The following is a 48,787-nucleotide window of genomic DNA, read 5'->3' as shown; positions in this document are numbered from 1 at the left end:
AGCGCCCCCGCTCCCGCCAGCGCCTCCGCTCCCGCCAGCGCCTCCGCTCCCGCCAGCGCCTCCGCTCCCGCCAGCGCCGCCCTCGCCGCCCATTCCGCCAGCGCCCCCGCTTCCGCCAGCGCCCCCGGCTCCGCCGGCGCCGCCCTCGGCGCCCATTCCGCCGGCGCCGCCGGGACCCATCCCTCCGATGCCGCCCGTCCCACCGGGGCCGGCCATCCCGCCTTGTCCGCCCTGTCCGCCCGTCCCGCTGCTCGAGCTCCCGCTCGGCGTGGAGGCCTCACCGTCGCAGCCGGCGCCGCCCGCGAGGCTCGCGACGGTGAAGAGGAAGATCGCAACGCGGTTCTGCATGAAGGGCTCCTCGTGAAAGGGAGTGACCCTGCGATCCTCCCATTGCCCCTCCGATGCACGCGAGATCCGCGGACGCCAGAAATGAGATCAGGGCGCGCCAGGGCGAGCGCGCGCGCCGCGCATCTGGCTCGCCGTCACCCCGTACCAGCGCTTGAATGCGCGCAGGAACGCGCCTGTCTCGCGGTACCCCAACGCGTCCGCGATCTCGCCGAGCGGCAGCTCCGTATCGCGGACATAGGCGCCGCCGAGCTCTCGCCGCAGCCCATCGACGAGCTCCTGGAACGTCGTGCCCTCCTCCGTCAAGCGCCGCTGGAGCGTGCGCGGGCTCATGGAGAGCTCGCGCGCCACGACCTCGAGATCGGGCGCGCCGTCGCGCAGCTTCTCGAACACACGCTGCCGGACCTCCCCGAAAAAGTCGTGCGGCCGCTCGCGCGCCACGCGGGAGCGCTCGGCGTGACGATCCAGGACCGAAAGTAGCCGCGGATCCGAGGTCGCGAGCGGGAAATCGAGCGCCTCGCCGGGGAGCGCGAGCCCGGTCGCGCCCGCGTCGAACGCGAGCCGATGCGTCCCCAGCGCGTCGACGAGCGCCGACGTATCGCGCGGGGCGGGGTGGCCGAACCACGCGCGCTCCGGCACGACGGAGACGCCCGACAGCGCGCGGGTCCGGAGGAGGACGAGGACGACGAAACACTCGTTCGCGTGACGCCCGAGGCACAGGGGTGCGCCGGGGATTCGCTGCTGGAGGAGCCCGAGGCCTCCTCGCTCCTCGAAGGTCGCCACGACGAGGTCGTTGAGCAGCGCCGTGTAACGAGCGACGCGGACGAGGGCCTCGCGCACGGTCGGCGCGCTCAGGCAACTGAACTCCAGGAGGTCGTAGGTTCCGCGCTCGAGCTGCGCGGCGAGGTGCACCCCGAGGAACGGATCGTTCGAGATGCGCCCGGCCTCGTCGAGGAACGCGTAGAGCTTCGCGAGCGGCAGGACGACGTCGGGCTCGGATTCGGCGCCGGGCGGGAGGCCGAAGGCCTCGACGAGCGGGGAAGGATCGACGCCGAGGCTCCGGAGATGCGTCAGGATCGGGCCGACGATCTGGGAGCGCATGGGTCGAACGAGGGCACGCGCAGACATCGCGGCGAAGACTATAGCCGGACCGAAAGGCGGCTTTGTCGTTGGCGCGAGCGGCTGTGTCGTTGGCGCGAGCGGCTGTGCCCTTGGCGCGAGCGGCTGTGCCCTTGGCGCGAGCGGTTGTGTCCTTGGCGCGAGCGGCTGTGTCCTTGGCGCGAGCGGCTGTGCCCTTGGCGCGAGCGGCTGTGCCCTTGGCGCGAGCGGCTGTGTCCTTGGCGCGAGCGGCTGTGTCCTTGGCGCGAGCGGCTGTGCCCTTGGCGCGAGCGGCTGTGCCCTTGGCGCGAGCGGCTGTGCCCTTGGCGCGAGCGGCTGTGTCCTTGGCGCGAGGCATCGTGCCCTCGCCGAACACGACCCCGCCGTTGCGGAACACGAAGCCGCCGTCGCGGAACAGAACCCCGCCGTCGCGGAACACGAAGCCGCCGTCGCGGAACAGGACTCCGCCCTTGCGGAACAAGACCCCGCCCAAGCGGAACAAGACCCCGCCCAAGTGGAACAAGACCCCGCCCAAGTGGAACAAGACCCCGCCCAAGTGGAACAAGACCCCGCCCAAGTGGAACACGACTCCGCCCAAGTGGAACACGACTCCGCCCTTGCGGAACGCGACGCCGCCCTTGCCGGAAGAGAAAAACATCGGCGCCCGCGTAGGGATCGCCCGGCTCGCCCCGTCAGTTGGATCGAGACCTCGCTGATGCATCACGAGCGAGGACGAGGAGAGATCATCATGTTCACCCGTACCCTGAAGTTCTTCGCGCCCCTTACCTTCGCCCTTGCCCTCGCCGTGGGCGGTTGCGCGTCGGCGAGCCCGGACGAGGAGGTCGCCTCGGCCGCGGAGGCTGCTTCGGAGGTTGAGCCCGGCCCGCAGGGCCACGGTGGCAAGTTCGGTCGTCACCACGGCGGCGGCGAGCTGCTCGTCACGGCGCTCCACGAGCTCGACGACCTCTCGGCCGAGCAACGCAAGACGATCGAAGCCGCGCTGGACACGCTCGGCGACACGCACGAGGCCGACCGGAAGGCGTTCCACAAGGCGCTCGCCGACGGCGTGCGCGCCGGCAAGATCGACGAGGCCGCCGTGAAGGCGAAGCTCGGCGACGTGGAGAAGCTCGCGAGCGAGCGGCGCGCGTCCGTCGCGAAGGCCCTCGGCACGCTGCACGCGACGCTCACCCCGGCGCAGCGCGCGGCGCTCGTGACGCACGTCGAGGAGCGGATGGCGAAGCACGGGCCCGAAGGCATGAAGCACGCGCGCGGGCCGCGTGGTCCCGAGGCGGGTGAGCGCGGGCCGCGTGGTCCCGAGGCGCGCGAGCGTGGGCCGCGTGGTCCCGAGGACGGCGCGCGCGGGCCGCGTGGTCCCGAGGGCGCGATGCACGGCCCTCGCGGCGAGCACGGGCCGATGGGCTTCTTCCTGCACGGGCTCGAGCTCCGCGACGAGCAACGCGCGCAGATCAAGACCGCGCTCGAGGCTTCGCGGCCCGAGAAGCCCGAGGGGATGGATCGGGAGGCGTGGGCGAAGAAGCACGAGGAGATGCGCGCCCGCATGAAGACCGCGTTCGAATCGTTCCGCGGCGAAAAGTTCGACGCCGAGGCCCTCATGCCCCCGAAGGACATGCGGCCCGAGATGGGTGACCACCTCGTGAAGGCGCTCGGGGCCATCGTGCCGGTGCTCGACGCCGAGCAGCGGAGCACGCTCGCTCAGCGCATCGAGGAAGGCCCGCAGATGCCGCCGCATTTCCGCGGCAAGCGCGGCGGGCGCGAACACGGCGAGACGCAGGCGCCGCCCTCGCGGTAGAGTCCGGCACGCATGTCCGTCGATCTGAGGCTCGTCGCAGCGCGCGTGGCTGGTGGAGACGTGGCAGCCTTTCGGCCGATCGTCGACCACACGCGCGTGCCGCTCTACCGGCTCGCGGCGCGCCTCGTCGGCAACCTCGCCGACGCCGAGGACGCGCTCCAGGACGCGTACTCCAGCGCCTTCCGTGCCCTCTCGGAGGGCCGTTACGACGGCCGCGCCAAGATTGAGACCTGGCTCTACCGGATCGTGACGAACGCGTGCGTCGACCTCCTCCGCAAGCGGCGCGAGCGTCCCGCCGAGGACACGCGCGAGCCCCGCTTCGACGGGCTCGTGCGGGCCGAGGCGCGCGTCGCCTTGACCGAGCTCGACGTGATGCTCAAGGCCCTCCAGCCACAAGATCGGGCGGCCCTCGTGCTCGTGACCGTGGAGGGGCTCTCGGCGAAGGAGGCCGCCGAGGCGCTCGGATGCAGCGAAGGGGCGCTCGAGCAGCGCCTCGTGCGAGCGAGGGCCGCGCTCCGCACGAAGACCGAGGCGGGGGAGGTGTCCGATGGCCGAGCGTGAACAGGATCCGCTTTTGAATCTCGCCGCGCTCGCCCGCGCCACGGACGATCTGCGCCCGACGGACGAGCTCACCGACGCCGTGCTCCTCGCGATCGTGCCTCCGGACGATCGCCTCGCGCGGATCACGAAGGAGACCTTGGATCTCGCTCCGAGCGAGGCTTTCGTGTCGTCCGTGATGGGCGCGATCGGCGCCGCGAGTGGCGCGCGTCCGGGCGAACCGGCCTGGTCGTCCGGCGTCGTCCGGTTCGGCCGGTTCGCGCTGATCGGCGCCGCGGCGGCTGCGGTCCTCGGCCTCTGGCTCTCGCGGACGGCCGAGACAGGCTACGATTCGGTCGTCCTCGAGTCCGTGGCCTCCGTCGAGGTATACGAATGAAATCCCGCCTGCTCCCCGCCTTCGTGCTCGCGGGCGTGTTCGTGCTCGGCGGCGTCGCCGGCGCGGGCGCGATGCGCGCGTACATGCTCCAGGACCTCCGCTCCCGCTTCGGCGGCCCCCCGGGCGAGGTCCGCACGCACCTGCGCGTCGAGTCCATGCGCCGGCACCTCGACCTCACGGCCGATCAAGTGACCAAGGTCGAGGCCATCTTCCGCGAGACCGACGACGAGCTCGAGCGCACGATGAAGCCTTGTCGTGACGGACTCGAAACGCTGCGCAAGAGCACGGACGATCGGATCGTCGAGGTCCTCGACGCCTCGCAGCGCGTGCGGTTCCAGGAGTTCAACGACAAGCGCAAGCGAAGGCCGCACGGCGGCTTCCCGCCGCCGCCAGGCCCGCCGCCGGGCCCGCCGCCTGAATAGCCGCGCCAAACCGGCCGTTCGGGCCCCGTGGCCGCCCTTTGGGCCCCCCCGGAGCCGAAGCAGCGCCCACATGAGCGTTGCGCGTGGGGGGCCCTGTCGAGCTGGCAACTTGGGCGCTCAAGGGATGTAGAGCGGGGAGCGCACTTTGTTGGATGACGCCTGGATGTCGGCGGGCAGCAGATTCGCGTCGTCGGCTGAGATGAACGCGAAGAGGTTCCTGTACGTCCCGGCGGCCGGGTAGGTCAGGGTGCAGGTCGCGCCGGACTTGCACGAACCGAGGCGGGTGCCCCAGTCGCTGAAGAGCTGGATCCAGTACGGCGTTTTGACGACGTTGATGTTGGAGGTGACGGTCACGGTCTCGGCCGAGCCCTGGAGCACGGGCGTGCCCAGGCTGAGCGAGTACCCGCTGTCCGACCAGGTGACGTAGGTCTTCGCCGTCGCCTCCTGCACGCCGGCCAGCGGGAGGGACGCCCCGTACGGGGCCAGGAATGCCTGGTAAGCGTGCGTGGTCGCCGCGCCCTCGCTGACCGTGACGCCGCACGAGCTGCCAATGCCGCAGTGCTCGAGCAGGGTGCCGGTCGTGACATCGAAGATCAGGATGTAGAACGGCGAGGGTCCGACGTCCCAGCTCGCGGTCGCGGTGATGGTGGTGCTCGCCCCGATCCCGACCGTGTTTTGCGTCGCCGAGATATCGAGATTCGCGCCGTGCCACTCCACGAGCTTGTACGGCGATTCGGCCTGCGTGTCGGTGGCGTCATATCTCTGGACATACGCCGTGTAGCTTCCCCAGGACACGTTGGGCTTGCTCACCCAGAACTCGCAGAACGTGTCGTAGCCGCAGGCCGCGAGACGCGCGCCGGTGCTGTTGTCGTAAATGGCCAGGTAATACGGCGTCGGCCCGAGCTGGTTGTTCGTGGTGGCCCTCAGCTTGCTCCATTCCGTCGGCCACAGCGTGTCCGGGGTGGCGGTCAGGTTCACGGTCCAGCCGGAGAGCGAGCTCGCCGGGTTCGATTTCTTGTCGTGCTCCGGCTTTTCGGGCAGCTCGGCGTCGGTGATCACGTTGGGCGCGAGCGGCGGACGCACCGGGACCGGCTTCCGCTCGGCGGGCTCGACGAGATCACGGATGTCGTCAGCAGCGCCGAGGGCGCCGTCCTCGTCGGCGTCGACCACGCAACCCGGCGTGGCGAGCGCGAGCAGGCTGAGGACAGCAGCGAGGTAATGGTTCGGCTTCGAGGTCAGGATGGTCTTCACGGGCAATCTCCCTTGTGTTGTCGGCGCGTCCTCGGGCCCCGGAGGGCCCGTCGAGCGGCGAAGACCCTTAGAGCAGCCGGCGTGCCAGCCCGAGGTCGCCGCATTCGCCGGCGGTGTATTGCGGCGACATGACGAACCTCAGGCCGGCGCGCGGCGCTGTCGGCCGTCACGCGTGCGCGACGGCCCCCTCGATTTCGACCCCGACAGGTCGGCTCGACGCGTCGACGGCGCGCGTCGACGGCGCGCGTCGACGGCGCGCGTCGACGCGTCGAGCGGACGAACCCTGGACGCCTCCTCCTGGGGTACACTCCGGGTCCTCATGGCCGAGAACTCGTCCACGCTGAGCCGTCACGCGAGGGGTGCTCCCCTCGCGCCGAGCGTCGTCCCGGCCCTCACGATTGCCTCTCACCCGCTCGCCGGGCGCGCCGGCGAGCGTGCCCTCCTCACCGCGGTCGCCGTCGGGCGCGAGGCTTTGCTGTCTCGCCGCGAGCCGGACTTCGTGCGGGCGGGGCACGCGCTGGGCGCGCCGCTCGCGGATCCATTCCTCAGCCGCAGGCCGATCCACCTTTCGCCCGCAGCGAGCGGCGGGGTCGTGCTTGTCCCTGCGGGGGATGGAACGCGGGTCGCCGCTCGCGGCGCGCCGGTGTACGGCCCCGTCACGTTCGGGCCCGAGGAGGTCGAGCGCGGCGTGCCCATCGAGCTCGAGGATCGCGTCACGCTGCTCTTGCATCACGCGCCCCCCGAGCCATTTGGCATCACCGACATGCTCGGCATGGTGGGACAGAGCGCGGGCGTCTGTGGAGTTCGACAGCAGATCGAGCGCATCGCCGACCTCCACGTGCCGGTGCTGATCCGCGGCGAGACCGGCACCGGCAAGGAGCTCGTCGCGCGCGCGGTGCATACGCGTGGGCCGCGCCGACACAAGCCATTCGTGAGCGTCAACCTCGGCGCGCTCCCGCGCGAGACCGCGGTCGCGGACCTGTTCGGGGCGCAGCGGGGCTCGTACACCGGCGCGACCCGCGATCGCGAGGGCCTCTTTCGCGCCGCGCACGGGGGCACGTTGTTCCTCGACGAGATCGGCGAGGCCTCGCCGGAGGTGCAGGTCATGCTGCTCCGGGTGCTCGAGACGGGCGAGCTGTACCCCATGGGCGCGGACAGGCCCGTCGCCGTCGACGTTCGCCTCCTTGCGGCCACCGACGCCCATCTGGAGCAGCACCTCCGTGACGGGCGCTTCAAGGCGCCGCTCCTGCACCGCCTCGCGGGTTACGAGATTCACGTGCCGCCTCTGCGCGAGCGCCGCGAGGACATCGGCGCGCTCTTTCATCACTTCGCGCGCGAGGAGCTCTCGGCCATGGGCGAGGCGCACCGCCTCTCGCCGGAGGATCCCCGGGCCGCCCCCTGGCTCCCCACGCCGCTCGCCGTTCGCCTCCTGTGCCATGCCTGGCCGGGCAATATCCGGCAGCTCCACAACATCACCCGCCGGCTCGTGATATCGAGCCGCGGAGAGCCCCAGTTGAAGCTCGACGCGCGGCTCGCGGAGGAGCTCGACTTCGTGCCGCCTGTCGTAGGCCGCCTCGTGGACGTCCCGCCGCAGGCCTCCGCCCCGCGCCGCAAGCCCTCCGAGGTGAGCGAGGCCGAGCTCGTGGCCGCGCTCGCGGAGAGCAAGTGGGATCTGAAGGCGGCGGCCGATCGGCTAGGGATCCCGCGCCCTTCCATCTACGATCTCATCGACAGGAGCCCGAGCATCCGCACGGCGGGGGATCTGAGCGCGGAGGAGATCACGGGCGCCCATCACGCCTACCAGGGTGACCTCGACGCGATGGCACAGCACCTGAAGGTGTCGAAGCGGGCGCTGACGCGGCGGCTCAAGGAGCTGAAGCTCGGCTGAGGAGGCGGGTCGACGTGTCGAGCGAAACCTTCGACGCGTCGAGGCGAGGAGATCTCCAGGAGATACGCCTGGAAGAACCGCTCGGAGTCGCGGCACGATGGTTGCTGGGCGTCCGGCGCATGCGCGAAAAGAACTACACCATGGCAAGCCATACCATCTACGTGTCTCCCAAGGGTTTGAGCGGCGTGCCCGCGTCCGTCCATTTCGGCGACGAGATCACCTTCTCGCCTCACCCCACGGATCCTCCCAACCCGACCACCACCGTGGCCGTCGATGTCGACACGGTGGCGACGGATGTCACCGCGTCGTCCCTCTGCGGAGCTACGACCTGCAGCATCGGCTCGACATATACGGTCAGCGTCGGCGCACGGATCAGCGACGGGAGCTCCGGCGACAACGTCTTCACCCTCAGCGTCGGCGACGTGCGTACCACGATCAATGTCACCCCGCAGCGGGTCAATCTCGAGTTCGACAGTTGCGGAGTATCCCCGGGTTGGCTGGATGTCCGTTGCGGCGATATCGTGTGCTTTGTTCGGCGCGAAGCGAGCGGACCGACGAGTGCAGCAGTTGTTCGCGAGTCTGGCATTGCAGGACACCTGCTGTTCGGCGGCGATTCTGTAATCATCCCCAGCGAGCACGTCGTTCAAATCAGTAATGACGACGGCAGCACCATGGTCTTCAAGGTGGTTCCGAACGTCTCCCTCCGCTGCGACGACGGCCTACCCAAGGAGGCAAAGATCAACGTCACCAAATGATGCGGTGGCCGCCGGGGCAGCTCGCCGTCAGCGCGCCGCAGCGAGCCTCTGCGCCAGCGTGGCCCGCCCTCGAAAAGCATGCTCGAGGTTGGGATTGCCCGCGAGGGCCCTGGTGAAATCGGCAAGGGCCTTCTCCGCAAGCTCGCCCCGTGCCCCGCGCCCGTCCGCCGCCTCTGCCTGAGCGAGGAGGAGATCCGCGCGTAGCGCCACCGCATCCAAAAAAGACGGGCGCGCGTCGAGCACCTGCTTCACTTGATCGAGGCCGCAGCGCAGCGCGGGATCTGGATCGCGGGATGCGTCCTTTTGCACGCGCGCCCACGCCAGGCAGAATCGGCCAAAGGCGAGGCGATAGTCCTGCTCATCGGGCGAGAGCTCGACGGCCCTCTGGTACTCCTCCCGGGCCGCCTCGAACATCGCCTCGTCCAGGTTTTTTCGGCTCTCCCAGAGGGCGCGCGTGGCGCGCACCTCTCCCTGGATCAAATGCGATTGCGCGTCGTTGGGGTTGCGCCGGAGCGCCTGCTCGAGCGCCGCTTCGGCCGAGGTGAGGATCGACCGCGGATCCCGCCCCTGCTCGAGCTCGTAAGCCCCCTCGATCGAGCGCGCCATGGCGAGGTTTCCCCACGCCTCGACCAGCTCGGAGGCCTGCTCCAGCGCCTTCTTCAGCGCGGCCTCGGCCATACGCACGCTCGGCCGCGGATCTCGCCCGCGAGCGGATTCGAAGCGCGCGCCCAGCAACAACGCCCACCCCAGGTTCAAGTGACCGAGGACCTGCTGCGGGGCCACCGCAATGGCCTCTTCGTGCGCTGCCCGCGCCTTCGCGAGCAGCGGTCCGGGATCCTCGCCGCGATCCCAGGCGGCCCTCGCCTCCTCGACGTGGGTGAGCCCGACCGCGTCGTGGAGGTGGGGGAGCCTCGGATTGATGGCGAGCCCCGCCTCGAGCTGCTGCAGCGCCGCCGTGAGCTCCGGCCGCGGATCGCCGCCGTGGGCCCGCGCTCGCGCGCCGAGGAGGCGGTGCGCCTTGCTGCCATAATAATAAGGTACGGTGCGGCTGGCATTGATCGCTCTCGCCCTGTCGAGCGCCCTCGTCGCCTCCTCGAGATCTTTACCTGCGTCCTTGGCCCTTGGGTGCTCGGCGCGTATGAGATGACAGGTGCCGAGGTTCACCCATGCCTCGAACTGCCGCTCGTCCAGGCGAATCGCCGTGCGATAGGCGTCGATTGCCTTGCCGCGATCGACGAGCGAGTCCGCGCCACGCTCGTCCTGGTGATCGGCGAAGGTCTTGAAGACGAGGCCGAGCTGGAGGTAGTAATCATAATCTCGGTCCGCCTGCCCGATGCCCTCGAAGACCTCCAGCGCCTTGCGTAGAGGTTCGCTCGGATCCTCATTTCGATCCAAACGATAGCTACCGAGCTGCCAGTGAGCTCGCCCGAGCTCCAGCCGGGCTGCCGTGCTCGCAGGTGCGAGGGCGGCGGCGCGCTCTGCCGCCGAGATCGCCTTCGCGAGGAGGTCATCGACGTTTTCGCCGCGGTTGGCTCCGTGCTCGGCGCGCCGCCGGTGCAGGCGCGCCGAGAGGAGCTGTGACGCGGGGTGATCAGGCTGCGCGACGAGCGCGCTCTCGACGGCCTCGAGGCCCTGCGCGAAGCGCGGCTCGACGTCGCCCTGCCCGTAGATCTCCATGGCCAGCGCCGCGTACTCGAGCTCCCCCTTCGCCTGGTGCACCGCGGGCACGCTCTCACCGATGGCTGCGGCCGCCGCGTACGCTTTGCGACCCTGCTCGAAATCGGCGAGCGCGCCAGGTCGATCTCCCTCGCTCCAGCGCCGCTCTGCGCGCGCCGCAAAGACGTCGCCGCGAAGCGCCGGCGCCTCGTAAAACCAGGGAAGATCGCCGTCGATGGCGTCGAGGTCGGTCAAGGCGTCGTCCAGGCGCCCTTCATAGAACGCGACGAGCGCCGCCATGTACGCCGCCGACGGCACCTCCGCGCCCTCGCTCTGCCGGAGATAGGCGAGCGCCGGATCCCGATACCGACGCTCGGTCTCCTTCTTTTTGGCCTCGCGCAGCTCTTTCTGCTCGATCCGCTGCACCTCGCGCAGCTCTTCTTGATAGAGGTGCCCGAGCACCAGCGCCAGCGTGTACGCAGCCCGCGGCTCGCGATACCCTTGCTGCCACGCCGATTCGAGCATGTCCTGCGCCTTCGCGTCGTCCCCGAGCGCCAGGTAGCCGCGCCCCAGCGCGTAATGACCGGGGCCCACCGCGAGGGGGCCGGCGCTCTCGATCTCGCGCCGGAGATCCTCCATCCGCGCCCGGATGGCAGCCTGATCCGCACGGATGTCGTGCAGGGGGGCGAGTGCCGAATAACGCGACATGGACTCGAGCCGCTCGACGAGCTCCGTGAAGCGCCGTGCCAGCCGCTCGCGCGCCTGCGCCTCGCGCCGCGCCGTGACACCCCAGCCGAGCGCGGTCAGCACCGAAAGGAGGGCCACCGTCACCGCGAGCGCCGCGCGCCGGTGCTTCACGAGCCGCTTGCGCAGACGATACCAAGCCTGCATGGGCCGCGCTGCCACGGGATCGCCGCGCAGGAAGCGATCGAGATCCTCGGCCACGGCGCGCGCCGAGTCGTACCTGGCAGAGCGGTCCTTCTCCAGGCACTTGAGTGCAATGGCCTCGAGATCCGCTGGAATGTCCGGATCGATCGCGCGCGGCGGACGGGGCTCCACCGCCGCAATCTTGGAGAGAACTTCGAGCGCGTTGTCCCCGGGCACGGGTGGCTCGAACGTGAGCAGGTAATACAAGGTCGCGCCCAGGCTGTAGACGTCGGCCCGGCGATCGAGACGGCCGACCTCGCCACGTGCCTGCTCGGGAGACATATAATGGAGCGTGCCCATGATCGTGCCCGTCTCGGTGTTGCCCTCCTGGAAAGAGCGCGCCAGGCCGAAGTCCATCACATAAGGCTTGAGCCGCCCATCCTCCGTGCGCTCCACCATGATGTTCCCAGGCTTGACGTCGCGGTGGATGATGCCGGCGCAATGGGCTTCGTGCAGCCCCAGCGCCACGTCACGCAGGAGCATCGCCTTCTGCTCCACGCTGAGCGTCCTGGCGAGCGCGCTCGAGGTCTCGCCGGCAATGTATTGCATGGCGATATAGGCCTGGCCGAAGGCCTCGCCGACCTCGTAGACCTTGCACACCCGCTCGTGATCCACGCGCGCCTGCGCCCGCGCCTCCGAGAGCAGCCTCGCGAGATCCCCCGGATCGCCGCCGTGAACGAACTTGATCGCCACCTCGCGTCGCAGGCGCGTGTCGCGCGCGAGGAACACCTTCCCCATCCCGCCTTGGCCGAGGAAGCGCACCGGCTCATAGCGATCCCAACGTGCAATGGGGAAGGCTGGCACGCCGCTCGTCCGTGCGGGAGGCGCAGGCGCCATGGTGGCGGTGGCGTCGAGATCCTTCTCGGTTCGCGGCGGTGCGGGCAGCGTCGCCGCCAGGCCCTCGGGGATGAACGGCCTGGCGGAAGGCCCCTCTCGAAGGAAAGCGAGGGTCTCTGCCGATATCCGGCCGCGTTCGTGCAAGAGGTCGAGCGGGCTCCTGCCGGCGCGCGTTGCCTCTTCGGCCAGCGCGTCCGCCTCTGCGCTGGAAACGATACCTTCTGCGCGTGCGGCCCGCAGTTCTTCCGAGACGGACGAACTCATGCAGTTCAGGATGCCCAGAACTGTTCCCCGAGGCGAGCTTGCGATGCGACCTCGCAGAGCAGCGACCCTGTCGCTGCTCTGGACCCCCCGTTGGCTTTGCGCGTAGGCTGCCGCCCGTGACCCCGGCCGAGCTCTTCGGCGGCCGTTTCGCCATCGAGCAGCTCGCGAGCGCGGGCGGCATGGCCGAGGTGTATCGCGCGCTCGATCGCGCGACCGGCGCGCGCGTCGCGCTCAAGGTCCTGCACGCCGCGGGCGCCCCGTTCGCCGGTCACTTCGCGCGGGAGAGCTACGTCCTCGCCGAGCTCGATCACCCCGGGATCGTCCGGTACGTCGCGCACGGCGCCGCGCCCTCTGGCGAGCTCTTCCTCGCGATGGAGTGGCTCGAAGGCGAGGACCTCGCGCAGCGCTTGAAGCGCGGGCCGCTCTCCATCGCCGAGACCCTCACCCTCGGCGTGCGCGTCGCCGAGGCCCTCGGCGCGGCCCATGCGCGCGGCGTCGTGCACCGCGACATCAAGCCGAGCAACCTCTTCCTCCCGGACCGCGACATCGGCCGGGTGAAGATCCTCGACTTCGGCATCGCGCGGCCCCAGGCCACGCGGCCCGCGACGCGCACGGGCATCCTGCTCGGGACCCCGGGCTACATGGCCCCCGAGCAGGCCCTCGGCGCGCGCACCGTCGATCCGCGCGCCGACGTCTTCGCCCTCGGGTGCGTGCTCTACGAGTGCCTCGCGGGCAGGCCGGCGTTCGAGGCCGAGCACCTCATGGTGCTGCTCTCCAAGATGCTCGCCCCCGAGCCGCCGCGCCCCGCCGACGTTCGTCTCGACACGCCCGCCGCGCTCGACGAGGTCATCGCGCGCATGCTCTCGCACGAGCCCTCGCACCGGCCCGCCGACGGCGCGGCCGTCGCGGTCGAGATCGCCATGCTCGACGACGCCGAGACGGCCTGGGTCCAGGGCGGCGTGCCCCTCCATCGCCTCGGCGCGGCGACGCCGATCGAGGATCTCTTCGAGGTCACCGGCCTCGGGCTCCCCGACGACGTGCCCACCGTGGACGCGGGAAAGCGGCCCGGCGACGGCGCGTCCACCTTGCCCCTCGACGCCTGGTACCGCCAGAGCGCCTCCGATGGAGCCCCGCGGACGCAGGTCTTGCCCGGCGCCTCCCTCGCGCTCGCCGGATCCGAGGACGACACCACGCTCGTCCCGCACACGCTCCTCGGCCGGCCCTCGCCGTGTGTCGGCCGCGAGCGCGAGATCGACGAGATTTTACGGGCATTCGGCGCGGTCGTCGGGGGTTTGGGGGCGCAGCCACGCGCAGCGGGGCGGAGCCCCCAAGCGTCGACCACGGGCAAACCCTCGGCGCTCGTGGTCACGGGCGAGCCGGGCGTCGGCAAGTCCCGCCTCGTCGCCGAGGTCGTCCGTGCCCTCGACGTTCGCGGCGGCCTCCTCGACGCCGAGGGCATCGTCCGCCCCGTCTCCGTCTTCACGGCCGAGGCCGCGCCTCTCGCCCAGGGCGCCGCGTTCGCCCTCGCCGCCGACCTCGTCCGCAACGCCGCCGGCCTCTCCCGCGGCGATCCGCTCTCGGCGCGGCGCGACAAACTCCTCGATCGCCTCGCGCGGCACCTCCCGCCCGCGTCGGCGGGCCGCGTGGTCGAGTTTCTCGGCGAGCTCACGGACGTCCCGTTCCCCGACGACACGAGCGTGCCGCTCCGCGCGGCGCGGCAGGACGCGCGGCTCATGGGCGACCACGTGCGCCGCGCGTTCGAGGACTGGCTCGCCGCCGAGTGCGACGCGCGGCCCGTGCTCGTCGTGCTCGACGACCTCGCCCGCGCCGACGCGGCGAGCATCGGCCTCTTCGAAGGCGCGCTGTCGAGCCTCGCCTCGCGCCCGCTCTTCCTGCTCGTCACGGCCCCGCCCCCGTCCTTCGCGGCCGGCCGCGCGCGCGCCTTGCCCCTCGCGGCCCTGCTCTCCGACGCGGCGCACGGGATCGTCCGGCATGGCCTCGGCGAGAACGCGGATCCCGCGCTCGTCACGCGGATCGTGCAGCGCGGGCTCGGCAGCCCGCTCCGGCTGGAGATCCTGACGCGCGCCGTCCGCGCGCGGGAGGACGTGCCTTCGGGCCCGACGCCGGACCTCGTCGGCCGCGCCATCGCCTCGCTCTCGCCCCTCGCGCAGCGCCTCCTCCGCGCCGCGAGCGTCTTCGGCGCGCGGTTCTGGCCCGGCGCCCTGCTCTCGGTCCTTCCCGGCGGCGCCCCCGTGCGCGCGGGCAGCACAGAGCCGTGGCAGGCCGAGCGCCGGGCCCTCGCCGAGCTCACGACGGCCGAGCTCGTCGCGCGCCGCGGCGGGCGCACGCCTTGGGGCGAGGAGTACGTGTTCCGGCAGGCGATCGTCCGCGAGGTCGCGTATGCCTCGCTCGACGACGCGGAGCGCGCGCGGCTGCACCTCGCGGTCGGCGACTGGTTCGAGCGCGCGGGCGACGCCGAGCCGGCCGTCCTCGCCGAGCATTTCAGCCGCGCCGGCGCGCCCGATCGGGCCGTGCCGTGGGCGGGCCTCGCGGCCGAGGCGGCCTTCGAGGCGAGCGATTTCGACGCGGTGCTCGCGTGGGCCTCGCGCGGCATTGCGGCCGCCTCGGCGGGCGAGGTCCGCGGCGCGCTCCGGCTCTTCGAATCGCAGGCCCGCAAGTGGAAGGGCGAGCATCGGGCCGCGCTCGAAGCCGGCCGCGACGCGCTCGGCCTCTTCCCCGTCGGCAGCCCCCTCTGGTACAGCGCCGCGGGCGAGGTCGTGCTCGCGGCGGGCAACCTCGGCGACGACGCCGCGCTCGTGGCCATCTTCGAGGCGCTCTCGGCGCTCGGGGCCGAGGGCGAGTCCGGCGCCCCGCACGTCATCGCCGTCGCACGCACGGCGCTCCAGCTCCTCATGGCCGGCCACCACGATCACGCCGAGGCCATGTTTCAAGCGCTCCCCGAGCTCGGGGACTCCGCTCGGGCAAGCCGAGCTGCGCCCCCGAACCCCCACGCTCTCGACCGGCGCGTCGTCGCCATCGACCCCGAGGTCGCCGCGTCCGTGCATCGCGCCCGCGCGTTTCGAGCGCTCTTCGCGGGCGACGCGGGCACGAGCGTGCGCGAGTTCGAGGCCGCGGCCCAGCGCTTCGAGGCGGTCGGCGACCTGCGCAATGCTTGCGTCCAGCGGGCGAACGTCGGCTCTGCGACGAACGATCTCGGCGATTATGCGCGGGCCGAGGCGTCCTTGCGGGACGCCCTCGCGCAGGCCGAGCGCCTCGGCCTAGGCGCGCTCGTCGCGCACGCCAAGCTGAACCTCGCCCTCGCGCTCGCGCGACAGGGCCAGCTCGCCGAGGGCCACGCCTTCGCGCGCGAGGCGCTCACGACGTCCACGCGCCAGGGCGATCGGCGCGTCGAGGGGTATGCGCGCCTCTACCTCGGCATGATCCGCCTCGCCGGCCGGGATCTCGCGGCGGCCGAGGCCGAGGCCCGCGCCGCGATCGACCTCCTCGCCGCGCACCCGCCCGTCCGCGCGCACGCGCTCGCCGTGCTCGGGCAAATTGCGATCTTCCGCGGCGATGCGGCCGCGGCGCTCGGCCCTGCGGACGAAGCCATGCGCCTGCTCGAATCGCTCGGCGGCATCGAGGAGGGCGAGTCGCTCGTGCGCCTCGTGCGCGCGGAGGCGCTTGCTTCGCTCGGGCTCGAGGCCGAGGCGCGCGAGGCGATCGTCTCGGCGTACGAGCGCCTCGAAGGGCGGGCCTCGAAGATCCGTGATCCTCTCTGGCGTGCGTGGTTTCTCGAAGCGGTCCCGGAGAACGCGCGCACCGTGGAGCTCGCGCGAGCGTGGGGCGTGGCCGAAAGTGCTTCGCAAGACGACGACACGAGCGCGTGAGCGGGGTTCTTCACGACGATTTTTCGTGTGACGACGAAAGGCCCCGTGACTACGATGCCGGCGCGGGCGCCGGGAAGGCGCGCGTTGTTCGACGCCGGAGGACGACACCATGAAGATCAAAGCCGCGGTCGCGCATCGACCCAACGCGCCGCTGAGCATCGAGGAAGTTGATCTGGAGGGCCCCAAGGAAGGGGAGGTCCTCGTCGAGATCAAGGCGACCGGTGTTTGCCACACCGACGAGTACACGCTCTCGGGCAAGGACTCCGAGGGTATCTTCCCCTCGATCCTGGGACACGAGGGCGCGGGCGTCGTCGTCGACGTCGGCCCCGGCGTGAAGAGCGTGAAGAAGGGCGATCACGTGATCCCGCTCTACACGCCGGAATGCCGCCAATGCAAATTCTGCCTCTCGCGCAAGACGAACCTCTGCCAGGCCATTCGCTCGACGCAGGGCAAGGGCCTCATGCCGGACGGCACGAGCCGCTTCAAGATCGGCAATGAGCCCGTCTACCATTACATGGGCACGTCCACGTTCGCAAATTACACCGTATTGCCCGAGATCGCGGTCGCGAAGATCCGCGAAGACGCGCCGTTCGACAAGGTGTGTTACATCGGCTGCGGCGTCACGACGGGCATCGGCGCGGTCATTTACACGGCGAAGGTCCAGCCCGGCGACAACGTCGTGGTGTTCGGCCTCGGCGGCATCGGCCTGAACGTCATCCAGGGCGCGAAGATGGCCGGCGCCAACATGATCATCGGCGTCGACTTGAACCCGGCGCGCAAGGAGATCGCCGAGAAGTTCGGAATGACGCATTTCGTCAATCCGAGCGAGGTGCAGGGCGACCTCGTGCCGTACCTCGTGAACCTCACGGACGGCGGCGCCGATTACTCCTTCGAATGCGTCGGCAGCGTGAGCGTGATGCGCCAGGCGCTCGAGTGCTGCCACAAGGGCTGGGGCGTCAGCGTCATCATCGGCGTGGCCGCCGCGGGCCAGGAGATCGCGACGCGCCCGTTCCAGCTCGTGACGGGCCGCGTCTGGAAGGGCAGCGCGTTCGGCGGCGCCCGCGGGCGCACGGACGTGCCGAAGATCGTCGACTGGTACATGGACAAGAAGATCAACATCGACGACTTGATCACGTACGTGCTGCCGATCGACAAGATCAACGAGTCGTTCGATCTCATGCACGCGGGCAAGTCGATCCGGACCGTCGTCACATTCTGATCTTTGCGTCCGCAGCCGGGGCGGGGTAGACCCTCGCCCATGAGGGGATCCATCCTCGCCCTGGCCTCGCTCCTCGTCCTCGCCGGTTGCGAGAAACCTGCGCCTCCGCCGTCGTCCCAGCGCGTGACGCTCGTCCAGAAAGGCCCGGCCCAGATCGAGCTCGTGCCGGCCGCGGGGCAGCCCCCTTATTGCCTCGTCTTCACCATCGCCGAGGGCGGGCCCATCCGCCACCTCACGATGCTCGAGGACAAGCTCTCGCCCGATTGCCCGGCCGGCGAGCCCATCGCGGGCAACGTCTTTCGAATTCCGCCCCGCGAGGGCAAGGTGAAGATCTTCGTCGTCTTCTCGGATCGCGCCCTCGAATCCGATCCCATCGCGCAGCAAATCAGCGATCTCGTCTCCCAGAAAACACCCGTCACCGCGATGGATCTGCGCGCCCCGGGCCGCGTCGTCGTCGAGACCCTGGAGTTCACGCCCTCGTCGGGTTGACAGGCTGTCGAGAAACCTGCTGCGCGCCCAGGATCGTCGGTCGTCGTCCTCGGAATGCGGCGCCCCATCCTCACTCTCGCGTGCAGCGACGGTTCGACGAACACGTCTGGCCGTCCGGGCAATCACGCCCGTCTTTGCAAGAGCGTTCACAGGCGCCGTCGACGCAAGCATTGCCCACGCCGCAACTCGAATCGCTGACGCATTCGACACAACGGTTTTGAAGACAGTATCGGAACTCTGGATTGGCGCTCTCGCAGTCCGACGTGTTCGAGCATGGGACGGATCGGGGTGAGGGGGAACAGGCAACGGCCATGACGCATGTCGCTATGGTTGCAAGGAAACGCGTGAGCCCAGGATTCATGGTCAGGTCTCTCGAAGCAGTTGGTTGGAGGGGCGAGGAAACGTTTGGAAATGGATGACGAGGCGCTCGACGCAGAAGGTGCGCGGAGCGCGTGCCGGCATCAGCAGGATGCGTGCCACCGCGGATCAAAGCCTGAATTTCAGCCGCGAGGCAGCGCCGGGCAGGGAATTTTTCCCGTGGCGCAGGGAATTCTTCCCGGCGCAAAACGTCGGCCGCTGGAGGACGGGATCGCGATGTTTTCCGGCGTCACGGCATTTCGCGCGAGCGCGATTCGATCATCCGGCGCCCTTCCAGCGTGAGCTCCCAGCCGACCCCGCGTCCCCGAAGCTCCGCCGTGTAGATGGAGTCCTTGCGCATCGCGCGCGAAAGGGTCGTGGCGATCGCGGTCGCGAGCATGAGCGGGAGCACGACCCCATAGTCGCCCGACAGCTCGAAGGCCATGACGGCAGCCATGAGGGGCGCGTGCGTCGTGGCCGCGGTCGTCGCCGCCATCCCGACGAGCGCATAACTCCCGACCGGCCCGACCTGCGGCCCGAACAGATACCCGAGCGCGCTGCCGTAAAGAAAGCCTACGCCCCCGCCGAGGAGCAGCGTCGGCGTGAACACCCCGCCCGGGCTCCCCGAGGAGACCGAGCTCGTCGTCGCCACGCACTTCGCGATCAACAGAATGGTCACGAACCCCGCCGAGAGCCGAGCATCGAGCACGTCATTGAGCGGTTCGTACCCATTCCCCGCGACGTCGGGAAGCGCAGCCACGATGGCGCCCGTGACGAGCCCACCGAGCGCAGGGCGCCACGGAAGCGGCACCTTCGAACGCGCGAAGAGCGCTTCTCCCAGCGCCAGGAGTCGCATGAAACCCTGCGCGGCCAGCGCACCCAGCACGCCGACACCGGCATGGGCGACGAGCTCCACGGACGATTGCACCGTGAAGGCCCGCGCGCCGTAGATCGGCCCCTCGCCCAGGAGGGCCCGCGTGATCGCGGTCGCGAGCACGGTCGCGAGGAACGCTGGAACGATGGTGTCGAGCACCACGATGCCCGTGACGACCTCGAGCACGAAAAGAATGGCCGCAAAGGGCGTATTGTAGGCCGCCGCGAAGCCAGCGGCGGTGCCCGCGGCGATCAGGATTCGCGTGCGTTCGAGGGAGAGGCCGAGCCGCTCGCTCACGAAGCTCCCAGCCGCTCCGCCGAACTGAATCAGCGGCCCCTCGCGCCCGATCGAGCCGCCCGTGGCGATGGCGCACCAAGAGCCGAGCGATTTGAGCAACGTGACGCGCATGGAGAGCTGGACACGCCCGAGGACGACGGCCTCCATCACGGAGCCCACGCCATGGCCGCTCGGCACACGCGCGGCGAGCGCGGCGAGCACGCCAGCGAGCAGAGCCCCCGCAGGTGGCAGCAAGAGCCGCATCCACGCAGGCATCCCGCGCATCGCGCTGACCACATCCCCTTCACCGACGGCATACCCGAGCACAAATGCGAGGGAGGCCCGGAAGAGGACCGCGAAGGCCGCCGACACCAGGGCGACGGCGAGCAAGCCCGCGAGAAAGCGCAGGGGTTCAAGGCTGCTCTTGCCGTCCACGGTGCGCGGGAGCGTGAAGCATCAAGGATGCCAATGATCGAATTCGGGGAGGTCCGCGGAAGTGTGTTTTCGCTTCGCCTCACGAAACCGGAAGAATTCGTGCCATCCGGGAAAGTCTCCGCCGTTGGGAGGGTGCGCCCGGCGCTACCCCATGGCCCGCGTCAGCACCGTCGGCGCAGAGAGTCGGCCTGAGACCCGCTCGCGGCGGCGGAGCTCCGCCGCGTCGACGAGCATGCGCCCGGCCCAGCGGTAGACGTTGAACTCGCTCACCATGCGACGCATCGAGCACATTCGCTCGCGTTGCTCGTCCTCGGGCATGCGCAGCGCCGCGGCCAGCGCGTCGCCGGCCTGTCCGAGATCGTAGGGGTTCACGATGAGCGCCTCGGTCAAATCGCGCGCCGCCCCGGTGAACTGGCTCAGCACGAGCACGCCGAGCTCGTCATCGCGCGCCGCGACGAACTCCTTGGCCACGAGGTTCATGCCGTCGTGGAGGCTCGACACGTAACAGAGCTCGGCCGCGCGGTAATACCGGAAGACCGTCGGCGGCTCGTGGTGCGAGCGCAGGAGGATGATCGGGCGGTAGTCGTCTTTCCCCCACCGCGCATTGATCTCGTCGGCCAGGGCCTCGACGCGGTCGTTGAGCTCCCGATAACGGGCGATCTTGGTGCGGCTCGGCGCCGCGAGTTGCGCGAAGGTAAAACGCCCACGGAACTCGGGATGACGTGTGAGGAGCTCGTCGACCGCCTGGAGGCGCTCCTCGATGCCTTTCGTGTAATCGAGGCGATCGATGCCCACGCCGAGGAGCGCGTCCGCGGGCAAACCGAGCTCCTTGCGCACGGAGACGCGGCACTCGCCCACGGAGGGCAGCGATTCGAGCCAGTGCACGGGCCATTCGATGGAGATCGGGTACGGCCGGACCAGGCTCCGCCGCGCCCCCTGGACGATCGCGTTCGCCTCCCGGTCGATGCGGCTCTCCATGAAGGTGTCCACCGCGTCGATGAAGTTGTTGCAATGTTGCTGGGTGTGAAACCCGACGATGCTCGACCCGAGCAGCCCCGAGATGATTTCCTCGCGCCAGGGGCAAATGCCGATCCGCTCGGCGCTCGGCCAGGGGATGTGCCAGAAGGTCAAGATCGTCGCGCGCGGGAGGCGCTCGCGGATCATGCGGGGCGCGAGCGCGAAATGGTAGTCCTGCACGAGGATGATCGGGTCCTCCGTGTCGACCTCCTCGCAGACCGCGTCCGCGAACTTGCGGTTCACGCGGACGTAATGCTCCCAGTCCTCGGCGCGGAAGACGGGCCGCGCGTGCGCCACATGGCAAAGCGGCCAGAGGCCCTCGTTCGAGAAGCCGTAATAATACCCATTCTCCTCGGCGTCGCTGAGCCAGACACGCCGTAGGCTGTACGACTCCTCCCCAGGCGGGACTTTCACGTGGCCGCGAGCATCCGAGGTCTGCTTGTCGGCGCTCCCACTCCCGTGCGCGACCCATACCCCGGAGCAGGCGCGCATGACGGGCTCGAGCGCGGTCACGAGGCCGCTCGCGGGATGGAGGACCTTCACGCCGTCCGGCGTCTTTTCGTGAATGTACGGCTCGCGGTTCGCGAGGATGATGACCCGCTCGCCTTCGAGGTGGGTCGTGAGCGTGGATCGCAGCCGCTCGGGGTTCCAGTTCCCGCCTCGCGCCTCGCGATCCCGCTCGCTGGCGAGGCGCTCGACGAGCGCCCGCACGTCCCCGACGAGCGGCTTGAAATCACGCGTCACCTCGCCGGACAAGGCGCGCCGAAGCTCCGAGGTCCACACGCGGAAGGCCAGGCGCTCCGCGATCATCGTGATCGTGGCAGCCCCGAGCGAGAGCACGAAAAACGCCACGAGCAGGAGGTTCCGCGTCGTCGCCTCGCGACGCTCCAGATAACTGAGATCGTGGACGAGGAGCACGCGTCCGAGGGGTTTGCCCTCGGTCGTGACCGTGATCGCGCTGAGGTGCACCCGTCCGCCCGGGAGCTCTTCGGTCGTCGTCCAGGGATCCGTGCCTTCGCCCTCTTGCGAGAGGCGCGCGAGGACCCATCGGCAGCCGAAATCGAGGGGATACGCGGCCGTGACGGCGAGGCGCTGACCGTCGAGGGAACACGCCGCGGCGCCCATGACGCGCTCGTCCCGGGTGATGTCCTCCAGGGCGTCGACGAGGCCCTCGCGGCCGATCTCCCAGTTCCGCGCGAGGAGCTGCTTGGTGGCGGTCACGACGAACAGAGAACGAGCGCGCAAATCCGTCTCGAACCAGCGGTGCGTCGTGCGCGTCAACGCGACGTACCCGACCGCGGTGATCAGGGCGAGCCCGCACAGAAGGAGCAGCAAGAATCGCAACAGGCGAGGCATGAATCCCCCTTTTCAGCCACAATTCATTCGACGGGAAGCACGTCCTCGGCCCTTCGCTTCGCCAGGAAAACGAACATCGAAGGCACGAGGAAAAGCGAAAGGAAGGTGGAGGAAGCGAGGCCGCCGGTGACGGCAAGCGCGAGGGGGCGGTTCGACTCCGTCCCGTGTTCGAGGCCGAGCGCGGTCGGCAAGAGGCTGATGATGGTGGCGAGGCTCGTCATGGCGATGGGGCTGAATCGAGCGCGCCCTGCCTCGACGGCCGCTTCGAGGAGATCCTTGCCCGACTGAAAGGACCGATTCGCGTGGTCGACGAGCAGGATGCCGTTCGACACGGCGATACCAATGACCATGAGGACCCCCATCAGCGCGGGAATGGAAAAGCCCTCGCGCGCGCCGAGGAGCGCCCCGACGATGCCGACGAGGCACGCCGGGATCGTGAACAACATGACGAGCGGCAGCCGGAGCGACTTGAACTGAATGGTCATGATCATGAAGACGACCATGACGGCGAGGCCGAGCGCGATCCCGAGGCCGCCGAAGGTCGTGCGCATCAGCTCGACTTGTCCGGCCATGGCGAAATGCACGCCGCGGGTGCGAGGATCCTGCTCGAGCCGCGCTTCGAGATCGGCGGCAGCGCTGCCGAGATCTCGCCCCTCGGTCTGCATGAGGACGTGCGCGACGCGCTGGAGGTGGTTGCGTTCGATGGAAATCGGGCCCGCCGATCGCTCGATCGCGCCATAACTGCCGAGGGTGACGGCGCCCGAGGAGAGCGCGCGGATCGGGATTTCGCGCAGCCGGTCGGCTTCGCTCACGACCGCGCGATCGTAGGCGGTGACCACGTAGTACGACTGGCCATTCGAGCCGTCGACCCAGACGGAGGGCGCATTGATGTTCCCGAGCGTCGCTTCGAGCGTCGTTTGCGCTGCGGCGCGCGCTGTCACGCCGACGAGGCCAGCCTCTTGCCTGTCCGTGGCCACGCGCAGCTCCGGGTAATCGAGCTGCAGGGTCGTGTAGATGTCACGCACGCCCGGCACGGTCCGCGCGACCTCGGCGACGGCGCGCGCTTGGGCGTCGAGCTCGTCGAGGTTGTCCCCGCGCACCTCGACGACGAGCGGGGCCATGTATCCGTTCGAGAAGACGCTGGCCACGAGCCCACCGGGCGCCTGCAAGAAATCCACGCCGGGGAACCGCCGCGCGAGGATGGCGCGCATCATGTCGGCGATTTCGCGCTGCGAGTGCTTGCGTTTTTCGGGCGGCACGAGCGCGACGCGCAAGAATCCCATGTGCGGACCGGCGTTCGGGCTGTTCATCTTCGCGCGGGCCTTGCTCGGGGCCCCCACGTTCATCAGCACGAGCTCGACCTCGTCCTTCGGGAGCTCCTCTCGCAGCGCGGCGCCGATCTCCTGAAAAATACGCGTCGACTCTTCGAGCGAGGTCCCCGGCGCGAGGCGCACGTAGACGCGCTCCATCGACTCGTCGATCTCCGGGAAAAACGCGCTCGGGAGCCTCGAAGCGCCGTACGAGCTGGCCCCGACGAGGGCGACGGTCGCGAGCACGACGGCGCCCCGGTGCGCGAGCGCCAAACGGAGCGCCGCCGCATAAGCGCCCGCGAGCGTTTCGACGGCCCGTTCGCATGCGCGCGCAAGTCTCCCAGGTTCGCCGTGGCCGAGCAGATACCGGCAGGCGACGGGTGTCACGAGCATGCTCACGAAGTATCCGGCGACCATGGCCGCGGCGACGGTGAGCGCGAGCGGCGAGAAGAGCTTTTTCGCAAGGCCGGTCAACAGGACGACGGGGAGGAGCACCGCAATCGTGCAGAGCGACGCGGCGAGCGCGGGCCCGGCGACCAGGCTCGCCCCCCGGAGCGCCGCCGTCGCGTCGTCCTCGCCGGCGAGCCGCCGTCGGTGAATCGATTCGAGTACGACGACCGAGATGTCGACCAGCGGCCCCATGGCGAGCGTCAGCCCGCCCAGCGTGAAGGCATTGAGGGATTGGCCGGTCGCGTAAAGGACGAGCAGGATGACCGCGAAGCTGAGCGGCACGGAGATGGCCGCGATGAGCACCGAGCGCCCGCTCTGAAGGAAGATCAGGATGACGCCCGCAATGAGGAAGAGCGCCTGCACGATCTCGCGCTCGAGCCCCTTCATCGCGCCCTCGACGAACGTCGATTGATCGAAGATGGGCTGCACGACCATCCCGGGCGGGAGCTCGGGGAGGTGCGCGAGCGCCTCGCGGATCGATTCCACGATCTGCACGGTGTTGCCGCCGGGGATCCGGAGCACGTTGAGGTACACGGCGGTTTTCCCGTCAACCGAGACGAACTGCGTGGGCAGCGTGCCGCCGTCCTCGACCGTGGCCACGTCGCGCACGAGCACCGGGTGCCCATGCACGACCTTCACCACGGACTCGCCGATGTCGGAGACGCGCGGCGCGACCGCGTTCGTGTAGACGTTCGCCTCGAAGCCCGCGGCCATGAAGCGGCCCGACGGCAAGAGTGCGTTCGCCTTGTCCACCGCGGCGGCGATCTCGCTCGACGTCACGCCACGCGCCTGGGCGCGCACGGGGTCGACGACGACGTTGATCTGGCGCTCTCGACCGCCGTTCGGCGAAGCGCTGGCGACGCCCGGGATGCCCTCGATGATGGGCTCCACGGTGTTGACCGCGAAATCATAGAGCTGCGGTCCACTCAGCCCTCCGCCGTGAACGGCGATCTGGATGAGCGGCGCGTTCGAAGGATCGTATTGCAGGACGAACGGCGGCAGGACGCCGAGCGTCTTCGGCACGGACGACATCGCGAAGGCGACCTGCTGCTGCACGAGCGATTGCGCCGCGTTGAGGTCGGTGCCCCATTTCAGCCACACATAGATGATGCTGAGGCTGTTTCGGGATTCGCTCTTGATGTGGTCGACGCCGGGCGTGGCGGCGATGAACTTTTCGAGCCGCCACGTGATCGTCTTTTCGACGTCCTTGGGGCCGAGCCCCGAGGCGAGCGTGCCGACGATGAGCACGGGCGGCGTGAGCTCGGGGAAGGTGTCGACGGCCATGCGGGGCGTGACGACCGCGGAGAAGACCATCAGCGCGAGGCTCACCACGAGCACCGCGAGCGGGTTTCGCAGCGCGAGGCGCGTCATCGGACAGCCCCTCCCGGGGGCGCAGGCGTGGACACGGGCACGAGGGACGGACCGGGCGCGGCGGCGCCCTCGACCTTCGCTCGCACCACGTCGCCATTCCGAAGCTGCGCCCTTCCTTCGAGCACGAGGAGGGAGCCGGGCAGGATCGAGGGCTCGAGGAACAGGCTTTTCCCGGTTTCGCCGAGGACACGCGCCGTGGCCTTTCGCGCGACGTCACCTTCGACGACGACCACGGTCGCCTTCGAGCCACGCACCGTCGCTGCGCGCAACGGGATCTCGATGGCAGGCTGGGGCGCGCCGACCTCGGTGAAGACCTCGGCGGTGGTCCCCACGGGGAGCGTGCGTTCCGCGTCGGGCACGTCGATCTCGACGTGCAGCGTGCGCGTCACGGGATCGGCCGCTGGAGAGCGTCGCGCGACGCGGGCGGTCATCTCCTTCCCCGTCGCGAGCAGGCGCAGCTTGACCTCGGCGCCCGGCGTGACGGCCTGGAAATCGACCTCCGGGACGTCCGCCGTCACGCGGATGATGGCGCGATCGACCATCGACACGAGCGCCGTCCCGGGCCGCACGAACGTGCCGGGATCGAGGCTCCTGCGGGTGATTTCCCCGTCGAACGGCGCCTTGAGCACGCAATCGTTCACCTCGAGCGCCTTGCCCGCGAGCTCCGCGCGCAGCGCGCGAAGCTGCGCCTCGGCCGCGGCGCTCTGTGCAGCCTTTTGCTCGGCCTCGTTCTTCGAGACGAACCCTTCGCCGACGAGGCCCTGCACGCGCGCCGCCTCGCTCGCGATGGCCCGCTGCCGCTGATCGAGCGCGCGGGCCTGCATGGCGACGCTCTGGCTCCCGGTGGACGCGCTCCGGCAATCGAGCGTCGCGAGGACCTGCCCGCGCTTGACGACATCCCCAGGCCGCACGAGCACCGTCTCGACGTAGGCCGCGACGAGCTGCGGGCCGACGTTCGCCTCTTGCCACGGCGCGAGCGTGCCCACGAAGCGCCGCGTGGGCCGGTACGTCGCCTCGCGCGCGGGCACCACGGTCGCGCCCTTCGGCTGCGCGGAGAGCGGCGTCACGTCCGAGGACACGGCCCTGACGAGCAGCGCCGCGCCTCCGCCGAGCGCCACGAAGAGCGTCGCGCCGAGCGCGATCATCACCCGTCGATCCATCCGTTTCATCAACGCACCTCCGCCACGGCCCGCTGAAGCGCGGCCCGCGCCCTGGCCACCTCGAACCCGCCCACCGCGCGCTCGACCTCGGCCTCCACGCGCAGCGCTTCGGCGTCGACGAGCTCCAGCATCGTGCCGAGGCCCGCCTTGAAGCGCGCCTCGGCCTGCTCGTGGTTGGCCCGCGCGGCGGCGGCGGCGCGCTCCAGCGCCCCGAGCGCCTGGCGCGCGGCGACGAGGCCCAGGTGGGCCTGTCGCACGGTCGCCGCCTGCGTGGCGCGGGTCGCCTCGAGCTCCGCCTCCCGCACGTCCTCGACCTCGCGGAGCGCGTCGCGCCGTGCGGCGAGGACGGGGTCGTAGAGCGGCACGCTGAGCACGACGCCCACGTTCCAGTTCGGCACGAGCGGCGCGAAGCCGTGCCCGCCCACGGTCGTACCGTTCGACGGCGGCGCGCCGCCCGCGCGCCCCGAGATCGCCGCGGTCAGGAAGATGTCCGGGCGCATCTGCGCCGCGGCCGCGCGGGTCTCGGCCTTCGCGAGGTCGACGCGCGCCTGCGCTTCCTGGACCTCCGCGCTGCCTTCGCGGGCGCGTTCGAGGAGCGCATCCAGCGAGCCGAGCGCCTCGTCCTCGCCCGCCTCGTTGCCCGCGTCGAGCGCCGCTTCCGGCACGCCCACGACGGCCGCGAAGACCGCCTGCGCGGCGGCGAGGGATCCTCGGGCCCGCACCTTCGCGACCTCGAACCGCGCCACCTCGGCCTCGGCGCGGGCGAGATCGACGGGCGTCCGAAGGCCTGCGTCGACGCCCGCGCGCGCGGCATCCCGATGCGCCGAGGCTCTGCCCGCGGCTTCATCGGCGGCTTGCGCGACCGCCTTTGCCGCGCGCACGGCCCAGTAGGCCTCGGTCACCTGCAGGGCGATGTCGAGCTTGGCTCCCTCGGCGCGCTGCCTTTCGAGCTCCGCCTGGGCATCGAGCGCTGCGGTCTGCGCGGCGATACGCCCGAAATCGAAGATTTCCTGCCGCACCCCCACGGCCACGAGGGTCGAGGCGTAGGGCGTGAGATCCGGCTCGGCCGCGACGCTCGTCGCGCCGATCCGCGGGAGGTCGACGCGAGGATTCGACAGGACGGTCGCCGTCGAGTTGTTGACCGTGGAGCCGATGATCTGGGCCGTGGCGCCCACGGAGGGCAACCACTGCGCCCGGGGCACCGAAGCGGCGGCCCGCGCCGCCTGCACCCGCGCTCGTGCCGAGAGCAGATCCGGATTCCTCTTCTCTGCGTACGTGATCGCCTCGCGCAGCGACAGCGCCCGCACGCCCGCCGATTGCGCGGTCTCGGTGGCCTCCTGCGCGGACGAAAGACACGGCACGAGCAGCAGGCCGAGCGAGAGCAAAGCCATCCACCGCCGGTGTGCGGCGTGATCCCCATGAAGCATGCCGGCCGTAGGAGCACCAACAATGCCAGCGGTCGCCGCAGGCCAAAACCTCGATGATCTGGCGTTCGCGTTGCGCCGCGGGGGTGGAAAATTTCCCGGGCGGCCGGGAGAATTTCCCTGCCGGATCCGCGCCGCCCGACGCACGATAGGGCCTCGATCCGCGGTGGCATACGCCCTGCAATCGCCTGCGAGAGAACGCCCTCGTCATGCAACTCGCCTCGTCCTCCCTCCCCCCTCGGACTCGCACTTCGCGGATCGCGTGGTCGATCCGGCGGGGCTGGTTGGTCTGGGCAGCCGCGTTGGGGGTCCTCTTGATCACCGTGCTGGCGCTGCTCGATGAGCAACGCGAGTTCGAAGGGGCGCTCGGGGCGCTGGCGAGGCAGCAGCAGATGCTCGCGGTCTTGCTGTCGGACGAGCTCGCGGCGCGGCTCTCCGCGGTGCGGCGGGACGCGCTTCTCGTGGCAGACGACGTCTCGGCCGGTCACGGGCCGTCGGTGGGGATGCGAAAGGCCTATCCGAGCATCGAGGTTCGTGGAGCGTCGGAGACCGCACCGAGCGTGCGCCCGCCGCGGACGATGTCGGTGCGCGTGCCCTCGACCGAAGGGCGCACCGTCGAGCTGACGGTGCCCGTCGCGTGGCTCATGGGCCCTTCGACGCGGATCGAGCGTCCGGAGGAGCTCGTGGTGCTGGTCCGGCCGCCCGACGAGGTGCTGTGGCAAGCAGCCGATGGACGGCAGATAGGGAGTGAACCCCTCACGCTCGCGGTGAACGAAGGTCGCGACACGACACGACTCGAACGTGACGACGCGGTCGTGCTCGGGCTGCCGAACCGCCGGGCCGTGGCCGCCGTGGCCACCACCGACGGCGGGCCACTCGGCCTATGGACGACCGCGGTGGTGGCGAGCGCGTCGCAGGAGCGAGATCGCTGGGATCGCGCTCGTGGCCGCTTGCTCATCGGCGTGCTCGTGCCCTGCGCGCTCATCGTCGCGTTTGGCGCGACCGCGCTGCGGCGACAACGTCGCGAGCTCGAGCTCGAAAAGCAGCTCGCGCTGGCTGCGCTGGTCCGCGAGAGCGACGAGCGGCTTTCGAGAGCGAGCCGCGCGGCCACCACGGGCACGCTCGCGATGGGGATCGCGCACGAGATCTCGACGCCGCTCGGGGTCATCGTCGGCCGCGCCGAGCAACTCGCGACCCGCGTCGGCGAGGATCCGAGAGCGGCACGCGCAGCGCGCACCATCAGCGAGCAGGCCGATCGCATCACGCAGGTGGTGCGAGGTTTTCTGGATCTCGCCCGCGGCGGCTCCCCGTCGCTGCGTCCCGTCGATCCGGGCGACGTCGCGCGCGGGGCGCTCCGCCTCGTCGAGCACCGGTTCGTCGCTGCGCGGGTCGCGCTCGTGTCCCTCGTCGACGAGGAAGTACCGACGCTCGCAGGCGACCTCCGTCTGCTCGAGCACGCGGTCGTGAACCTCCTGCTCAATGCCTGCGAGGCGAGTGGTCCGGGGACGCAGGTGGCGCTCTCGGTCCGCCGCGCGGACGCGGGCGTCGATTTCATCGTCGAGGACCGCGGGGCCGGCATCCGGCCCGAGGACATCGCCCGCGCGACCGAGCCGTTTTTCACGACGAAACCCGAGGGCTCGGGCCTCGGCCTCGCGATCGTCCACGAGATCGTGAACATCCACCGCGGCTCGCTCGTGCTCGAACCCCACGAGGGCGGCGGCACCCGCGCTCGCATCCACGTACCTGCCCAAGGCGAGGAGAGCTCCGATGCCTGATCGATCCCACGCCCCGCACATCGTCATCGTGGACGACAAACTCGAAATGGCGGAGATGCTCGCTGACGGCCTCGGAGAGCACGGTTTTTCGGCCTTCGCCGTGGCCAATGGGAAGCAGGCGCTCGCGCGAATCGAGGCGGAGCCGGTCGACGCGCTCGTCACGGACCTTCGTATGCCTGGCATGGACGGCATCGAGCTCCTGACGGCGGCGCGTCGCGCCGTGCCGGATCTGCCGGTCCTCGTGATGACGGCCTACGGCGCCATGGAGACCGCCATCGAGTCGATCCGGCGAGGCGCTTACCATTATCTCACGAAACCTTTCAAGCTCGACGAACTCGTCGTGTTCCTGGGCCGCGCCCTCGACGAGTCCCGCGTGCGACGCGAGGCCCGCACCCTCCGCAAATCGCTCCGCGACGAGGCCGCGAAGGCGGGGATCGTGGCCAAGAGCCCCGCCATGCGCGCGGCGCTCGACGTGCTCGCCCGCGTGGCGCCGAGCGACGTGCCCGTGCTGCTCATGGGGCCCACGGGCGCCGGGAAAGGCCTGCTCGCCCGCTACCTGCACGCCGAGAGCGGTCGCGCCAAGGGCCCGTTCGTCACGGTGAACTGCGCCGCGCTGCCCGAGCCACTCCTGGAAAGCGAGCTCTTCGGCCACGCGAAGGGCGCGTTCACCGGCGCGACCACGCGCCGCAGTGGCCTCTTCGCGGAGGCCGAGGGAGGGACCATGTTCCTCGACGAGATCGGCGAGATGGCGCCCGCCCTCCAGGCAAAATTGCTCGACGTGCTCGAACGGCGCGTCGTTCGTCCCGTCGGCTCGACGAAGGAGACGCCGATCGACGTGCGGATCGTCACGGCCACACACCGCGATCTGCGACGCCGCGTCGCCGAGGGCCTCTTCCGCGAGGATCTGCTCTACCGGCTCGATGTCGTCCCCGTGAACGTGCCGCCGCTGCGCGAGCGTCGCGAGGATCTGCCCGAGCTCGCCGCCGAGCTCCTCACCAAGGCACGCGCGCGGCATCCGACCTCCCGGGTCGAACGTCTCTCACGGGAATGCCTGCTCGCGATGCTGGCGTATCCCTGGCCGGGCAACGTGCGTGAGCTCGCGCATGCGGTCGAGCGCCTCGTGCTCCTCGGTCGCTCGGCCGATGCGCAGTTCGCCGACGCGGCGCTGCCGCACGCCACCACGGAGGACGCGCAGGGCCCGCGTTTTGCCGGCCCCGTGCTGCCCATGCGCGAAATGCAACATCGTTATGCCCGCTGGGCCCTCGCCGAGCTCGGCGGCAACAAATCGCGCACGGCCGAACGGTTGGCGATCGACGTGAAAACGCTCGCGAAATACCTGGCGGACGATCCGGAGTGACACGGGCCATCAGATCGGCGGACACGCGCGTCCGCGGACCTCGCCGAGCGCCGAAGCGAGCTTCTCCCGCGTCTGGACCCCGACCATCCGCAAGACCTCCGCGCCCTGCGCGTCAATCCCGACGAATGTCGGTAATGCTCGGACTTCGTAACGCTCCGCGAGCGCCTCGCCCTCGGGCTCGTCGATGTTCACGTGCACGAGCGATCCGTCTGCCTCGGCGAGGCACCGCTGCTCGACCTGGTTCACGATGGGCGCCATCCGCGCGCAAGCAGCGCAAGAACCGCTCGTGAATTCAAGGAGCCTCGGCTGTCCGCCGGTCGGGAGGCCACCGCTGCCATGCCGGCCAGCGCCGATCGGCATGGCGCATGCCGTCGCGGAGCCCGTTGCGCAAGGGGCAGCCGGAGCCGCCTCTCGATTCGCATCCGACCGATGCAGGAAAACTCCAAGCGCGACCGTCAACGCGGCGAGCGATGTGATTGCAGCCGCCGCGACTCGACCCCGGTTCGATGACCTCGGAAACATCTCCTCACCTTTCCTTCAAGAAACAAGCGGCGTTCACGGCGCTTCGAGCGCCGCGGCGAGCGTGGTTTCGCTCGTCTCGGCGACAGCCAGCATGGGTTGCTGCGCGGTCTTCGCGCAAATTCGATTCCCGAGCGGCGCACGCGCGCAGCGAACCTCGCCTCGCGAGAGCGATTCGGCCGCCACCGCGGCGCTCGATCCCGGCCTCGGCACGAAGACGGTGACCGGTTTGTCGTCCTGCATGTACATGAGCGCTGCCGTCCGATCGCCCTCGAGCTGGCAAAGGCGCGCCCCGAGCAATTTCGCCCCGGGCATGGAGGGCACCGTCACCGCATACCCGAGCCTCTGCGAAAGCCACCGAGCGATGACCGCGGGATCGGACGAATCGAGCTCGCACGGTTTTTCTCTCGCGAATCCCCGCAGGTGGTGGCTCACGAGCTCGTCTGCCATCGCCTGCGCGATGCCGCCGCGCGAAAGCAAGAGCGCCGCCCCCACGCCGAGCGACGCGGCCGCGAGCAACGTGGCGAGCGCGAGCCGACGCCGAGGACGCGCGGGCTCGTGGAGCGATTTCGCTGTTTGCACGGCGCGCGCGGGCACGTCGGCTCGGGCCGAGCGTCGCAACGATTGCCGCGTCTGCGCGAGGAAATCAGCCGCCCCGCGGCAAAAGGCACACGACGCCAGGTGCGCCTCGATTCGCGTTGCCTCCACGGGGTTCACCTCCCCGTCGTGCCATGCCGAGACATTGTCGAATTCGTCACATCTTGCCATGATGCACCGCACTCTCTTGGTTTGCCTCGGAGAGCCCCTCGAACAACGCTGCCCGCGCCCGCGCGAGGCGTGAGCGCACCGTGCCCACGGGAGAGCCTTGCACCGACGCGATTTCCTCGTACGAGAGCTCCTCCACCTCGCGCAAGAGCAGCGCTTCCTTCCATTCAGGCGGCATTGCATCGAGGGCGTGCGTCACCCGGTCGTCGAACGAGCGGCGCAGGATCTCCTCCTCGAGATCCTCGCTCGGCTCCGGCGGCTCTGCGCCCGTGCCTCCCTGGATCACCTCGAAGCGCCGCGCCGCCCCGCGAACACCATTCAAGAGCACCGTGCGTTGCACCTGAAAGAGCCAGGCGCGCATTCGCTCCTCGTTCCGCAGATCGTCTCGCTTCTCCATCGCTCGCACCACGGTCGATTGCACGAGATCCTCGGCGTCCGTCTCCGAGCGGGTCATCTTCCTTGCCATCCGGAAGAGCGCCGGCAGCTCGGCGACGAGACGTTCGACGAAGGACAAACCCGGCACGCTCTCACTCCCTCGTGGCCAGCCGCGGTGCGATTTCGAGCCCAGCTTCCCACGCGGCGCCGCTCACGTCCGAAACCCGCACGCGGTGAGGCCCCGGCGATGGCACCTCCGACGGGATCGGCAAAACGACGTCCGCGACGCTCCCGAGCGGTAGAACGAGCCCATGGGGGCCGGGGCGAACCTTCACGAGATAATGGTTCGTGATCGCGCTCGCCGGCAGCGAAGCCAAGGCCCGCGCGTCCCAGCCATGAACCGGTGTTCCAGCTTCGTCGAGGAGCGCAATATCCACGATGAACGCGCCATACGTGTCCGGCCCTCCGTCGCGGGCGAGCTTCAGCCGGAGCGCGCCCGCTCGATCGAGCTCCGCGGCCGAAATCGTCACGTGCGGCCGCACCGAGTGATTGTGCAGCTTGCCCCAGACGCCGCCGAAGAAAATCTGGTTGGTCGCGAGCGTGAGCGCGACCGTCGCTCCCGCGAGGGCGATCCCGCCGCGGCGGACGATCCCCGCGCGAAGCGGCAGCGGGCCCGAGGCGAGGAGCGCGAAGGCGCGGCTCTCACGAAGCCGTGGAAAACGCGAGGCGAGGGCGGCATCGAGCCCAAAACGTCCGGCGCCCCCGAGCATGACGGAAATTCCACCCGCGATCCCCAGCACACCGATTTGCCACTCGTCGAGGCACGTCGACCCGATCCACCCAGCGCCGAGCAGGATGCCTCCCGACAACATCACGACGCCCGCGGCCGCGGCGCGCGTGAGGAGCCCGAGCATCAGCCCCAGCCCCGCCGCCCCTTCGAGCACGGTGAAGATCACGAGGAAGGGGTGTAGCACTTCGGGGTGCCGCACCAGCCAATCGAGGAGCCCACGCACGCCGATCGCGTGCGGCAGGAAGTGGTTGAACTTCTCCCCGACGTACCCCGCCGCATCGGGCACCATCTTTTCCGGTTCGAGCACGAGGCGCCGCCAAAGCGCGGAGAAGAAGAGCCACCCGGTCACGAGGCGGAGCGAGAGGAGCGCGAGGGTCGAGTCCTGCATGGAGGACCCGGCAGAGGAAGGAGCTTCTTGCATGCCGCTCCGGAGGACACGACGAGCGACCCACAAAGTTCCCGGGGGGTCCTGCGCCCGAAGGCGGGCCTCACCTGGGCGGAACGCTGGTTCGCGCTGCCCGGCGCAGCTCGTCGATACGGGCGCGGGCTTCCGGCTCGGTGGCGACGAACTCCACGGGGAATGGGAATCGTGACGGCGCGAGGATCCGGGCTGCGCGGTAGAGGGTCATGACGAGCGTGCGCATCGCGAAGCTCGCGCCGAAGGCGACGGCGTGTCGGATGGGGTAGGGCTTGTCCTCCTGCTTCGTCCAGCTCGTCCGCGCGGTCGGCTCCAGCGATTCGAGCTGCGTTCCATCGACGAGGGCGTAGAAGGGGCCGCCTCGCTCGCTGATCTCGTCGTAAATCGCCTTCATTCGAAGGGAGTCGGCCTTCGTCGTGACCCCGCGGAGGGTGACGCGGACGAGATCCGGCGGCTCCCACCGGACTTCGTTGCGATTCACCTCCCAGGTCGGCGTGGGGGTATCAAGAGGATCCACTCGGCTGCGGATGCTACCAGCGACACCGCGCGCGCACAACCGCGCGAACGCCCAGGCGGGCGCGAGCGCCTCCCGGGCCGCCGAGCGCGGTGATACGGGCGCGCGCCTCCTGCTTCCGTCGCGGCAAACTCGATGCGAAAATCGAAATTGGAAGGCGCGACATCGGAGACCTCACACGGGCGAGGGGAGGCCCTCCGCCCGGATGCGTTGCGCATCGATATGAGCGCGCGCGGCGGCCTCGGTCGGGAAGAAGCTGAGGTTCCACCGGAAAAATGCGGGCGAAATGAGTCGACCCGCCCGGTGGGTCGTGTGCACGAGCGTGCGGATCGCGAAGCTCGCGCCATAAGCGAAGCCATTCCGGAAAGGATAGGTCCGATCCACGCGCGCCCACGCCTCGCGCGCGCCCGCGCCGAGCGCTTCGAGCTCGCCGAGCCCGAGGAGCAAATCGAAGGACCCGAAGCGGTCGCCGACGACGAACAGGATCCGCTGGATCGCGAGGACGTCCTGCAGCTTGTTCGGCCCGCGGAAGACGACGTGCACGAGGTCCGGCCGCTCCAGCCGGATCGAGTTCGCGCCGACGTCCCACGTTTGTATCGAACGATCGAGGGGATCCACGGTACGCCACGCTACCACCTATGCAAGGCCCCTACAACGCTGGTAAATGTACGGTATGGGCGGCGGGCGGAACCATCGCAGCGCAATCTTCCTCCTCGGCGCGCTTTTCGCCGGCTGCGGCGAATCACCTGCGGTCGAGGCGACCGCGACCGCCTGGCCCGAGGCCGACGCCCTGTTCCACGCCGATCCCCGCTGGCTCGGCGGCGACGACGCCTACGCCGTCGACCTCGGCGGCGGCCGCGTGCTTTGGCTCTTTGGCGACAGCTTCATCGCCACGAGCGACGCGCGCGTCCGCCGCGAATCGCGCCTCGTACGGAACAGCATCGCCCTTCAGAATGGATACGACCCGAGCGAGGCCTCGATCGCGTTTTTCTGGAACGGACCCGAGGCGGAGCCCGCCTCCTTTTTCCCCGAAAAAGACGACATCTGGTACTGGCCCGGCGACGGCGAGCGGGTCGGCGACAAACTTTATTTGTTCATGATGGCCGTCCGCGCCGCGAGCGGAGGCCTCGGCTTCGAGGTCTTCGATTCCGACGTCTTCGTCGTGGAGAACCCCGACGACGCCCCGCCCGCCTGGGTGATGAAGGAGCTCGAAATGCCCTCGAGCGACGAGGGCGTCATTGTTGGCTCGGCGAGCGTGCTCGCAGAGGACGGGCACCTCTACGCATTCGGCTCGCGGGAGTCCGGGGGGCACGACATCCACCTGACGCGCTTTCCGCTGCCGGCGTCGGGCGCCATCGATTTCACGAAGCCCGAGCCGCTCGGCCTCGCCTTCGAGGACGGGCAAACCGAGCTGACGGTGCACCATGACCACGCGCGCGACCTGTGGATCGAGGTGCAGACCGAGGGCTTCGGCGCCTCCGATCTCGCGCTCCGCACGGCAGACGATCTCCGCGGCCCCTTTTCCGACCTCGAGGCCTTCTACCACCCGCCCGAATCCGACCGCGAGGACACCATCGTCTACGCCGGCAAGGGCCACCCGGAGCTCGAAGGCGCCGATCTCGTGGCCACGTATGCCTCGAACAGCCTCGATTTCCCCACGCTCCTCGCCGACACGTCGCTCTATTTCCCGCGATTCGTGCGCGTGACGCTGCGCGCGCCCTGAGCGCGGATTCGCGGCTGCTGCCATCTATCGTCGCGCCAGTGGATCGGGTAATCTCGATCCATGCTGCACCGATCTTCCTCCTCGACTTGGGCTGCCCTCGTGGGCGTGATGGGCCTCGTGATCGCCTCCGCGTGTGGAGACGCTGGATCCAGCGCGTCGTCCGGGGGCGGCGCGGCCTCCGCCACGTCGGGCGCGGGCGGGACGGGCGGCGGGGGCGGGGGCTCGGCCGGCGCGGGCGCGGGCACGTTCGGCTGCAATCCGGACTGCGCCCTGCCGCAGACGTGCAGCACCGCGGGTACGTGTATCGATCCCGGCACGTGCGCCGCCGACGGCGACTGCTCGCCGGGCATGAAGTGCGACGACGAAACGAAGGCGTGCGTGCCCGGCGGCGCATGCGGCGCGCAGGAGGCGAAGGTCGAGACCATCCCGCCGAACATGCTGCTCGTCCTCGATCGATCGTGCTCGATGACGGCGCTCGTCGGCGACGTGACGAAGTGGGACATCGCCGTCGCCGCCATCAACAAGATGACGACCGATTACACCGGCAAGATCCGCTTCGGCCTGACGCTCTTTCCCGACCTCGTGACGCCGAACTGCCAGCAGGACGCGATCCCCATCCCCGTCGGCCCCGGCAACGAGGCGGCCATTCAAGAGCTGCTCACGGCGGCGCTCGTGAAGGCGGACAAGTATTTCCCCGACGGGCCCTGCGTCACGAACATCCAGACAGCCGTGACGCAATCGACGACCGAGCCCGCGTTCAACGACACCGAGCGCGACAGCTATGCCGTGCTCATCACGGACGGCAAGGAGACGTGCGGCTCCGACGCGACGACCGAAATGGAGATCAAGAACCTCTTCGCGCAGCGCGGCATCCCGACGTTCGTGATCGGCTTCGGGGCGGGCATCGATCCGGCGCAGATGAACAAGTTCGCGGTCGCCGGCGGCGTGCCGGCCGCGGGGGCGAATCAGTATTACGACGCCTCCGACCAGGCGAGCCTCGACGCGGCGCTCACGACGATCGCCAAGAAGACGCTCTCCTGCGCATACACGCTCGACTCCGTCCCGCCGAACGCGAGCGAGATCTACGTCTTTTTCGACAACACGACCGAGGTCCCGCGCGACGACACGAAGACGGACGGCTGGGACTACGATCCCGGCAAGAACCAGGTCGTCTTCTACGGCCCGGCGTGCGATAGCTTGAAGAACGGCGTGGTCATGGACCTCGATATCGTCCTCGGGTGCCAGGAGCCCACGCCGAACTGATCTGGAAGGTCCCGACCCCGTTCATGAAGCAGAAGCCCGACCCGCGAGCACCCGGCGCCCCGCCCCCCGAGATCGTCTACGGCCTGCGCGCTGGCCTCTCCGTCTTCGCACGCCGCCCGGACGACATCCTCGCCGTCTCCTACGGCCGCGAGGCGCGCCGCGACCTCGAGACCCTCCTCCGCACGGCCGCGGCGCGCCGGCTCCCCTGCCACGAGCTGCGCGACGACGAGCTCGAGCGGATGGCGCACACGAAAAACCACGAGGGGCTCTGCCTCCACACGCGGCCGCGGGCGTGGCTCGGGACGAACGAGCTCGCGGACATGCTGGTCCGGACGCGCGGGGCGGCCATCGCGCTCGAGCGCGTGCGCAACCCCTACAACATCGGCGCGATCGTGCGGAGCGCGGCGTTCTTCGGCCTCGACGCGGCGCTCCTCGGCGCGCCCGCCCCGCACCCGGGCCTCGCGCCCGACGCCGTCCGCGTGGCCGAGGGCGGCGCCGAGGAGCTCGCCTTTGCCCGCACGACGGACCTGCCCGACACGCTCGCGCGCCTTCGCGCCCGAGGCATCACGATCGTGGGCGGCGAGAGCGACGCCGCGGCGAACGCGTTTGGCTTCACCTTCAAGCGCCCGGTGGTCCTGGTGCTGGGCCACGAGCGCGAGGGTCTGTCCGAGCGCGCGAAGGCGCAATGCGACGCGCTCGTGGCGATTCCGGGGGCCGGGACGGTCGGGTCGCTGAACGTGTCCATCGCGGCGAGCGTGCTCCTCGCGGAGGTTGTCCGGGAGAACCTGCTCGGGAAAAACCCGTCCCCCGCGGCGCCCGCGCCCCGGGCGCCCGTGTCCCCGGCGCCCGCGCGTCCGCCTGCGGGCCCGCAGCGGGGCCGTCCGCCGCGGCGGCGCTGAACCTCACCCGACCTTCCGCGCCCGCGTCGTCCCCAGCGTCTTCCTCACCAGGAACCGATCTCCCGCTTCCCCCAGCCGGACAAACCCCGCCTGCAGGAACGTACCGAGCGGCCCCGTCTCCTTTCCGGGACGCGTCTTCGGCGGGTAGGCGTCCACGAACGTCACTCCTTCGGCTGTCAGCGCCTTCTCGGCTTCGGCGAGCAGCACCCGCCCGAACCCGAGCCGCCGGTAGCGGGGGGCGACGAGCAGGCAGGCCACCGTGGGCACGGGCCCCGGCGTCGCGGCGGCGCCCGGACCGAACGCCGCGAGCGCGCCGAAAAGGCAGAGTGCCGCGGGAAAACCCCCGACGTACCCGGCAAAACCTTTGAGGCGCCCGGCGCGCATGTGGTCCGCCAGGATGTCGATCACCGCCCAGGGGTCGTCCTCCGGTGGCTGTCCTGACAGACCGGGAAAAACCGCGTCCGGCACCTCGTCGAGCTCGTGCTCCAGCAGCGCGAGGCTCTCGGCCACCGTCGTGGGTTCGTCGGGGGAGACGGGGAGGACGTACGTATCGAGCATGGGGTTTTACGGGACCGGACACAGAGGTCCCTCAATCAGCTCCATGTGTCGAACGACCCGATCGTCCGAAAAAAAAGTGAGACCACGAAAAATAAATCGTGCTCCGTGGGAAAACCGTAGGTCAGCTCACGCCGCCCGTGGGGCACGACGGGGATCGCGGCGGAGGGCGGGCCGGGCTATGGTGGGTTCGATGGTCCGGAAATTCGGCCTCCCCGTCCTGACGCCCAAGTCGCCGCTGCCGACGGTCGACGCCATGCGCAAGCGCCTCGGCGGGCGCGCTTCGACCGAGCCGGGGGCAGGCGACGCGGTCACGTTCACGACGCCGGGCGGCGTTCGGCTGACGGGCGTGGTCCTGTTCGTCCGGGGAGACGAGCTCGACGTGTGGGTCGACGAGAATGTGGTGCGTCGGACCCGTCGCGCCGTGGCGGCCCCGCTCGACGCGGCGCTCCCACGGGATCTCCTGGCGATCGCCGCCGACGCGCGGGTCTTCGCCACGCTGACCGAGGGCCAGCGGGTCCGTTACCTCGACGAGGGCCGCGTGGACGAGGGCACGCTCGTGGAGAAATGCCGCTTCGGCGCGCTCGTGGAGCGCGGCGACGGCACGATCGTCGGCCTCGGCTTTCGCAGGCTCTGGCCCGCGGACGCCGCGCCCACGCGCGAACCGTCGTAGGTCAGAGGCAGCTACAGAGCGGATCGTCCATCGCGCAGGCGCAGCCCGTGGTGACCCGCGTGTTCGGTTTGCCCGGGACCGAGGCCTTGTCGTGCTTGTGCTCGTGCGGCTTCAGGCCGGCCGGCGCCTCGGGGGGTGTGTTCGGCCGCGCCTCGGGCTCGGGCGACGGGAGCGGCGTGGGCGACGCCTGCGCCTCGGCGACCTCGGGCATCGCGGCCTCGTTCGTCGCGGTCGGGGCGGGCTCGCCCTTGCCGCAGGCGGCGACGAGGAGCGAGGCCCCCACGGCGAGGCGCAGGCGGGGCAAACGCCGGGCAGGCGGGGGATTCGGCTCGCGATCGCGGAAGAGGACGTTTCCCTCCTCGTCGTGCTCCACCCGCACGCAGAGCGAATGCGGCCGAGCTGAGGCGATCAGGCGATCGGCCTCTTCCGGTGTGAGCTCGGCGAGCGCGACGACCTGCTTGTCGCACGAACCGCAATGCCGCCGCGATTCCGACCCCGCCATCGACTCCCAGCGTTCGCTGCAAGGCTCGGCGATGTGGAAGCGTCGGAGCATGGGGAAGAGTGTACGCCCGCGCGCTGGAAAAGGGGAGGGCTCGGGCGTTACGCGCCGCCGAGCCGCGCCTGCGCGAACGTCCCGAGCCCGTTCACGACGACCTGGGGGATCTCGTGCGCCCCGCCGTGCGGCACCCACGTCACCCGGGCTTTCGCCGAGGTCATCATGTCGCGGAGGATCTCGGCGCGCCCAAAAGGCAGGAGCGGATCGCGCCGTCCGTGCGAGATGAATGCCGCGAGCCGCTCACCGATCGCATCGAGCCCGGCCTGCCAGCGGTCGCCGCCGAGCCGGGTGCCCGAGAGCACGGCGAGGCCGGCGAAGGGCTCACCGAGGTGGGTCACGAGCTCGGTCGTGACCATGGCGCCCTGGGAAAACCCGCCCACGAGGAGCTGATCGCGCCGCACGCCGTGATCCTTGACGAGGACCTCGATGGTCTCCGCGAGCGCGTCGCGGGCCGGCGCGAGTCCGTCGGGCACCTCGTCGAGGCGCTTCATGGCGCCGTCGATGTCGCCGCGCATGAGGAGCGTCATCAGCCGATCCATGCCGATGTCCCACCAGGCACGGCCGTGCATGCCGGGGCCGACCTCGACTTCGAGGGGGGCCTCGGGGAAGAACCAGCGAACGCCGCGGCCGGCGTCGATGACGCGAGAGAGGCTGACGAGGTCCTCGCCGGGCGCGCCGAAGCCGTGGCAGAGGAGAATCGCGGGGCCGTCGCCGCCGCCGCGGTGATCGTCGCCGCCACGGGCGTGGACGCGGAGGGGGCCGAGGGTGCGGGGTTCCATGGGGGGAGGACGGTAGCAGGATCTGGAGGGGGTGCGATGAGGACGACGAGAGGGCGCGCGGCGCGCGCGACAGGAGGATGGGCGGCATCCGCGGCAGGACGCTGATATCCCTGGGCAAACGGTCTCTGATTCGAGGCCGAGCTTGTGCCAGCGGGGGAGGGGTGGCATGCTAGCGGCAGACGTCGGCGAGGGAATGACGCGTGGAAAAGCGAACCTTGGAGCAGCTCGAAGCGGCGCTCGATGCGGTCAGCAGGGATCTGGCCCCGCGCGTCGAAGAACTCGCGCAGAAGAGCACCGCTGGTGCCCTCACGCCTGAAGAGTACCAGGAATACGCCGAGGTCGTCCGCCTGAACGACACGCTCAGCCTCCTCAAGCTACAGGCCGAGGAGTTCTGGACGATGCGCGCTGCCTCGTGAAGCTTGCCAGCGACGCGCGGGAGCTGGTCCAGCGGCGCGCCCAGGGCGCGTGCGAGTATTGTCGTTTTCCCCAGAGTACGTCGATTCTGCCCCATCAGGTCGACCACATCATCGGGCGACAGCATCGGGGATCGGATGGTGTGGACAACCTGTGCCTCTGCTGCATTCGCTGCAATCTGAAGAAGGGGCCGAACATCGCGTCGATCGACCCCGTGACCAGCGCCATCGTGCCACTCTATCATCCGAGGCGGCAGTCGTGGGGCGAGCACTTTTCGGTGGGATCGGACGGGACCATGCATGGGGTGACGGCCGAGGGGCGCGCGACCATGCATCTCCTGGACATGAACGACGAGGGGCGAGTCCGGCTGCGCGCATTGCTCTTGCGGCGTGGATGGCACCCTTGAGCGAATAGGACTCGTGGGGGCAAGAGGACGAAGTCTCCATGCTGGACGATGTCGACGATGTCCCCTGGGCGTCTTTCCCGCAGCCCGAATGGAACGAGCCCGACCACGTCCCATCCGCGCTTCGCGCCCTCGCCTCGTGCGTATCCGAGGAGGAGGCGCGCCGCGCCTACGACGACTTTCTGTATGCCGTCGGAAACAATCACTGCGGTACGTACTACCCGGTCGTCCTGCCGACGCTCCCCTTCCTCGCCCGCATCCTGGAAAGCGACAATGAGCTTGCGCGTCGAACGACGCTCGACGCGCTCATCGATCTCCTCGGCTCCTTCTGTCCCGAGCGCGGGTTCGAATTCGAAGGCGTCGATCCCGAGACTGGCCTCCGCGGTGAGCTCCGACGCTTGTTGCGTATGCAAGCCGGTAAGATGCTCGCGATGATTCTTGCAATTGCTAGCGACCGCTCTCCCGCACGTCTCCGCTCGGCCACATTGGCTGCGGAGGTCGCCGAATGCCTGCTGGAGGACGTGGACTCGTAGGGTCACCACACCAGTCCGCCGTCCGAGCCCGCGCTTGTGCATATGGCTGAGGGGTGGCATGCTGCCGAGGGCGAAATGACCATCAAGAACGAGACCGTCGCACAGCGAAAATTCCTGGAGTCGATGATCGAGGACGACTACTACCCGAAGCACCTCGTCGAGAAGGGACAGCGGCTCCTCGCGGCGCTCGCGGAGCGAATCGAAAAGGAGGCGCCCAAGGGGAAAGCGGTCTACGCGCTCACGCACGCCACGACGGAGGCATTCAACGATCTCCAGGAGGAGTTTTTCGAAGCGGAGAGCGAAATCGAAACCGTCGCGCGCGAGGCCATCGCGGAGGACATCGGCTTCATCCTCGACGCCTACGGCTACGAATTCGACATCGAAGAGGCGATCGCGCCGCGGGATTGGTGACGCGACCGTGATCGGCGTCCGGATCCAGATCGTAAGGTACGCCGACGACGCCCAACCCGGCTGGGTCGACTGCCACTTGATCGACGTACACGGCCGCCGCTGGTCGTTCTTCGAAAAGGTGCCGATCGTCACCGAAGCTCTGCTGGATGAGCAAAGTGAGTACCCGCAACCGGGCGTCATCCATTGCAAGCTCATCTCGCAGTGCGCAGGTATCGCCCGCATCGATACGACCGAGCCGTGGGGCGTTGAATCCGTCGAGGGAGAGACGCAATTCGACGTGCCCGAGTCCCTGCTGGTCGAGTGGTGAAAGGAGCGCCTCACGTAGAGCCAGAGGTCTGCGTCAGGGGCGCCGCCCATTTCCAGCCTGAACGCACCACTTTCCTCTCGGCCCCGCCCCGTTTTCCGTTGATCCCCCCCGCCGAATCGGAGGACGCTTCTCCTCGGAGCGAATCCTCATGCCCGACCCCATTCTCCTTCGCTTTCGCGCGACCCCGGGTGAAAACGTCGACGTGCCGGTCGTCCTCGTCGGCGCGGGAAAGGCAGCCGCCGAGCGCTGGAAGGACGCGCCGCGCACGCCCGGCGTGCACGTCCTGCTCGCCGGGGATCGCGAGTATGCCGTGCGGCTCGCGCCCCCCGTGCCGGAGGCGACGATCCGGATGCTCGAGGCGCACCGAAACAAGAGCGTGCGCGTCGTCTTCCCCGGTCGATCCCCCGTGCGGCGCAGGATCGAAGGCGTCGCCGTCGTGCCGCCGAACCACCTCGGGCAGGCCGCCGCCCCCGAGGCCGCCGCGGCCCTCGATTTGACAGCCGGGCGCGAGGGCGCGCCGTCGTTATGGCTCCTGCCCGACGGCTCGTTCGCCACCGAGCCGGGGAAGCCGCCGCGCGGCCTCGACGCGGGCCCCGCGCTCGTCCGCGCCGCGCGCTGGGTCTCGTCCCGCCGCACCACGACCTTCGAACGCCTCTTTCCGCCGAGCGCGTTTCACCCCGACGAACCCTTGCGCCCCGAGCGGCTCACCGCGCCGCAGGCCGCGGGCCTGCTCGACCAGGCCAGCAGCGCCGTCGCCGCCGCGAGGACGACCTCCGCATATGCGCGAAATGAGCCGATCGCGGCCGCGCAGATCCGATCGGCCGCGCTCACCGTGCTCTCGCACCTCGTGGCCACCACGCTCCGGGATCCGGCGTTCCGCGCCACGGCCGACCAGGCCGCGGCCCTGATGTTCGCGCTCGTCGCCGGCGAGACCGGCCCCACGGCCGTGCCGGCGCTCCGGGCGCACGCGATTCAGCTCCTCTCGATGCGCGCGCCGGCGCTCTCCAAAGCGGACCGCCAGCGCGCGCGGAGCCTCGTCCGGAGCCTCGTACGCGAGGCGCCGCCCTACGACGCGCTCCCCGGCCCGTGGCGCTTCGCCATGTGCTCGGCCCGCGATTTCCACGAGGGCGAGGTCGACATCCTCCTCGGCCGCTACGGCTTCCGCGAAATCCCGGCGCCCGACGGCTCGCCGAAGCCCCCGAAATACGGCACGTATCGCGTCCTCGAAGCGCCGTTCCGCACCCCGGGCGGCGATCCCGTCTGGCTCTACGCGCGCGCCGCGCGGCCCGACGACGAGAACCTCGAAATGGCCGACGCGGCGTTCGTCGGCGTCTTCATCAACCGCCATGCCCAGCTCGGCGCCTACGACATGCGCGCCGCCACGGCCACCGCGCGCCAGGCCGGCTACAAGATCATGATGAACGCGCAATGTGCCGGACTGACAACCCGCTTCGCCATCGCGCGCGCCTTCCCCGACGCCGACATCTACTCGTCCTGGGACAGCACGTATTTCCGCACGGGTGGGCCGGACGGCAAGATGAACGCCTCCGAGGGCGTCGATTGCTTCGTCGAGCTGCTCCGCGGCATGTGCGAGAAGGAGACGCACGCCCAGATCGAGGCCCGCATGCGGCGCGCGCAATGGCATCACGCGCAGGCGAGCTTCCCGGGGTTCTCGCAGTTCATCGGGCCCGGCAATCCCCTCGTCGTCGCGCGCTTCCAGGACGTCAACCGCGACGGCCGCGCCGACCTCTACGACGGCTTCCTCGACCTCACGATCGCCGAGCTCGCCGAGGACCTGCGCGCCTCGCTGAGCCCCCGCGATCCGGGCGTCGCGCCCTCGCAGATCGGCGGCGAGGCGGCCACGGGGCTCGGCTGGGCCGCGGGCAGCATGAACCGCGTCACCCAATACTCGGATCTCTGGGCGGGTTTGCCCGGACAGAGCGAGCTGCTTTACGTCTTTCACGCGGGCGGCTTCTACAGCCAAGGCGAGCCGCCGGCCGACGTGCCCGGGGGCCTCGCCGGCGAGCGGATCGGGGCCTTGCCCGCGGTTTGTCGGTACGTACGGGGTGGGGGTTCGGGGGCGCAGCTCGGCTTGTCCGAGCGGAGCCCCCGAGCGTTGGACGAAGGGCCCGCGGGCATGCAGGCGGACGTGATGATGCACGCCCACCTGAGCCACGCCGGCAAGGAGCTGAAGCGCCTGCTCTGCGCGGCCGACGCGTTGTGGCGCGCCTTCGACACGGGCCTGCTCGATGGTCCGCCCATGCACACGCTCGCGGGCAAGCGCGGCGCCGTCCTGCTCACGCTGGCCGGGCTGCTCGAGTTCCCCGCCGACCAGAACTTCGTCGACGGCCTCTGGGCCATGGCGCTCGAAGCCCTGCGATTCCCCTCGATTTCGAGGACGCTCGTCCGCGGGTGCATCACCGACGCGGACCACGACGCCTCGAACTACTACGGTTCGCGCCGGGGGCTCGTGCAGCTTCTGGAGGATCTCGGGAAATCGGATCCGCTCGCGTTTTCGATGCTCGCGTCGGAGGATCCGAAGGTGGGACGCGCGAAGGAGATCTAGCCTCTACAGCTTCGTCCCCGTCCGCTTCCCCGGCGGCGGGGCTTTGCCGTTGGGGAGGCCGAACACGCCTTCGGGCGTCGGGGCCTCCTCCTGGACATCATCGGGATCGAGCGGGCCGTAGGCCTTGCTGCCGACCTTGAAGAAGACGCGGCGCATCCTGTCGCTGAGCTGATCGAACGCGCGCGCCGCCATGACGTCGTAGACGCGGCCCTCGCTCGGGCCACCGCCGATGCCGTACATCGGGTTCGTGTAGTCGACTGTGAAGTGATCCGGCGGCTGCACGGGCAGGTCGAACTCGAGTTTGTCCGTCTCGCCCGGGATCTTCATGGCCACGTGGAAGAAGACCACGATGCCGACGAACTTGCGGTCGCCCTTTTCCTCGGTGAAGAAATCGCCGGCCCAGCTCACCTCGTAACGCACCTCGATCGTCGGCGCCTGGACGTCGTTCACGTCGGGGTCCTTCGTGATCTTGCCGTCGCGCGCGTCGATCGCCGCGAGCGCCGCGCGCATCTCCGCGGGGTTCTTGCTGCCGGCGGCCTCGCGCAGCCGATCGTACGGGTCGCGGTCGTCCTTCGGCTGCTCCGCGAGGGGCTTGCCGTCGGGGCCGATGCGCGGGCCTTGCTTCAGCGCCATCACGTCGGCCGGGAAGACCTTTTCGAAGCCCTGTTGCAGGCTCCGCACGATCTCGGCCTCGCGCTGCACGCTGACCTTCTCGCCGAAATGCGGGGCCACCGGGACGATGTTGCCGCCCTCGATCTCGGCGCCCTTCTCGCGGAGGAGCTGGTCGACCTTGCCGAGCTTCTCGGTCGACGGCGCCTCGAAGCGCGCCTCGACGCGGGCCGTGTCATTTTTCTCGAGGTAGCCGAGCAGCTTCTCCATGAACGGCTGGAGCTTCGGATCGTCCGTCGAAGCCTGCTCGCGGAACTCGCCGAGCGTCTTCGTGAAGAGCGCGTGGATCTCGTTGCGCGCCTCCTTCTCGACCACCGACGTGGGGTATTTCTTGAGGAAGTCGCGCAGCGCCGTGACCGAGCCCTTCTCCTTGGCCTCGCGGAGCGCCGCGCGCGGCAGCAGCTCGTCGCGCGCCTCGTCGAGGTGACGCTTGCCTTCGCGGACGTACTGCTCCCACAACCACTCGCGATCGACTTCTTTCGCGTGCGTGAACATCGCCTCGTCGCTCGCGACGTTGCGCGTGTGCCACATCGGCAGGGCGACCAGGGCCGCGGCGCCGGCGGCGACGCCGAGGATCGTGCCCTTCGCGAGGAGCGCGCCGAGCGATTTCGCGGCCGGCTGCTGCATGTCCTCGTCGCGCGGCGCCTGCACGGCCCAGGTGTCCTTGACCCGCACCTCGAAGAGCGGATCGATCTTCATCAGCGCCTCGATGTCACGCGCCTCTGCCGCCTCGCGGATCGCGCGCTGCGAGGCGCCGAGCTGCCGGAGGACCTCCTCCGCGCGCTCCTTGCCGTGGATCGTGAACGTCTCGGTGATGCCACCCTCGAACGTGAAGGTGAGCGTCGTGCCGTTGTAAATGCCGTTCGTGTGCTGATGGACGCCGCGGAAATCCACGAGCGCGCTCATCGGCACGATGCGCAGGACGCGATCCTCGGCGTTGATGAAATCCATCGGGAAAAGGAAGCGTCCGGGCTTGTACGGCAGCGCGGAGCCGAGGCGGACGCGACGGATCAAGAACAGGATCGACAAGAGGACGATCGCCGTGCCGAGGAAGTAAAGGAACATCACCGGCATCGACTGGAGCTCCTCGCCGAACTTGTGCAGCAGCGTGCCGACGACGAGGATGAAGCCGAGGAGCGCGAGGACGAACCACCCTGCGATGGCCGCGCCTTGCGAGGGGATGCTCGACAAAAGGGGGTACGGGTACGACTGGTGCTGCATGCAGCTGATGAGCCGCTCCCGCACCTCCCTCGGCAATGCATTGAAATCGACGCGCTTGGCCTCTGCCATGGCGACCTCCGAACGGAAGCCGCGAGCCGAGCGACCTCCCGAGCCGAGCACGATACGCGAGGGCCTCTCCGTGTGTCTACGGGAGGCGCGTTTTTCGCGGGGGCTCGCGGGAGATCACGCGCCGACGGATTTCGTCGCGCTTCAGCGCACCACGCTGCGCGAGGCCAGCATCTCGTGCTCGACCTTGACGAGCTTGTTGTAGACGCCGATCAGCAAGAGCGACGGCACCCACTGCCCGACGAAGTTCGCGAGCTCGAGGCGCTTCGAGTAACCAAAGCGGCGCTGCGGGCGCGCCGAGGCTGCGAGGCTGGCCGAGATCAACATCGACCCGAACGCGAGGCCGAGGTACGCGATCGAGGGGAGGCGCGAGGTTTGGCGCTCGATGAGCTGCGTCGTCCTGCCCTCGTTCTTGTTCAGCGTGGAGGTCATGCCCTGCGTGGAGACGTCGAACGACTGATCCATGGATTCCTCCCGGGGCCCTGTCCGACAGGATCGGCGGAGCCCGCGCCGGCCGACGCTTGCGACGATCACGCCAACGGGAAAAGCGTGCAGGGGAGAAGCGAGGGCGCGGGCTCGGCGCCGCACGACCCTCGCCGCGGCTGTGGCGCGCGTGCGCGAGGCGCCGGGCGTGCGAGGCGCGGCGTCGCGGAGGAGAGCGACGAGCCGCGCGAGCTCCTGCTCGGCGTGGGCGAGCGACGCGGCGAGCTGGGCCGCGAGGGAGAGGTGGACGGAGGCCTTGCCGGCTCCGGCGAACTCGGGTGATGATGGCCGGACGTCATGAGCCATCAGGGCCCGTACTTCATCCCCTCCGGCGCTCCCCCCGGGACGCCTCTCTTGATGGAGGAGGATCGTCCGCCGGAAGGCGTTTATTATTTCCGCATCTATGCGGTGCTGATGATCCTCATGCTCCTCGGCGCGTTCGGGACAGGGCTTTACCTGATGCTCGGGCCGGCCATGCGGGGGATGTCCGGGTCGTCCGCGGCCGGAGAATGGGTGGCGGGGATCTTCCTGGCGGGCCTGTCGTTTCTCATCATCATCCCGCACGCGGTCGTGCTCTTCGCCGGCAAGGCGAAATGGGCCTACACGATGGGGATCGTCCTGATCGGGCTGAACATGCTGTGGAATACGTGCTGTCTGCCCATCACGATCCCGCTGCTCATCATGTGGATGAAGCCCGAGACGAAGCGCTGGTACGGCGTGACCTGAGCGCGCTTCGCGTCCCCCGTTCCACCTGAAAAACCGGTTCGCCGCGAACGTACGCGCGTGCAGGGGGCGCCCGGCGCGGGAGGTGCACGCATGCGCCCGGTACGGGGGGATCGATATGAGAGCGATCATGCTGGCGATCGTGCTCGGGCTCGTGATGCTCGGGTGCGCCGCGAATGTCCAGAAGCCCGCCCGGGAGGCGACGCTGGGCGCGATTT

General features: G+C 69.8%; 44 protein-coding genes (1 of these 44 running past the window's edge). 24 read left to right on the top strand and 20 right to left on the bottom strand.

Going from position 1 to position 48,787, the window contains the following annotated elements; all coding sequences use genetic code 11:
- Together QHF85_RS30880 and QHF85_RS30875 are read right to left on the bottom strand one after the other, a co-directional pair.
- The coding region (locus QHF85_RS30880) for a hypothetical protein (protein ID WP_281330954.1) at window positions 1-348 on the bottom strand (348 nt) is incomplete at its 3' end.
- A gap of 87 nt (window positions 349-435) precedes the next feature.
- Entirely contained in the window at window positions 436-1,446 is a 1,011-nt protein-coding gene (locus QHF85_RS30875; RefSeq protein WP_281330953.1) for an AraC family transcriptional regulator, read from the bottom strand.
- Window positions 1,447-1,913: 467 nt separating this feature from the next.
- Here QHF85_RS30875 and QHF85_RS30870 point away from each other — a divergent pair, with 467 nt between their 5' ends.
- Genes QHF85_RS30870 through QHF85_RS30850 form a run of 5 tightly spaced genes read left to right on the top strand, consistent with a single transcriptional unit; the run spans window position 1,914 to window position 4,609 of the window.
- Window positions 1,914-2,159 (top strand): hypothetical protein, encoded by a 246-nt coding sequence (locus tag QHF85_RS30870; RefSeq protein ID WP_281330952.1) that lies wholly within the window; start codon window positions 1,914-1,916, stop codon window positions 2,157-2,159.
- A gap of 32 nt (window positions 2,160-2,191) precedes the next feature.
- Window positions 2,192-3,253 (top strand): Spy/CpxP family protein refolding chaperone, encoded by a 1,062-nt coding sequence (locus tag QHF85_RS30865; RefSeq protein ID WP_281330951.1) that lies wholly within the window; start codon window positions 2,192-2,194, stop codon window positions 3,251-3,253.
- Window positions 3,254-3,265: 12 nt separating this feature from the next.
- Entirely contained in the window at window positions 3,266-3,814 is a 549-nt protein-coding gene (locus QHF85_RS30860; protein WP_281330950.1) for an RNA polymerase sigma factor, read from the top strand.
- Window positions 3,801-4,187, top strand: a complete 387-nt coding sequence (locus QHF85_RS30855) for a hypothetical protein (protein ID WP_281330949.1) — start codon at window positions 3,801-3,803, stop codon at window positions 4,185-4,187. The genes QHF85_RS30860 and QHF85_RS30855 overlap by 14 nt, the downstream gene beginning before the upstream one ends.
- Window positions 4,184-4,609, top strand: a complete 426-nt coding sequence (locus QHF85_RS30850) for a hypothetical protein (protein WP_281330948.1) — start codon at window positions 4,184-4,186, stop codon at window positions 4,607-4,609. The genes QHF85_RS30855 and QHF85_RS30850 overlap by 4 nt, the downstream gene beginning before the upstream one ends.
- Window positions 4,610-4,726: 117 nt before the next feature.
- On the opposite strand, the gene QHF85_RS30845 is transcribed toward QHF85_RS30850, so the two are convergent.
- Entirely contained in the window at window positions 4,727-5,860 is a 1,134-nt protein-coding gene (locus QHF85_RS30845) for a hypothetical protein (protein ID WP_281330947.1), read from the bottom strand.
- Between the two features lie 319 nt (window positions 5,861-6,179).
- Here QHF85_RS30845 and QHF85_RS30840 point away from each other — a divergent pair, with 319 nt between their 5' ends.
- Window positions 6,180-7,748, top strand: a complete 1,569-nt coding sequence (locus QHF85_RS30840) for a sigma 54-interacting transcriptional regulator (protein WP_281330946.1) — start codon at window positions 6,180-6,182, stop codon at window positions 7,746-7,748.
- 14 nt (window positions 7,749-7,762) lie between these two features.
- Window positions 7,763-8,503, top strand: a complete 741-nt coding sequence (locus QHF85_RS30835) for a hypothetical protein (RefSeq protein WP_281330945.1) — start codon at window positions 7,763-7,765, stop codon at window positions 8,501-8,503.
- A 27-nt stretch (window positions 8,504-8,530) separates the two neighbouring features.
- Here QHF85_RS30835 and QHF85_RS30830 read toward each other — a convergent pair whose 3' ends face one another.
- Entirely contained in the window at window positions 8,531-11,848 is a 3,318-nt protein-coding gene (locus tag QHF85_RS30830) for a serine/threonine-protein kinase (protein WP_281330944.1), read from the bottom strand.
- Window positions 11,849-12,303: 455 nt separating this feature from the next.
- On the opposite strand from QHF85_RS30830, the gene QHF85_RS30825 reads away from it, so the two are divergent.
- From QHF85_RS30825 to QHF85_RS30815, 3 genes are all read left to right on the top strand, one after another.
- Window positions 12,304-16,074, top strand: a complete 3,771-nt coding sequence (locus tag QHF85_RS30825; protein WP_281330943.1) for a serine/threonine-protein kinase — start codon at window positions 12,304-12,306, stop codon at window positions 16,072-16,074.
- A 109-nt stretch (window positions 16,075-16,183) separates the two neighbouring features.
- On the top strand, window positions 16,184-17,293 hold the full coding sequence (locus QHF85_RS30820; protein ID WP_281330942.1) for an S-(hydroxymethyl)glutathione dehydrogenase/class III alcohol dehydrogenase: 1,110 nt from the start codon (window positions 16,184-16,186) through the stop codon (window positions 17,291-17,293).
- 39 nt (window positions 17,294-17,332) lie between these two features.
- Window positions 17,333-17,782, top strand: coding sequence for a hypothetical protein (locus QHF85_RS30815; protein ID WP_281330941.1), 450 nt, complete (start codon window positions 17,333-17,335; stop codon window positions 17,780-17,782).
- Between the two features lie 607 nt (window positions 17,783-18,389).
- Here QHF85_RS30815 and QHF85_RS30810 read toward each other — a convergent pair.
- From QHF85_RS30810 to QHF85_RS30790, 5 genes are all read right to left on the bottom strand, one after another.
- Window positions 18,390-19,724, bottom strand: a complete 1,335-nt coding sequence (locus QHF85_RS30810) for a chloride channel protein (RefSeq protein WP_281330940.1) — start codon at window positions 19,722-19,724, stop codon at window positions 18,390-18,392.
- 144 nt (window positions 19,725-19,868) lie between these two features.
- On the bottom strand, window positions 19,869-22,097 hold the full coding sequence (locus tag QHF85_RS30805; protein WP_281330939.1) for a trehalose-6-phosphate synthase: 2,229 nt from the start codon (window positions 22,095-22,097) through the stop codon (window positions 19,869-19,871).
- 23 nt (window positions 22,098-22,120) lie between these two features.
- Complete coding sequence (locus tag QHF85_RS30800) at window positions 22,121-25,228, bottom strand: efflux RND transporter permease subunit (RefSeq protein WP_281330938.1); 3,108 nt, start codon at window positions 25,226-25,228, stop codon at window positions 22,121-22,123.
- On the bottom strand, window positions 25,225-26,397 hold the full coding sequence (locus QHF85_RS30795) for an efflux RND transporter periplasmic adaptor subunit (protein WP_281330937.1): 1,173 nt from the start codon (window positions 26,395-26,397) through the stop codon (window positions 25,225-25,227). The genes QHF85_RS30800 and QHF85_RS30795 overlap by 4 nt, the downstream gene beginning before the upstream one ends.
- Entirely contained in the window at window positions 26,397-27,779 is a 1,383-nt protein-coding gene (locus QHF85_RS30790) for a TolC family protein (RefSeq protein WP_281330936.1), read from the bottom strand. The genes QHF85_RS30795 and QHF85_RS30790 overlap by 1 nt, the downstream gene beginning before the upstream one ends.
- Before the next feature lie 356 nt (window positions 27,780-28,135).
- Here QHF85_RS30790 and QHF85_RS30785 point away from each other — a divergent pair, with 356 nt between their 5' ends.
- On the top strand, window positions 28,136-29,587 hold the full coding sequence (locus tag QHF85_RS30785) for an ATP-binding protein (protein ID WP_281330957.1): 1,452 nt from the start codon (window positions 28,136-28,138) through the stop codon (window positions 29,585-29,587).
- A complete protein-coding gene (locus QHF85_RS30780) occupies window positions 29,580-30,944 on the top strand; it encodes a sigma-54 dependent transcriptional regulator (RefSeq protein WP_281330935.1) in 1,365 nt (454 codons plus the stop codon). The genes QHF85_RS30785 and QHF85_RS30780 overlap by 8 nt, the downstream gene beginning before the upstream one ends.
- Before the next feature lie 9 nt (window positions 30,945-30,953).
- Here the strand turns inward: QHF85_RS30780 and QHF85_RS30775 are convergent, their stop codons facing one another.
- The 6 genes from QHF85_RS30775 to QHF85_RS30750 all read right to left on the bottom strand — a co-directional run bounded on the left by QHF85_RS30775 (window position 30,954) and on the right by QHF85_RS30750 (window position 34,943).
- Window positions 30,954-31,304 carry a thioredoxin family protein gene (locus QHF85_RS30775; RefSeq protein WP_281330934.1) on the bottom strand — a complete coding sequence of 117 codons (351 nt, stop codon included), beginning with the start codon at window positions 31,302-31,304 and terminating at the stop codon, window positions 30,954-30,956.
- A gap of 195 nt (window positions 31,305-31,499) precedes the next feature.
- On the bottom strand, window positions 31,500-32,231 hold the full coding sequence (locus tag QHF85_RS30770) for a zf-HC2 domain-containing protein (protein WP_281330933.1): 732 nt from the start codon (window positions 32,229-32,231) through the stop codon (window positions 31,500-31,502).
- Window positions 32,218-32,751 carry an RNA polymerase sigma factor gene (locus QHF85_RS30765; RefSeq protein WP_281330932.1) on the bottom strand — a complete coding sequence of 178 codons (534 nt, stop codon included), beginning with the start codon at window positions 32,749-32,751 and terminating at the stop codon, window positions 32,218-32,220. Before QHF85_RS30765 ends, QHF85_RS30770 begins: the two co-directional genes overlap by 14 nt.
- A 4-nt stretch (window positions 32,752-32,755) precedes the next feature.
- The gene (locus tag QHF85_RS30760; RefSeq protein ID WP_281330931.1) at window positions 32,756-33,781 is read right to left on the bottom strand and encodes a TQO small subunit DoxD; all 1,026 of its coding nucleotides are present in this window, start codon (window positions 33,779-33,781) and stop codon (window positions 32,756-32,758) included.
- A gap of 100 nt (window positions 33,782-33,881) precedes the next feature.
- A complete protein-coding gene (locus tag QHF85_RS30755) occupies window positions 33,882-34,328 on the bottom strand; it encodes a hypothetical protein (RefSeq protein ID WP_281330930.1) in 447 nt (148 codons plus the stop codon).
- Between the two features lie 171 nt (window positions 34,329-34,499).
- A complete protein-coding gene (locus QHF85_RS30750) occupies window positions 34,500-34,943 on the bottom strand; it encodes a hypothetical protein (protein ID WP_281330929.1) in 444 nt (147 codons plus the stop codon).
- A 55-nt stretch (window positions 34,944-34,998) separates the two neighbouring features.
- On the opposite strand from QHF85_RS30750, the gene QHF85_RS30745 reads away from it, so the two are divergent.
- From QHF85_RS30745 to QHF85_RS30735, 3 genes are read left to right on the top strand one after another with little or no spacing between them, the layout of a single operon-like run.
- Window positions 34,999-36,048 carry a hypothetical protein gene (locus QHF85_RS30745; RefSeq protein WP_281330928.1) on the top strand — a complete coding sequence of 350 codons (1,050 nt, stop codon included), beginning with the start codon at window positions 34,999-35,001 and terminating at the stop codon, window positions 36,046-36,048.
- Window positions 36,049-36,108: 60 nt separating this feature from the next.
- Window positions 36,109-37,311 (top strand): VWA domain-containing protein, encoded by a 1,203-nt coding sequence (locus tag QHF85_RS30740; RefSeq protein ID WP_281330927.1) that lies wholly within the window; start codon window positions 36,109-36,111, stop codon window positions 37,309-37,311.
- Window positions 37,312-37,334: 23 nt separating this feature from the next.
- Window positions 37,335-38,210 carry an RNA methyltransferase gene (locus QHF85_RS30735; RefSeq protein ID WP_281330926.1) on the top strand — a complete coding sequence of 292 codons (876 nt, stop codon included), beginning with the start codon at window positions 37,335-37,337 and terminating at the stop codon, window positions 38,208-38,210.
- A 3-nt stretch (window positions 38,211-38,213) separates the two neighbouring features.
- Here the strand turns inward: QHF85_RS30735 and QHF85_RS30730 are convergent, their stop codons facing one another.
- Complete coding sequence (locus tag QHF85_RS30730; RefSeq protein WP_281330925.1) at window positions 38,214-38,768, bottom strand: GNAT family N-acetyltransferase; 555 nt, start codon at window positions 38,766-38,768, stop codon at window positions 38,214-38,216.
- 190 nt (window positions 38,769-38,958) lie between these two features.
- Between QHF85_RS30730 and QHF85_RS30725 the strand changes: the two genes are divergently transcribed.
- Window positions 38,959-39,438 (top strand): hypothetical protein, encoded by a 480-nt coding sequence (locus QHF85_RS30725; RefSeq protein ID WP_281330924.1) that lies wholly within the window; start codon window positions 38,959-38,961, stop codon window positions 39,436-39,438.
- Between the two features lies 1 nt (window position 39,439).
- Here the strand turns inward: QHF85_RS30725 and QHF85_RS30720 are convergent, their stop codons facing one another.
- Together QHF85_RS30720 and QHF85_RS30715 are read right to left on the bottom strand one after the other, a co-directional pair.
- Window positions 39,440-39,991, bottom strand: coding sequence for a hypothetical protein (locus QHF85_RS30720; protein WP_281330923.1), 552 nt, complete (start codon window positions 39,989-39,991; stop codon window positions 39,440-39,442).
- Window positions 39,992-40,038: 47 nt separating this feature from the next.
- Window positions 40,039-40,773 (bottom strand): hypothetical protein, encoded by a 735-nt coding sequence (locus tag QHF85_RS30715; protein ID WP_281330922.1) that lies wholly within the window; start codon window positions 40,771-40,773, stop codon window positions 40,039-40,041.
- A gap of 200 nt (window positions 40,774-40,973) precedes the next feature.
- Between QHF85_RS30715 and QHF85_RS30710 the strand changes: the two genes are divergently transcribed.
- The 6 genes from QHF85_RS30710 to QHF85_RS30685 all read left to right on the top strand — a co-directional run bounded on the left by QHF85_RS30710 (window position 40,974) and on the right by QHF85_RS30685 (window position 45,407).
- Entirely contained in the window at window positions 40,974-41,189 is a 216-nt protein-coding gene (locus tag QHF85_RS30710; RefSeq protein ID WP_281330921.1) for a hypothetical protein, read from the top strand.
- Entirely contained in the window at window positions 41,186-41,593 is a 408-nt protein-coding gene (locus tag QHF85_RS30705; protein ID WP_281330920.1) for an HNH endonuclease signature motif containing protein, read from the top strand. Before QHF85_RS30710 ends, QHF85_RS30705 begins: the two co-directional genes overlap by 4 nt.
- 38 nt (window positions 41,594-41,631) lie before the next feature.
- Window positions 41,632-42,123, top strand: coding sequence for a hypothetical protein (locus QHF85_RS30700; protein ID WP_281330919.1), 492 nt, complete (start codon window positions 41,632-41,634; stop codon window positions 42,121-42,123).
- Between the two features lie 75 nt (window positions 42,124-42,198).
- Entirely contained in the window at window positions 42,199-42,534 is a 336-nt protein-coding gene (locus QHF85_RS30695) for a DUF5713 family protein (protein ID WP_281330918.1), read from the top strand.
- A gap of 7 nt (window positions 42,535-42,541) precedes the next feature.
- Window positions 42,542-42,841, top strand: a complete 300-nt coding sequence (locus QHF85_RS30690; RefSeq protein ID WP_281330917.1) for a hypothetical protein — start codon at window positions 42,542-42,544, stop codon at window positions 42,839-42,841.
- A 148-nt stretch (window positions 42,842-42,989) separates the two neighbouring features.
- The gene (locus QHF85_RS30685) at window positions 42,990-45,407 is read left to right on the top strand and encodes a hypothetical protein (RefSeq protein WP_281330916.1); all 2,418 of its coding nucleotides are present in this window, start codon (window positions 42,990-42,992) and stop codon (window positions 45,405-45,407) included.
- A gap of 3 nt (window positions 45,408-45,410) precedes the next feature.
- Here the strand turns inward: QHF85_RS30685 and QHF85_RS30680 are convergent, their stop codons facing one another.
- Both QHF85_RS30680 and QHF85_RS30675 read right to left on the bottom strand, forming a co-directional pair.
- A complete protein-coding gene (locus QHF85_RS30680) occupies window positions 45,411-47,366 on the bottom strand; it encodes a hypothetical protein (RefSeq protein ID WP_281330915.1) in 1,956 nt (651 codons plus the stop codon).
- Between the two features lie 141 nt (window positions 47,367-47,507).
- The gene (locus QHF85_RS30675) at window positions 47,508-48,152 is read right to left on the bottom strand and encodes a hypothetical protein (protein ID WP_281330914.1); all 645 of its coding nucleotides are present in this window, start codon (window positions 48,150-48,152) and stop codon (window positions 47,508-47,510) included.
- Between QHF85_RS30675 and QHF85_RS30670 the strand changes: the two genes are divergently transcribed.
- Window positions 48,144-48,572 carry a hypothetical protein gene (locus tag QHF85_RS30670; RefSeq protein ID WP_281330913.1) on the top strand — a complete coding sequence of 143 codons (429 nt, stop codon included), beginning with the start codon at window positions 48,144-48,146 and terminating at the stop codon, window positions 48,570-48,572. The two genes, QHF85_RS30675 and QHF85_RS30670, sit on opposite strands and share 9 nt — an antisense overlap.
- Window positions 48,573-48,699: 127 nt before the next feature.
- Window positions 48,700-48,787 carry the start of a hypothetical protein gene (locus QHF85_RS30665; protein ID WP_281330912.1) on the top strand. It continues 725 nt past the right edge of the window, so only the first 88 of its 813 coding nucleotides appear in the window; its start codon is at window positions 48,700-48,702; the stop codon falls past the right edge of the window.

Source organism: Polyangium sp. 6x1, assembly GCF_029946515.1.
GTDB lineage: Bacteria > Myxococcota_A > Polyangia > Polyangiales > Polyangiaceae > Polyangium.
The sequence above is the reverse complement of the archived record's forward strand: the minus strand, read 5'-3'. Positions and strand labels throughout refer to the sequence as shown.

What these genes read in the sequence shown, in the direction of transcription:
- QHF85_RS30875 (WP_281330953.1), bottom strand. Translation starts at nt 1,446, where the DNA reads ATGCGCTCCCAGATCGTCGGCCCGATCCTGACGCATCTCCGGAGCCTC.
- QHF85_RS30865 (WP_281330951.1), top strand. Translation starts at nt 2,192, where the DNA reads ATGTTCACCCGTACCCTGAAGTTCTTCGCGCCCCTTACCTTCGCCCTT.
- QHF85_RS30860 (WP_281330950.1), top strand. Translation starts at nt 3,266, where the DNA reads ATGTCCGTCGATCTGAGGCTCGTCGCAGCGCGCGTGGCTGGTGGAGAC.
- QHF85_RS30855 (WP_281330949.1), top strand. Translation starts at nt 3,801, where the DNA reads ATGGCCGAGCGTGAACAGGATCCGCTTTTGAATCTCGCCGCGCTCGCC.
- QHF85_RS30850 (WP_281330948.1), top strand. Translation starts at nt 4,184, where the DNA reads ATGAAATCCCGCCTGCTCCCCGCCTTCGTGCTCGCGGGCGTGTTCGTG.
- QHF85_RS30840 (WP_281330946.1), top strand. Translation starts at nt 6,180, where the DNA reads ATGGCCGAGAACTCGTCCACGCTGAGCCGTCACGCGAGGGGTGCTCCC.
- QHF85_RS30820 (WP_281330942.1), top strand. Translation starts at nt 16,184, where the DNA reads ATGAAGATCAAAGCCGCGGTCGCGCATCGACCCAACGCGCCGCTGAGC.
- QHF85_RS30815 (WP_281330941.1), top strand. Translation starts at nt 17,333, where the DNA reads ATGAGGGGATCCATCCTCGCCCTGGCCTCGCTCCTCGTCCTCGCCGGT.
- QHF85_RS30805 (WP_281330939.1), bottom strand. Translation starts at nt 22,097, where the DNA reads ATGCCTCGCCTGTTGCGATTCTTGCTGCTCCTTCTGTGCGGGCTCGCC.
- QHF85_RS30800 (WP_281330938.1), bottom strand. Translation starts at nt 25,228, where the DNA reads ATGACGCGCCTCGCGCTGCGAAACCCGCTCGCGGTGCTCGTGGTGAGC.
- QHF85_RS30795 (WP_281330937.1), bottom strand. Translation starts at nt 26,397, where the DNA reads ATGAAACGGATGGATCGACGGGTGATGATCGCGCTCGGCGCGACGCTC.
- QHF85_RS30790 (WP_281330936.1), bottom strand. Translation starts at nt 27,779, where the DNA reads ATGGCTTTGCTCTCGCTCGGCCTGCTGCTCGTGCCGTGTCTTTCGTCC.
- QHF85_RS30780 (WP_281330935.1), top strand. Translation starts at nt 29,580, where the DNA reads ATGCCTGATCGATCCCACGCCCCGCACATCGTCATCGTGGACGACAAA.
- QHF85_RS30775 (WP_281330934.1), bottom strand. Translation starts at nt 31,304, where the DNA reads ATGCCGATCGGCGCTGGCCGGCATGGCAGCGGTGGCCTCCCGACCGGC.
- QHF85_RS30770 (WP_281330933.1), bottom strand. Translation starts at nt 32,231, where the DNA reads ATGGCAAGATGTGACGAATTCGACAATGTCTCGGCATGGCACGACGGG.
- QHF85_RS30760 (WP_281330931.1), bottom strand. Translation starts at nt 33,781, where the DNA reads ATGCAGGACTCGACCCTCGCGCTCCTCTCGCTCCGCCTCGTGACCGGG.
- QHF85_RS30745 (WP_281330928.1), top strand. Translation starts at nt 34,999, where the DNA reads ATGGGCGGCGGGCGGAACCATCGCAGCGCAATCTTCCTCCTCGGCGCG.
- QHF85_RS30740 (WP_281330927.1), top strand. Translation starts at nt 36,109, where the DNA reads ATGCTGCACCGATCTTCCTCCTCGACTTGGGCTGCCCTCGTGGGCGTG.
- QHF85_RS30735 (WP_281330926.1), top strand. Translation starts at nt 37,335, where the DNA reads ATGAAGCAGAAGCCCGACCCGCGAGCACCCGGCGCCCCGCCCCCCGAG.
- QHF85_RS30730 (WP_281330925.1), bottom strand. Translation starts at nt 38,768, where the DNA reads ATGCTCGATACGTACGTCCTCCCCGTCTCCCCCGACGAACCCACGACG.
- QHF85_RS30725 (WP_281330924.1), top strand. Translation starts at nt 38,959, where the DNA reads ATGGTCCGGAAATTCGGCCTCCCCGTCCTGACGCCCAAGTCGCCGCTG.
- QHF85_RS30720 (WP_281330923.1), bottom strand. Translation starts at nt 39,991, where the DNA reads ATGCTCCGACGCTTCCACATCGCCGAGCCTTGCAGCGAACGCTGGGAG.
- QHF85_RS30715 (WP_281330922.1), bottom strand. Translation starts at nt 40,773, where the DNA reads ATGGAACCCCGCACCCTCGGCCCCCTCCGCGTCCACGCCCGTGGCGGC.
- QHF85_RS30700 (WP_281330919.1), top strand. Translation starts at nt 41,632, where the DNA reads ATGCTGGACGATGTCGACGATGTCCCCTGGGCGTCTTTCCCGCAGCCC.
- QHF85_RS30695 (WP_281330918.1), top strand. Translation starts at nt 42,199, where the DNA reads ATGACCATCAAGAACGAGACCGTCGCACAGCGAAAATTCCTGGAGTCG.
- QHF85_RS30685 (WP_281330916.1), top strand. Translation starts at nt 42,990, where the DNA reads ATGCCCGACCCCATTCTCCTTCGCTTTCGCGCGACCCCGGGTGAAAAC.
- QHF85_RS30680 (WP_281330915.1), bottom strand. Translation starts at nt 47,366, where the DNA reads ATGGCAGAGGCCAAGCGCGTCGATTTCAATGCATTGCCGAGGGAGGTG.
- QHF85_RS30670 (WP_281330913.1), top strand. Translation starts at nt 48,144, where the DNA reads ATGAGCCATCAGGGCCCGTACTTCATCCCCTCCGGCGCTCCCCCCGGG.
- QHF85_RS30675 (WP_281330914.1), bottom strand. Translation starts at nt 48,152, where the DNA reads ATGGCTCATGACGTCCGGCCATCATCACCCGAGTTCGCCGGAGCCGGC.